Origin of the sequence: Alcaligenes sp., assembly GCF_050255915.1 — a bacterium.
In the GTDB taxonomy this organism is placed as follows: Bacteria; Pseudomonadota; Gammaproteobacteria; order Burkholderiales; family Burkholderiaceae_B; genus Alcaligenes; species Alcaligenes aquatilis.
In genome coordinates this window covers 1-49,447 of the sequence record NZ_JBFWIQ010000019.1, presented here as the reverse complement: position 1 = coordinate 49,447, position 49,447 = coordinate 1, and the positions used below count along the sequence as shown (strand labels likewise).

General features: G+C 56.5%; 47 protein-coding genes. 22 read left to right on the top strand and 25 right to left on the bottom strand.

Annotated elements, in window-relative coordinates; genetic code table 11:
* Positions 1 to 76 precede the first annotated feature (76 nt).
* The 4 genes from AB7E06_RS18280 to AB7E06_RS18265 form a co-directional block, all read right to left on the bottom strand.
* The gene (locus AB7E06_RS18280) at positions 77 to 283 is read right to left on the bottom strand and encodes a hypothetical protein (protein WP_427957976.1); all 207 of its coding nucleotides are present in this window, start codon (positions 281 to 283) and stop codon (positions 77 to 79) included.
* A gap of 479 nt (positions 284 to 762) precedes the next feature.
* Complete coding sequence (ahpF, locus tag AB7E06_RS18275; protein WP_376914132.1) at positions 763 to 2,355, bottom strand: alkyl hydroperoxide reductase subunit F; 1,593 nt, start codon at positions 2,353 to 2,355, stop codon at positions 763 to 765.
* 116 nt (positions 2,356 to 2,471) lie between these two features.
* Positions 2,472 to 3,035 carry an alkyl hydroperoxide reductase subunit C gene (ahpC, locus tag AB7E06_RS18270; RefSeq protein ID WP_042488726.1) on the bottom strand — a complete coding sequence of 188 codons (564 nt, stop codon included), beginning with the start codon at positions 3,033 to 3,035 and terminating at the stop codon, positions 2,472 to 2,474.
* A gap of 191 nt (positions 3,036 to 3,226) precedes the next feature.
* Positions 3,227 to 4,663 carry a PLP-dependent aminotransferase family protein gene (locus AB7E06_RS18265; RefSeq protein WP_427957974.1) on the bottom strand — a complete coding sequence of 479 codons (1,437 nt, stop codon included), beginning with the start codon at positions 4,661 to 4,663 and terminating at the stop codon, positions 3,227 to 3,229.
* A 152-nt stretch (positions 4,664 to 4,815) separates the two neighbouring features.
* On the opposite strand from AB7E06_RS18265, the gene AB7E06_RS18260 reads away from it, so the two are divergent.
* The 4 genes from AB7E06_RS18260 (at position 4,816) to AB7E06_RS18245 (ending at position 8,853) form a co-directional block, all read left to right on the top strand.
* Positions 4,816 to 5,706, top strand: a complete 891-nt coding sequence (locus AB7E06_RS18260) for a DMT family transporter (protein WP_264671996.1) — start codon at positions 4,816 to 4,818, stop codon at positions 5,704 to 5,706.
* 187 nt (positions 5,707 to 5,893) lie between these two features.
* A complete protein-coding gene (locus AB7E06_RS18255) occupies positions 5,894 to 6,631 on the top strand; it encodes a phosphoadenylyl-sulfate reductase (protein ID WP_238988621.1) in 738 nt (245 codons plus the stop codon).
* 9 nt (positions 6,632 to 6,640) lie between these two features.
* Complete coding sequence (cysD, locus tag AB7E06_RS18250) at positions 6,641 to 7,552, top strand: sulfate adenylyltransferase subunit CysD (protein WP_094197571.1); 912 nt, start codon at positions 6,641 to 6,643, stop codon at positions 7,550 to 7,552.
* Positions 7,552 to 8,853 (top strand): sulfate adenylyltransferase subunit 1, encoded by a 1,302-nt coding sequence (locus AB7E06_RS18245; RefSeq protein ID WP_427957971.1) that lies wholly within the window; start codon positions 7,552 to 7,554, stop codon positions 8,851 to 8,853. The genes cysD and AB7E06_RS18245 overlap by 1 nt, the downstream gene beginning before the upstream one ends.
* Positions 8,854 to 8,901: 48 nt before the next feature.
* On the opposite strand, the gene AB7E06_RS18240 is transcribed toward AB7E06_RS18245, so the two are convergent.
* From AB7E06_RS18240 to hglS, 4 genes are all read right to left on the bottom strand, one after another.
* Entirely contained in the window at positions 8,902 to 10,305 is a 1,404-nt protein-coding gene (locus AB7E06_RS18240; RefSeq protein ID WP_321277925.1) for an amino acid permease, read from the bottom strand.
* Positions 10,306 to 10,459: 154 nt separating this feature from the next.
* Entirely contained in the window at positions 10,460 to 11,989 is a 1,530-nt protein-coding gene (gene amaB / locus AB7E06_RS18235; RefSeq protein WP_427957969.1) for an L-piperidine-6-carboxylate dehydrogenase, read from the bottom strand.
* Between the two features lie 28 nt (positions 11,990 to 12,017).
* A complete protein-coding gene (locus AB7E06_RS18230) occupies positions 12,018 to 13,322 on the bottom strand; it encodes an NAD(P)/FAD-dependent oxidoreductase (protein ID WP_427957967.1) in 1,305 nt (434 codons plus the stop codon).
* The gene (gene hglS / locus AB7E06_RS18225) at positions 13,319 to 14,707 is read right to left on the bottom strand and encodes a 2-oxoadipate dioxygenase/decarboxylase HglS (protein ID WP_108728806.1); all 1,389 of its coding nucleotides are present in this window, start codon (positions 14,705 to 14,707) and stop codon (positions 13,319 to 13,321) included. The genes AB7E06_RS18230 and hglS overlap by 4 nt, the downstream gene beginning before the upstream one ends.
* A 244-nt stretch (positions 14,708 to 14,951) precedes the next feature.
* On the opposite strand from hglS, the gene AB7E06_RS18220 reads away from it, so the two are divergent.
* Positions 14,952 to 15,857 (top strand): LysR substrate-binding domain-containing protein, encoded by a 906-nt coding sequence (locus AB7E06_RS18220; protein WP_094197576.1) that lies wholly within the window; start codon positions 14,952 to 14,954, stop codon positions 15,855 to 15,857.
* Between the two features lie 29 nt (positions 15,858 to 15,886).
* Here AB7E06_RS18220 and AB7E06_RS18215 read toward each other — a convergent pair whose 3' ends face one another.
* The 4 genes from AB7E06_RS18215 to AB7E06_RS18200 all read right to left on the bottom strand — a co-directional run bounded on the left by AB7E06_RS18215 (position 15,887) and on the right by AB7E06_RS18200 (position 19,761).
* The gene (locus AB7E06_RS18215) at positions 15,887 to 17,074 is read right to left on the bottom strand and encodes an acetate/propionate family kinase (RefSeq protein WP_094197577.1); all 1,188 of its coding nucleotides are present in this window, start codon (positions 17,072 to 17,074) and stop codon (positions 15,887 to 15,889) included.
* Positions 17,074 to 18,066 carry a phosphate acetyltransferase gene (locus AB7E06_RS18210; protein WP_094197578.1) on the bottom strand — a complete coding sequence of 331 codons (993 nt, stop codon included), beginning with the start codon at positions 18,064 to 18,066 and terminating at the stop codon, positions 17,074 to 17,076. Before AB7E06_RS18210 ends, AB7E06_RS18215 begins: the two co-directional genes overlap by 1 nt.
* Positions 18,067 to 18,314: 248 nt before the next feature.
* Positions 18,315 to 18,782: a DUF1348 family protein gene (locus tag AB7E06_RS18205; protein WP_121739498.1), complete on the bottom strand. Its 468-nt coding sequence runs from the start codon at positions 18,780 to 18,782 to the stop codon at positions 18,315 to 18,317.
* A gap of 61 nt (positions 18,783 to 18,843) precedes the next feature.
* Positions 18,844 to 19,761, bottom strand: a complete 918-nt coding sequence (locus AB7E06_RS18200; RefSeq protein WP_094197580.1) for a LysR family transcriptional regulator — start codon at positions 19,759 to 19,761, stop codon at positions 18,844 to 18,846.
* 97 nt (positions 19,762 to 19,858) lie between these two features.
* Between AB7E06_RS18200 and AB7E06_RS18195 the strand changes: the two genes are divergently transcribed.
* The 8 genes from AB7E06_RS18195 to pyrF all read left to right on the top strand — a co-directional run bounded on the left by AB7E06_RS18195 (position 19,859) and on the right by pyrF (position 27,936).
* Positions 19,859 to 20,560, top strand: a complete 702-nt coding sequence (locus AB7E06_RS18195; RefSeq protein WP_094197581.1) for a pirin family protein — start codon at positions 19,859 to 19,861, stop codon at positions 20,558 to 20,560.
* A gap of 838 nt (positions 20,561 to 21,398) precedes the next feature.
* Positions 21,399 to 22,547 (top strand): GGDEF domain-containing protein, encoded by a 1,149-nt coding sequence (locus tag AB7E06_RS18190; protein ID WP_094197582.1) that lies wholly within the window; start codon positions 21,399 to 21,401, stop codon positions 22,545 to 22,547.
* Between the two features lie 123 nt (positions 22,548 to 22,670).
* Entirely contained in the window at positions 22,671 to 24,089 is a 1,419-nt protein-coding gene (iaaH, locus tag AB7E06_RS18185) for an indoleacetamide hydrolase (RefSeq protein WP_094197583.1), read from the top strand.
* 204 nt (positions 24,090 to 24,293) lie between these two features.
* Positions 24,294 to 24,437: a hypothetical protein gene (locus AB7E06_RS18180; protein WP_159063949.1), complete on the top strand. Its 144-nt coding sequence runs from the start codon at positions 24,294 to 24,296 to the stop codon at positions 24,435 to 24,437.
* A gap of 159 nt (positions 24,438 to 24,596) precedes the next feature.
* Positions 24,597 to 24,884 carry a co-chaperone GroES gene (locus AB7E06_RS18175; RefSeq protein ID WP_009454802.1) on the top strand — a complete coding sequence of 96 codons (288 nt, stop codon included), beginning with the start codon at positions 24,597 to 24,599 and terminating at the stop codon, positions 24,882 to 24,884.
* 34 nt (positions 24,885 to 24,918) lie between these two features.
* On the top strand, positions 24,919 to 26,565 hold the full coding sequence (groL, locus tag AB7E06_RS18170; protein WP_094197585.1) for a chaperonin GroEL: 1,647 nt from the start codon (positions 24,919 to 24,921) through the stop codon (positions 26,563 to 26,565).
* A 154-nt stretch (positions 26,566 to 26,719) separates the two neighbouring features.
* Positions 26,720 to 27,103, top strand: coding sequence for a diacylglycerol kinase (locus AB7E06_RS18165; protein ID WP_094197586.1), 384 nt, complete (start codon positions 26,720 to 26,722; stop codon positions 27,101 to 27,103).
* Between the two features lie 5 nt (positions 27,104 to 27,108).
* A complete protein-coding gene (gene pyrF / locus AB7E06_RS18160; protein WP_094197587.1) occupies positions 27,109 to 27,936 on the top strand; it encodes an orotidine-5'-phosphate decarboxylase in 828 nt (275 codons plus the stop codon).
* 398 nt (positions 27,937 to 28,334) lie between these two features.
* Here pyrF and AB7E06_RS18155 read toward each other — a convergent pair whose 3' ends face one another.
* Positions 28,335 to 29,582, bottom strand: a complete 1,248-nt coding sequence (locus AB7E06_RS18155) for a CaiB/BaiF CoA transferase family protein (RefSeq protein WP_238988620.1) — start codon at positions 29,580 to 29,582, stop codon at positions 28,335 to 28,337.
* Positions 29,583 to 29,607: 25 nt separating this feature from the next.
* The gene (locus AB7E06_RS18150; RefSeq protein WP_094197589.1) at positions 29,608 to 30,594 is read right to left on the bottom strand and encodes a Bug family tripartite tricarboxylate transporter substrate binding protein; all 987 of its coding nucleotides are present in this window, start codon (positions 30,592 to 30,594) and stop codon (positions 29,608 to 29,610) included.
* Positions 30,595 to 30,743: 149 nt separating this feature from the next.
* Between AB7E06_RS18150 and AB7E06_RS18145 the strand changes: the two genes are divergently transcribed.
* Positions 30,744 to 31,544: an IclR family transcriptional regulator domain-containing protein gene (locus AB7E06_RS18145; RefSeq protein WP_094197590.1), complete on the top strand. Its 801-nt coding sequence runs from the start codon at positions 30,744 to 30,746 to the stop codon at positions 31,542 to 31,544.
* A 2-nt stretch (positions 31,545 to 31,546) separates the two neighbouring features.
* Here AB7E06_RS18145 and AB7E06_RS18140 read toward each other — a convergent pair whose 3' ends face one another.
* The 6 genes from AB7E06_RS18140 to ribBA are packed head-to-tail and all read right to left on the bottom strand — an operon-like array spanning position 31,547 to position 35,725.
* Entirely contained in the window at positions 31,547 to 32,053 is a 507-nt protein-coding gene (locus tag AB7E06_RS18140) for a CinA family protein (RefSeq protein WP_094197591.1), read from the bottom strand.
* Positions 32,050 to 32,571 carry a phosphatidylglycerophosphatase A family protein gene (locus tag AB7E06_RS18135; protein ID WP_094197592.1) on the bottom strand — a complete coding sequence of 174 codons (522 nt, stop codon included), beginning with the start codon at positions 32,569 to 32,571 and terminating at the stop codon, positions 32,050 to 32,052. Before AB7E06_RS18135 ends, AB7E06_RS18140 begins: the two co-directional genes overlap by 4 nt.
* Positions 32,572 to 32,580: 9 nt before the next feature.
* Positions 32,581 to 33,543 carry a thiamine-phosphate kinase gene (gene thiL, locus AB7E06_RS18130; protein WP_108728632.1) on the bottom strand — a complete coding sequence of 321 codons (963 nt, stop codon included), beginning with the start codon at positions 33,541 to 33,543 and terminating at the stop codon, positions 32,581 to 32,583.
* A 13-nt stretch (positions 33,544 to 33,556) separates the two neighbouring features.
* On the bottom strand, positions 33,557 to 34,072 hold the full coding sequence (gene nusB, locus AB7E06_RS18125) for a transcription antitermination factor NusB (RefSeq protein WP_042488795.1): 516 nt from the start codon (positions 34,070 to 34,072) through the stop codon (positions 33,557 to 33,559).
* Complete coding sequence (gene ribH / locus AB7E06_RS18120; RefSeq protein ID WP_094197594.1) at positions 34,026 to 34,544, bottom strand: 6,7-dimethyl-8-ribityllumazine synthase; 519 nt, start codon at positions 34,542 to 34,544, stop codon at positions 34,026 to 34,028. The genes nusB and ribH overlap by 47 nt, the downstream gene beginning before the upstream one ends.
* Before the next feature lie 14 nt (positions 34,545 to 34,558).
* Positions 34,559 to 35,725: a bifunctional 3,4-dihydroxy-2-butanone-4-phosphate synthase/GTP cyclohydrolase II gene (gene ribBA / locus AB7E06_RS18115; RefSeq protein WP_094197595.1), complete on the bottom strand. Its 1,167-nt coding sequence runs from the start codon at positions 35,723 to 35,725 to the stop codon at positions 34,559 to 34,561.
* Between the two features lie 115 nt (positions 35,726 to 35,840).
* On the opposite strand from ribBA, the gene AB7E06_RS18110 reads away from it, so the two are divergent.
* Both AB7E06_RS18110 and AB7E06_RS18105 read left to right on the top strand, forming a co-directional pair.
* Positions 35,841 to 36,680 (top strand): IclR family transcriptional regulator, encoded by an 840-nt coding sequence (locus tag AB7E06_RS18110; protein WP_094197596.1) that lies wholly within the window; start codon positions 35,841 to 35,843, stop codon positions 36,678 to 36,680.
* A 107-nt stretch (positions 36,681 to 36,787) separates the two neighbouring features.
* On the top strand, positions 36,788 to 38,317 hold the full coding sequence (locus AB7E06_RS18105) for a CYTH and CHAD domain-containing protein (protein WP_321277934.1): 1,530 nt from the start codon (positions 36,788 to 36,790) through the stop codon (positions 38,315 to 38,317).
* Positions 38,318 to 38,453: 136 nt separating this feature from the next.
* Here the strand turns inward: AB7E06_RS18105 and ftsY are convergent, their stop codons facing one another.
* A complete protein-coding gene (ftsY, locus tag AB7E06_RS18100) occupies positions 38,454 to 39,782 on the bottom strand; it encodes a signal recognition particle-docking protein FtsY (RefSeq protein ID WP_319802204.1) in 1,329 nt (442 codons plus the stop codon).
* 202 nt (positions 39,783 to 39,984) lie between these two features.
* Between ftsY and rsmD the strand changes: the two genes are divergently transcribed.
* The 3 genes from rsmD to AB7E06_RS18085 all read left to right on the top strand — a co-directional run bounded on the left by rsmD (position 39,985) and on the right by AB7E06_RS18085 (position 41,484).
* Positions 39,985 to 40,614, top strand: coding sequence for a 16S rRNA (guanine(966)-N(2))-methyltransferase RsmD (gene rsmD, locus AB7E06_RS18095; RefSeq protein WP_094197599.1), 630 nt, complete (start codon positions 39,985 to 39,987; stop codon positions 40,612 to 40,614).
* Between the two features lie 20 nt (positions 40,615 to 40,634).
* Positions 40,635 to 41,141, top strand: coding sequence for a pantetheine-phosphate adenylyltransferase (coaD, locus tag AB7E06_RS18090; protein WP_094197600.1), 507 nt, complete (start codon positions 40,635 to 40,637; stop codon positions 41,139 to 41,141).
* Between the two features lie 85 nt (positions 41,142 to 41,226).
* On the top strand, positions 41,227 to 41,484 hold the full coding sequence (locus AB7E06_RS18085) for a YfhL family 4Fe-4S dicluster ferredoxin (protein ID WP_009454772.1): 258 nt from the start codon (positions 41,227 to 41,229) through the stop codon (positions 41,482 to 41,484).
* 65 nt (positions 41,485 to 41,549) lie between these two features.
* On the opposite strand, the gene AB7E06_RS18080 is transcribed toward AB7E06_RS18085, so the two are convergent.
* Together AB7E06_RS18080 and AB7E06_RS18075 are read right to left on the bottom strand one after the other, a co-directional pair.
* Positions 41,550 to 41,942, bottom strand: a complete 393-nt coding sequence (locus tag AB7E06_RS18080; RefSeq protein ID WP_159063950.1) for an MOSC N-terminal beta barrel domain-containing protein — start codon at positions 41,940 to 41,942, stop codon at positions 41,550 to 41,552.
* On the bottom strand, positions 41,939 to 44,653 hold the full coding sequence (locus AB7E06_RS18075; protein ID WP_427957956.1) for an AsmA family protein: 2,715 nt from the start codon (positions 44,651 to 44,653) through the stop codon (positions 41,939 to 41,941). The genes AB7E06_RS18080 and AB7E06_RS18075 overlap by 4 nt, the downstream gene beginning before the upstream one ends.
* A 273-nt stretch (positions 44,654 to 44,926) precedes the next feature.
* Between AB7E06_RS18075 and AB7E06_RS18070 the strand changes: the two genes are divergently transcribed.
* Positions 44,927 to 46,207 (top strand): bifunctional O-acetylhomoserine aminocarboxypropyltransferase/cysteine synthase, encoded by a 1,281-nt coding sequence (locus AB7E06_RS18070; RefSeq protein WP_094197603.1) that lies wholly within the window; start codon positions 44,927 to 44,929, stop codon positions 46,205 to 46,207.
* 149 nt (positions 46,208 to 46,356) lie between these two features.
* Here AB7E06_RS18070 and AB7E06_RS18065 read toward each other — a convergent pair whose 3' ends face one another.
* Positions 46,357 to 46,773, bottom strand: coding sequence for a YidB family protein (locus AB7E06_RS18065; protein ID WP_427957954.1), 417 nt, complete (start codon positions 46,771 to 46,773; stop codon positions 46,357 to 46,359).
* Between the two features lie 212 nt (positions 46,774 to 46,985).
* Here AB7E06_RS18065 and AB7E06_RS18060 point away from each other — a divergent pair, with 212 nt between their 5' ends.
* A complete protein-coding gene (locus tag AB7E06_RS18060; RefSeq protein WP_264672010.1) occupies positions 46,986 to 47,906 on the top strand; it encodes a delta(1)-pyrroline-2-carboxylate reductase family protein in 921 nt (306 codons plus the stop codon).
* A 110-nt stretch (positions 47,907 to 48,016) separates the two neighbouring features.
* The gene (locus AB7E06_RS18055; RefSeq protein ID WP_094197606.1) at positions 48,017 to 48,757 is read left to right on the top strand and encodes a flagellar brake protein; all 741 of its coding nucleotides are present in this window, start codon (positions 48,017 to 48,019) and stop codon (positions 48,755 to 48,757) included.
* On the opposite strand, the gene AB7E06_RS18050 is transcribed toward AB7E06_RS18055, so the two are convergent.
* Positions 48,754 to 49,368: a nucleotidyltransferase family protein gene (locus AB7E06_RS18050; protein ID WP_346548986.1), complete on the bottom strand. Its 615-nt coding sequence runs from the start codon at positions 49,366 to 49,368 to the stop codon at positions 48,754 to 48,756. The genes AB7E06_RS18055 and AB7E06_RS18050 overlap by 4 nt on opposite strands.
* Positions 49,369 to 49,447: the final 79 nt, after the last annotated feature.

The window sequence follows — 49,447 nt, the reverse complement described above, 5'->3', positions numbered from 1 at the left end:
CACACGCGTGACTGGAACCCGATTGGCGAGGTGTGGTTAAACCCGCCGAAAGAAAGTGCCGCCGACGATCACAAACTCAGCCGCGCGGCATGAAGAAAACGGACATCATTGTTGACAAACACCGCGTCACTCCAGCGGCAAGCGCATCGGCAACACCTTCCTGCTGCTGCGAGAGATTGAATGCCTGGTAGTGATGCCCGGGTGTCGAGAAAACGCCGCGCATCAGCTCGTCAATACCCAAGCAAATATTGCATCCGTCATGAAAGAGTGTGACGTTGATCATTGAATGTCCTCTATGTATGAGAGTCTAGATACAAGGAAAATGACGTCCTTTGGCCTACACACACTGCTGAACCGTTAGAAAACACCCAATAACCCTGATCAATGCTGAGGCGGCTTTGCTAGATTCATAGCGACATGTAGCGACAAAATGGAACTCATTTATGTCCTGTGACATACCGGAATAATAACAAATAACGTCCCTACAAACGGCCTGATTTTCCCGAAACCATACCCTAAACGCCAAATCCTTTTGCAAGCATCAGCATCCATTCCTCTAGCGACTTGCTACAGTCTTGGCACGTTCTCACGTTCACCCTGAATATCTTATTGACTCAAGCGCATCTCCAAGCGATGCGGGTCGCGTCTTCTTCACATCTAATGCCTAACAGCAGCCTCTAATCACATTCGGTGAAAAACAAAAAAAGGCCACCCTAAACAGGGTGGCCTTCTTGAACGGCAAGGTCCAATAGTCAGAAAGACTTAAGCAGTCACTTGCTCCGCAGCCGGTTCTTCAACTTCAGCCGAACTACGGATCAGGTAATCAAACGCGCTCAAGGCAGCCTTGGCACCCTCACCGGCAGCAATCACGATCTGCTTGTAAGGCACAGTCGTCACGTCGCCTGCAGCAAATACACCTGTCAGCGAAGTAGCGCCGCGTACATCAACCTCGATCTCGCCATGACGCGACAAAGCCACATCGCTGCCCTTGAGCCATTCCGTGTTGGGCACCAGACCAATCTGAACAAACACACCGTCCAGCTTGATGCTCTTGGCTTCCTGAGTCTGACGATCCAGGTAATTCAAACCAACAACCTTGGCGCCGTCACCCAGAACTTCCGTCGTCTGAGCCTGAGTAATGATCGTCACATTAGGCATGCTGCGCAGCTTGTTCTGCAAAACCTGGTCAGCGCGCAAGGCATCGCCAAACTCAATCAAGGTAACGTGCTTGACCAACCCAGCCAGGTCAATCGCCGCCTCGACACCGGAGTTACCACCACCGACCACCGCTACATCCTTGCCCTTGAACAGCGGACCATCACAGTGCGGGCAGTACGCCACACCACGGTTACGGTAATCCTGTTCGCCAGGCACATTCAATTCACGCCAGCGGGCACCGGTAGCCAGAATCACGGACTTGGCTTTCAGTTGAGCGCCGCCATCCACATCTACGATGACTTTCTTGCCTTCGCGGCGAATACCCTTGGCACGATGCAGATTCATGATGTCCACATCGTACGTTTTAACGTGCTGCTCCAGCGCGGTGGCAAAGGCAGGACCATTGGTCTCGACCACCGAGATGTAGTTCTCGATAGACATGGTGTCCAGAACCTGACCACCGAAACGCTCGGCCAATACACCCGTGCGAATACCCTTGCGAGCAGCGTACACAGCCGCGGCTGCACCAGCAGGACCACCGCCGACGATCAGGACATCAAACTCGTCCTTGGCATTCAGGGCTTCAGCACGAGCCGAGTTATCGCCCGTATCCAGCTTGGCCAGCAACTCTTCAGCACTGGCACGGCCTTGATGGAACATTTCGCCATTCAAGAACACGGCCGGAACCGACATGATGTTGCGCTGCTGAACCTCGTCCTGGAACAGGGCACCGTCAATGGCCACGTGCTTGATACGTGGGTTGATCACAGACATGGCGTTCAAGGCCTGCACCACGTCAGGACAGTTCTGGCACGACAGCGAGAAATACGTTTCAAAAACAAAGTCGCCGGGCAGATTACGGATCTGCTCAATCACAGCGGCATCCAGCTTGATCTCATGGCCACCCACTTGCAGCAGGGCCAGGATCAAAGAGGTAAATTCGTGTCCCATCGGGATACCCGCAAAGCTCACGCTAATGTCGGTACCGGGACGGTTAATTTGGAAGGAAGGCTTGCGCTCTTGCGCATCCGCATCTTCGCGATAGCTGGTCTTGTCGGACAGACCATCAATTTCTTGCAACAGTTCGCGCAGCTCGACGGACTTGGCGCCAGTATCCAGCGTCGCAACGATCTCGATCGGTTGCGTGATCTTCTCGAGATATGCCTTCAATTGAGTTTTGATGTTTGCATCTAACATGTGAAACGCCCTTTATCCTGTACTGAACGAAACAACTTAAGGTGCCTGAACCGGTCAGGCACCGGGGTGGCGGCGCAGCGCGCCAACCACCGCTTAAGACCCGTGTTTAAAAGGTCTTAGATCTTGCCAACCAGATCCAGGGAAGGAGTCAGCGTCTTGGCGCCTTCTTCCCATTTGGCTGGGCAAACTTCACCGGGGTGAGCGGCGATGTACTGAGCAGCCTTAACTTTGCGCAGCAGCTCGGAAGCCACACGGCCGATACCGTTGTCGTGGATTTCCAGAACCTTGATTTCGCCTTCTGGGTTCACTACGAACGTACCGCGCAAAGCGATACCTTCTTCTTCGATCAGCACGTCAAAGTTGCGCGACAGCTGATGAGTAGGGTCACCGATCATTGGGTAGTTCACTTTGCTGATGGCTTCCGAGGTGTCGTGCCATGCTTTGTGAGCAAAGTGAGTGTCGGTGGACACGGAGTAAACCTCTACGCCCATTTTTTGGAACTCGGCGTAGTTGTCGGCCAAGTCTTCCAGTTCGGTTGGGCAAACAAACGTAAAGTCGGCTGGGTAGAAAACAAAAACAGCCCACTTACCGGCAACGGTTTCGTTGCTGACTTCGATAAATTTGCCGTTGTGAAAAGCTTGTGCTTTAAAAGGTTTGATGACGGTGTTGATCAAAGACATATTTGCTCCGGTGAGTGATTAATCATTGACAGTAAAGCCATTATAGGAAGCCACTGACGATTAGTAAAATTGATTAATGCAATAACGCTCATTGCTATTAGCTATCGCACGTCGCATAAAAACTTCTTTCTATGCGTCGCACAGACTTATGCTAACAGAGCGAGATGACAGTGCAACTATCAGCGTTCAAGCTATAAGGCTACTTCGCTGAGCGCAGGACTGGAGGATTGCTGGGCATTGACTAAACAACGGGCAAAATCCTGCCAAAACTGCGCATCATCGCCTAAAGAAACATTAATGCGCATATAAGTAGATAGTTGCTGTTGCGGACAAAACAAGGCCCCTGGCACCAATAAATGGCCAGGACGTCCCAAAGCGCGCACCAAACTTTCCGTATCCACGCCCGTATCCACCCAAACAAACATGCCCGCCTGGGGCGGCGCGTCCGGAGCCAAACCCAAGTGAGCCAGTTGCTCCAACGTTCTGTGCCTATCGCGATCAGTATGACGACGCAAGCGATCCAGATGCTTGCGATAGGCACCGTCTACCAGCACTCGGTGAATGACCCGCTCACCCAATTCCGGCGAGGTCAGCCCCGCCAACATTTTCAAATTCACCAAAGCCTGTAAAAGCTCGGGAGCCGCTGCCATGTAAGCCACCCGCAAACCAGCAGCCATCACCTTGGAATAGCCCCCTACCAAGGTGACGCGGTTCAACTGGTCCAACTGAGCCAGACGACAGGCAGGACTGGCATGCAGCTCGCTATAGGTATCGTCTTCAATAATGTGAAAGTCCCAGGTCTGAGCCAAGGTCAGAATGCTGTGTGCCGCCGCCGGGCTCAAACTAAAGCCGGTGGGGTTATGCACCACGGTATTCAGAATGACCAGACGTGGACGATGCTCACGCGCCAGTTGCTCCAAGACAGCCAGATCCGGACCATCTGCACGGCGTGGCACACTGAGCACCCGCACATCCACCACAGCCAAACGAGCAAACAGCAAATACCAGGCTGGATCTTCCACAACAACCGCATCACCCGGACGCAACCAATGGCGCAAAAGCAAATCCAGCGCCTGGGTCACGCCACTACACAAGACAAGCTGGGTATCGGGATCCGCCTGTATGCCGCTGTCTTCCAGTTGCCCCGCAATATGCTGGCGCAAGGGACGATAGCCATGTGAATGCCCATAGCCCAGCAAGTTGGAGCCCGCGCTACGGCTGACCTGCCGCAAGGCCGCCAGAATCATGTCGTTGTCCAGCCACTGGCGGGGAATGCCCGCGCTGTCGCTCTGCCCCATAAAACTGTTCAGCATCCAGTTCACATCTATCTTGCGCGGCTCATTCTTTTCTACGTGCAAGGATTCGGAACGCAGGCGCCCAGAGCTACGCACCCGCACAAAGAAACCTGAACCGGGTCGAGACTCCACCAGGCCCAAGGCCATCAACTTGTCGTACGCAGCCACTACGGTATGGGGGCTGACCCCAGCAGACTGCGCCAATCGACGCACCGAAGGGAGCCGGCTGCCGCCCCGATAGCGCAAATGCAGGGCTTGCTGCACCCAGGCAACCAACTGATCGCTTAGTGTCACGTCCGAACCCCGCACGGGCTGCCAATCCAACCATTCCATGATGCTGACCTTTAATCGTGAAAACCGACTGTAGCGGTGATGCGACCAATACAGTCTGATCGACTGACTGATTAACTGTATCGTAACTGTACCGCCTATTTATTTTAAGCTCAAAGCTGTGATCAACCTATTTCCTATCCGTGGTGATTTTCATGAGCCGCAGCACCAGCCTTCCCATGCCCAGTTCCACCCCAGCACTGCTGATCTATGTCTACGCTTTTATCGGGGTTATCGTCTTTGCCTTCACCTTGCCCATGACACGGCTGGCGGTGCAAAGCTTTGACCCTTGGCTGGTGGGGATGGCACGAGCCAGTATCGGCGGGGTGTGCGCAGCCCTCATCTTGCTGGCCACCCGCAGCCGCCGCCCCACGGCATCGGAATGGCGTGGTATTGCCCTTTCGTGTACGGGTGTGATCGTGGGCTGGCCGGTGTTCTCTTCAATTGCCATGCAGACGGTACCGTCCTCGCACGGGGCCGTGTTAAGCGGGCTGATTCCTCTGGCGACCGCGATTGTTTCATCGGCCCGTAGCAATGAGCCCTTAAGTCGCCGCTTCTGGATGTTGAGCCTGCTGGGTGCCGTACTGGTACTGCTTTACGCTTTCTATATTGGTGAAGGCGCGCTGCAAACCGGCGATATCTGGTTGGCCCTGGCTGTGTTCATGTCTGGCGTAGGCTATGCCGAAGGTGGCCGTGTGGCTCGCACCCTGGGAGGCTGGCGCACCATTTGCTGGTGCCTGGCCGCCAGCTTGCCGCTGACCATTCCTGCCACCTTGGGGCTCGCTTTTTCCATGACAGAAATGCCTGCCGCCCAGTCTGTCATGGCCCTGCTCTACCTGGCCCTATTCTCGTCCTTGCTGGGTTTTTTCCCCTGGTACAAGGCGATGGCCATGGGTGGGGTGGCCCGTATTGGGCAGGTACAACTGGCCCAGCCTTTTCTGACCGTGCTGATCTCCGCCGTATGGTTAAGCGAGCAAGTGGACCTGCTGACCTGGCTGTCCTGCATCGTCATCATTGCCATTATTGCGGCCAGCCGACGCGCCTGAAAACGCAATGACAAGGCGGCTAAATACAGCAAGAGCATATTCACCTAACTAATACTTCGTTCCCAGCGTGGGCTCGCGCAAGCACACTGGCTCATCATCCCATGAACCAATGCAAGGCAATAGCGCGGCCCACGTGACTCCGTTTTGAGCAGGGGCGGTGCTGGTATTGCCGCAAGGACATCTGATCATGCCCGCCCAAGCCCCTGCCGCGACTGCCCTGAGCGCCCGGCCACTGATGCTGTGGAAACAGCTACGCGACGATCTGCAAATCATCGCACGCGAACACACGGATGCCGTTCTGGCCAGTTCCCTGGCCGCCGAAGACATGGTGCTGTTTCATGCCATGTCCATCTACACCCCCGAGCTGGACACGATCACCCTGGATACCGGCCGCCTTCACGCAGAGACCTTGCAACTGGGCCGCCATATCCAGGAGCACTATGAACGCCCCATCCTGTTTTTTCATCCTGATCCGGAGCGGGTACAAGAACACGTCCGCACCCATGGCACGCATGCTTTCTACGAAAGCGTGGAGCTGCGCAAGGAATGCTGCGCGATCCGCAAAGTGGAACCCTTGCGCCGTGCCTTGCAAGGCCGATCGGCCTGGATTACCGGCCAGCGCCGCGAGCAAACCGCCAGCCGTACCGAGCTGTCCAGCAAGGAATACGACAGCGTCTTTGGACTGCAGAAATTCAACCCCTTGATCGAATGGACTCAGGACGATGTGTGGGCCGTGATCCGTGGCTTGAGCATCCCCTACAACTCACTGCACGACCAGGGCTACCCCTCCATAGGCTGCGAGCCCTGTACGCGTGCCATTCGCCCCGGTGAAGACGTGCGCGCCGGGCGCTGGTGGTGGGAACAGCGCGACAGCCTGGAATGCGGCCTGCATGCCAGCAATCTGAATAGCCGTGTCAACACCTGAAGGAACCCCATGGGCGAACCACTCTCTACCCGTACTCATCTGGACTGGCTGGAAGCCGAGGCCATTTTTATTCTGCGCGAAATCGCCGCCGAAGCTGAAAAACCCGTGCTGCTGTTCTCCGGCGGCAAGGATTCCGCCGTGCTGCTGCAACTGGCCCAAAAAGCCTTTGCGCCTGGCCCGCTGCCGTTTCCCTTGATGCATGTGGACACCGGCCACAATTACCCGGAAGTGATCGAATTTCGGGACCGCCGCGCCGCTGAACTGAACGCCGAGCTGATAGTGCGCAGCGTGGAAGATTCCATTGCGCGCGGCACCGTGGTGCTGCGTCACGAGACAGCCAGCCGCAACGGCGCCCAAGCGGTCACCTTGCTGGAAGCCATTGCCGAATTTGGCTTTGATGCCTGTTTCGGTGGTGCCCGCCGCGACGAAGAAAAAGCCCGTGCCAAAGAGCGCATCGTGTCCTTTCGCGACGAGTTCGGCCAATGGGACCCCAAAGCACAACGCCCCGAGCTGTGGCACTTGTTCAACACCCGTATTCACAAGGGCGAGAACCTGCGCGTCTTCCCGATTTCCAACTGGACCGAACTGGACGTCTGGCAATACATCCAGCGTGAAGCCATTGATCTGCCGTCCATCTACTACACCCACTCGCGCGAAGTGGTGGAGCGTCAGGGCCTGATCGTTCCCATCACCCCGCTGACTCCCTTGCTCGATGGCGAAACCCCCGAATGGCGCGATGTGCGTTTTCGCACCGTAGGCGATATTTCCTGCACCTGCCCAGTGCTCTCTACCGCCGCATCCGTGCAGGACATTATTGCTGAAACCGCCTTGGCCACGATTACCGAACGCGGTGCCACCCGTATGGATGACCAGACGTCTGAGGCCTCCATGGAACACCGCAAGAAACAAGGATATTTCTAATGAATACCGTCAATGACGCCTGGCTGCAGGCTGCCGATCAAGGCGTGCTGCGTCTGATTACTGCTGGCTCCGTGGACGACGGAAAATCCACCTTGATTGGCCGTTTGCTGGTGGACAGCCAGGGCGTGTTTGCCGACCAGATAGCGGCCATCCAACGCTCCAAGTACAAGCGCGGTGAGGACGCCGAACCCGATCTGGCCCTGCTAACCGATGGCCTGGAAGCGGAGCGCGAACAAGGCATCACCATTGATGTGGCCTACCGCTACTTCGCGACTCCCAAACGCAAGTTCATCGTGGCCGATACCCCCGGCCACGAGCAGTACACCCGCAACATGATTACGGGTGCCTCCACCGCACAGGCTGCCATCATTCTGATTGATGCACATCGCGCCCAAGACGGGGAGCTACTGACCCAGACCAAGCGCCACAGCACCGTTGCCAAACTGCTGGGCCTGCATCATATCGTCGTAGCGGTGAACAAGATGGACCTGGTCAATTGGGATCAGGCCGTGTTCGACCGCATTCATGCCGCCTATCGGCAACTGGCTACGCAGCTGGGGATTGAACACTTTCACATCATTCCGCTTTCAGCCTTGAAGGGTGAGAACATCACCCAGGCATCGCCGCACACACCTTGGTATCAAGGCTTGCCGCTGCTGCCTTTACTCGAATCGCTGGATCTGCGCGAGAACATTCAGCGCCCTGCCCGATTGTTTGTGCAATGGGTAGCGCGTCATGGTGGCAGCCGCACTGACGGCTTTCGGGGCTATGCCGGTCAGCTCAATGGTGGCCGCCTGCATGTGGGCGATAGCGTTCAAGTATGGCCTAGCGGGAAAACCGCCGTCATCACGCAGTTATTTCGCGCTGGCACGGAACAAGGCTCCGTCAGCGACGGGGACGCGGTGACCGTGGTATTGGATCGTGAGTTGGATATTTCACGGGGCGATTTGCTGACACTGGCCCATGAGGGCGTCAACACCAGCAAACACTTTGATGCGCAGCTATGTTGGCTGGACGAGCAAGCCTTAAATACCACCCGCTCTTACTGGTTAAAGCAAGGCACTCGTCTGACGCAAGCCAAGGTGCAAGCCGTTCATGCCTTGCGCGATGTACATAGTTTGCAAGAGCAGCAAGCCACCGGCACCTTGTCCCTGAATGATATTGGCCGTGTCAGCCTGGTCAGCCGCGACCTGCTGGTGCTGGACGATTATCAGGATCATTCCAGTACCGGCTCTTTCATCTTGATCGACCCCAGCACAAACCAGACCGTGGCGGCTGGCCTGGTCCAAAAGCACGTATAAAGACCAGCCTGCGGCAGACCCAAGCCTTGCCGCAGGCACCGCATAGGATCACAACGCCCCTTGCTGTCTGACTGGCTGGAGCTGTCCCGAACCGCGCCTGAGCCTTATAAAGGCCGCCAGCACAATACACGCACTCACGCCCAACGTCATGGCTAACTGATACCGGTACGCCTCCACCATCGCCATATACACCAGCACTGCCAGAATCAGCGTGATGGACAAATAGGTCAGCCAGGGGAAAAGCCACATCTTGAATGGCAAATCTATGCCTGCGTTTTCCGCCTGGCGACGCGACAGTAGTTGGGACACGGCAATGACCAGATAAACGATCAGGGCAATCGCCCCCGTTGTGGACAGCAAGAACGAAAACACCTGTCCGGGCAAGAGATAATTGACCAGACATCCTGCAAAACCGGCCAAGGTCGATACAAGCACGGCGTTATAAGGCACACCTTTGGACGATACCCTGGCAATACAAGCAGGGGCATCACCACGGACGGACAGGGAATAAATCATCCGAGAGGCCGTGTACAAGCCGGAGTTCATGCAGGAAGTCACCGCGATCAGCACCACCACATCCACTACCAGCTTGGCCTCGGGCAAGCGAAGAACTTCCAGCGTGCGCTGAAATGACCCCACCTGCATCAGCCTGGGATCGTCGTAACCGACGATCAGCACAATCAAGGAAATCGACAACACATAAAACAGGGAAATACGGTAGACCACCAGATTGGTCGCCTTACGTATCTTTTCCTGGGGCTTATCGGTTTCGGCGGCGGCAATCGTCACGATCTCCGCCCCAAAAAATGAAAACATCGTAATCAGAATGCCCGCCAGCACGGCCCCCATGCCCTGAGGCGCGAAATTGCTGAACACGGGAATCATCGGCACCTTGCCCCCCTCAACCCAGGGCCAGAAACCAGTCAGGGCGCACAGACAAGCCACAATAAACACAATGATGGCCAGCACCTTGATCAAGGCAAACCAGAACTCAAACTCGCCAAAATTCTTGACGCTAAACAGATTGGTCACCGACAAGGCGACCATGATGACAATGGAAAACAGCCACGAAGGGATATCCGGCATCCATTGATGCAGGATATAGGCCCCAGCAATGGCTTCGACGGGAATGATCAAACCCCAGAACCACCAATACAGCCAGCCAATGGAAAAACCCGCCCAGGGCCCGATCGCCCGCGCGGCATAGGTGGAAAATGAACCGCTATCCGGATTGGCGACAGCCATCTCGCCCAACATACGCATGACCAGCAGCACCAATGCTCCCGTCAAGATATAGGACAGTACCGCTGCCGGCCCGGTCTTCGCGATGGCATTGGCCGATCCAATGAACAGTCCGGCACCGATGATCCCCGCGATAGAAATCATGGACATCTGTCTTGAGTTCAGGCCGGGCGCGAGCGCACCCTGGCCTGCCTGTTCAGGCATGGTCATTATTGTCTCCTCGCTTTTTATTCACTGGCGGGTCAGTTCTGACCCACCCGAGGCGCCCCGACGATATGCTTCGCTTGCTATAGGCGCCCGTCACCCAACAGCCAGGCCCTGCCCAATAGTGGCTCGGGCCCTCCGTCTGAACACTCAAGCAGCGTCAGAGATCGAACTTCACCCCCTGCGCCAAAGGCAACTCCCGGGAGTAGTTGATGGTGTTGGTCGCCCGGCGCATATAGGCACGCCAGGCATCGGAACCGGACTCGCGGCCCCCGCCGGTTTCCTTGTCCCCACCAAAGGCACCGCCGATCTCCGCCCCGGACGTGCCAATATTGACGTTGGCAATACCGCAATCGGAACCACTGGCCGACAAAAACGCCTCGGTTTCACGCAAGTCATTACTGAAAATGGCGGACGACAAGCCTTGTGGAACATCGTTTTGCAACGCCAGCGCCTCGGACAGTTCCTCGTAGCGCAGCACATACAAAATAGGCGTAAAGGTTTCCTGCCGTACCGTATCGGTTTGCCTGTCCATTTCCACGATGGCTGGCCTGACGTAATAAGCCGATGCAAACTCATCCTCCAGTACCCGCTCTCCACCGGTCACCCGCCCCCCTTGAGCACGCGCCGCATCCAGTGCAGTTTGCATCGCGTCAAAGGCGGCCTGATCAACTAAAGGCCCCAGCAACGTTCCTTCCTGCAAAGGATTACCAATCCTGAGCTTGCCATACACCTGCTTGAGCCGCTCCACCAGTTGTTCACTGATACTGCGATGCACAATCAAGCGTCGCGTGCTGGTACAACGCTGCCCCGCCGTCCCGACTGCCGCAAAGACAATCCCCCGGACCGCCAGATCCAGATCCGCATTAGGCGTGACAATAACGGCGTTATTGCCTCCCAGCTCCAGCAAAACACGCCCGAAACGACGCGCCACACGAGGCCCCACTTCCCGGCCCATCCGCGTGCTGCCGGTGGCCGACACCAGCGCAACCCTGGGGTCATCGACCAGTATCTCTCCGGCTTCGTGCCCGCCAATCAGCACCTGGCTCAGGTGCGCCGGCCCGGCCTCATAACGCGCCATTGCCCGCTCAAAGACCGCCTGGCACGCCAAGGCGGACAAGGGTGTTTTTTCGGAGGGCTTCCAAATCACGGCATCACCACACACCAAGGCCAGGGCGGTATTCCAGGCCCACACCGCCATGGGAAAATTGAAGGCGGTGATCACCCCAACCACTCCCAAGGGATGCCAGGTTTCCAGCATGCGATGGCCGGGCCGTTCAGAAGCAATGGTCAAACCATAGAGCTGTCGGGACAGCCCCACCGCAAAGTCGCAGATATCAATCATTTCCTGGACTTCGCCCAAGCCTTCACTCGTGATCTTTCCAGCTTCCAGGGAAATCAACTGGCCCAAAGCCTGCTTCTCGGCCCGCAGTTCCTGGCCCAGCAATCGAACCAGCTCACCTCGTGCCGGTGCAGGCACGGTACGCCACACCTGCCAGGCATCATGGGCACGGGCAATCGCCTTGCTAAGCTCCTGGCTGCTGTGAGGCCGCAGATGGGCCAGAATGTCCCCGTCAATAGGCGAGCGCACCGACATTCCCCCTGGAACATCGAGCGCAGCCGTCACACCCAATTGGGCCAGGGTGGAATGCGCCAGTTCGCTTGTGTGAGTTATGGCTATGTGAGTCATGCTTGTACCTCATAAAAAAAGTCTGTCCTCAAGACCGACGCTGCCCCTGGACACTGCGGGCACCGACAAGATGCGCCAACTGCGCGCCATATTCATAAACCGCCTCTTTCACCGGCTTGCATGGGACTGGTTTGAGTGGGGACACAGGTAAAGGTAGGTCCTCCACCTTGATCCGACCCAAAATCAAATGCGCCAGCTCGCGCCCAAAGACCGTCCCAGGGGCAATGCCTCGCCCGTTGTAACCACTAAAGGACAGGACCTGTCGCCCCAATTGGTGCAGGCGGGGCACGGCATCGGAGGTCATCCCTATCCAGCCATACCATTCATAATCAAACTGCACATGCCGCAGGGCCGGAAACAAATGCTGCAATGCGCGTTGCGCCCACGCCGTATGTATCGCCCGTCCACGTTCACGCAATGCCCCCACACTGCCAAACACCAGGCGACCCGCTTGATCGAAACGGTACGAGGATAAAACTGAACGCGTATCCCATGCGCCCTGCCCTCCCGGCAGAATCTGGGCGCGCAGTGCGGCATCCAGCGGTTGCGTAGCCACGTTGAAATACGGCAGACGCACCAGCTCTGCGGGCAGATCTGGCCAGACCTCACTGGTATAAGCATTGGTCGCCACAATGACCCAGGGCGCCAACACTTCACCGTCCTGCGTCTGCAACACCCAGTGCGTGCGGCCGTCCTCAACCCGCCTGACGGCACTTTGCTCATAAATGCGGGCCCCCGCCGTGATCGCAGCCCGGGCCAGACCTCGAACATAGGCTAAAGGCTGGAGCGTGCCCGCGCGCCGGTCCAGCAAAGCGCCCGCATAAGCGGTCGTTCCGGTAGCCGCAGCCACTTGTGTTTGATTGAGCAACTCGACCGGCGCCCCAAGTTCTTGCCATTGGCGCCAACGCTTCCGGATATTACGCAGACCGCCCGCGCCTACCGCACAGTGCAAAGTGCCGGTCTGCACGGCCTGACAATCCATCCGGTGTTGGGCCACCAATTCATACACGGCAGCCGGTGCCCCACTTAACAAATGCAACAGGCGCCCCCCGTAATGCGCGCCCAATGTCTTGAGCAGTGCCTCTGGCTCAAGCCACAGGCCAGCATTGACCAGCCCCACATTGCGTCCCGACCCTCCAAACCCGATCTGCGCCCCTTCCAGAACCACCACCCGCACTCCGGCCTGAGCCAGATGCAAGGCCGCGGACAAACCGGTGAATCCGGCGCCAATAACCGCGACATCCGCTTGGACAGGGCCTTGCAAACGCTCGCAGACCGGAGCGGGTGGCGCTGAGGCCTGCCAGAGTCCGTGACTGCGCTGGTCCGCTTTCATGCGCCCGACTCCGCCAGAAAGCGCTGATGCAAGGCGTGCTCGGAACGCGTCTGAGCAGCGCGGTAAAGTTCAATTTCGTCCAGCACGGGGCTACCCAGATCACGTTCAAACTCAGATCGGGCCGCCTGCGACACGTAGTTTTTTTGTTCCGCATCGCCCAGATTGGACTGAAAAATCCCCGCCGCGCTAACCGGCAAGAAATCCTCGTAAGTAATGGGGCGCAATGCAACCACGCCACGCTTGATCAAATCAGGCAAGTTCCAGGGCCGGCCGGCAGCCAGTTCCTGCTGCCAGATAGCAGGGTCCCGTGGCTCAAACCGAAAAAAAGCCAGCCCACGCTCGTACATTTCATCGCTGTCATCTGGGAACTGAGCAAACACGTGCTGGAGACGTTCAGCATACGTCTGCGTAGTAGCGGCTTGCTGCCCGGCATCTCTGGTTTGCGCCAACAAGGAGTCGTAAAGTGCCCGGCCCGCCTGGGTCAAGGCCACGCCGCGTTGCTCTATCTCACCAAAACGCGCGGTATGAGACCCCACCCCAGCCTGACCGACAAACTCAATCTCCTCTTCCAAAGCTTTGAAACTGGTTTGGCGCAACAGAATGGGATGGCGCCTGCGCGGTGGGCCTTCGATCAGCTCTTTGGCGGGAATGCCCCGTTGGGGCATGGCCTCTTGTACCGCATCAATATCCAGGGTTCGGGGAGTCAGGTGATTGATATGTGGGCCCTTGAAACACACAATATCGGCCACCAGACGATGTGCCGCATGCAATTTGCGATACGTATCCTGATCGACAGTCGCTTGGCGATGCCAGCGAAATACGGCGGTGGCGGCGGCCACAAATTCCTTGGCCTGCGGTTCGGTCAAGCCACCGGCCACCTGCGCCTGTTCCGCCAACTCCAGCAAGCCGGACGGAAAAATAGACCGTTGCGACAAGATTGCAGCCGCCTGCGCCCGCAGGTTCGCATCCTCTATCAGCTCCAGTCTGAGCAAAGAGGTAAACACCCGGAAGGGGTTGGTTTGTAATGCGTGGTCGTCCACAGGGCGAAACGCGGTGGAGTGAACGGGTACGCCCGCCACCGACAGATCGTAATAGCCAACGGGATACATACCCATGACGGCAAAGATCGTGGCAATCCCTTTGAGCTCCGCCGCGGTACCGACCCGAATGGCGCCGTGGCGCTCCACATCCAGACGGGTCAACTCCGACTGCTGTCGCAAGGCGCTGTGCAGTGCTGGATCATGCTTGAGCACACTGGCGTTGATCTCGTGCACCAGGCTCAACAAGGCCCCGTACTGCGGCACCTCCTGCTGATACATGGCCGACATGGCGCCTGAGAATCGGGAACGGATTTCGTCCTTAGAAACAAAAACAGAGGTGTCCATAGAACCGCCAGCAAATTGCATGACCTGGCGACAAGGCAAGGTCAGTCCATTAGTGAATCACTTCCGTGTACCCGCATGCACTCCTTCACACCACAGCCAGCGGAAGTCCGTCATCTTATAAGCCTGAAATACTTAACTATCTTGCACCTCATTCTGTGAGCACAGGCAAGAGGGGTCAAACGATGATTCCAACTCAAGTCATTCCTAACTAGAATGACTAAACGTTTTCCCTTAGCAAACGAGCATGTCCATTCCCAAACGTTTTCTTCCTCCCATGCACGTCCTGATTGCCTTTGAAGCCGCCGCACGGCTAGGCAGTTTCACGGCAGCAGCGAGCGAGCTGAACCTGACCCAAAGCGCCGTCAGTAGACAGATCAGACTGCTGGAAGGAATATTGGGCGCGGATCTTTTCGTCAGAGAGCGCCAGACGGTTCGTCTGACTCAGGCGGGTAGCACATACGCCCAAGAACTCAGCGATGCTCTTCGACGCATTGCCAACGCCACCCTGGGGTTCAAGGCCAATCCGCATGGCGGAACGCTGAACCTGGCCATCTTGCCCACGTTCGGGACTCGTTGGCTTGCCCCCCGACTGCCAGAATTTGTGGCTGCCTACCCCGGCATCACCATCAACCTGCTGACGCGCCTGCAACCGTTTGACTTTCATATGGAAAATGTGGATGCCGCCATCCATTACGGCCTGCCCGACTGGCCGGGGGCGAATCTGGATTTTCTAATGTCAGAAACCGTGGTGCCGGCCTGCAGTTCCGCCCTTCGCGAGCACTATCAGTTCCAGACGGCCGCTGACTTGCTCAAGGCACCTTTGCTGCATCTGGTCTCCAGGCCCGATGCCTGGGAGCGTTGGTTCAACGCCAACGGCGTGGAGAACGTGCATATTCACGGCATGCTGCTTGATCAGTTTGCGCTGATTACACAAGCGGCTATCTCCAACCTTGGGATTGCCTTACTGCCCACATTTCTGTTCAAACAGGAGCTCAGTCGCGGAGACTTGGTCCTGGCTCTGGACTCACCCTGCCTGAACACGGAGGCTTACTACCTGGCCTGTCCGGCGGGACGCGGCGACTACCCACCATTGATCGCATTTCGGCAATGGCTACAAGCGGAAATCGCGCATGAACGCGCCCCGGCCTGAGGCCGGGGCATCAAACCGCTACGGTGGTGCTATGACCGTTCCCGCACCAAGGCGAGAGACTGCTCGGCTATGACCCGCTCTTCGTTGGTTGGAATGACCAGGACCTTGACCGGACTGTCGTCTGTCGAAATGACGGTTTGTCCTGACTGGTTACGCGTCGGATCAATCTGCACACCCATCCACTCCAGGTGCTTGGCAATACCCGCACGAATAGATGGGCTGTGCTCGCCAATCCCGGCTGTAAACACCAAGGTATCCAGCCCCTTCAAGGCCACACACAAGCCCGCCAGATTGTCAGCCGTGTGGTAGCAAAAGTAGTCCACCGCCAGCTTGGCACGAGGATCGTGCGAGGCTTCCAAAGCGCGCATATCGGCTTGATCGCCGGACAAGCCTTTCAGACCGGACTGGGTGTAGAGCACGGACTGGATCTCGTCATGCTCCATGCCCTGCTCCAACATCCACAGCACCACACCGGCATCCAGACGACCTGGACGCGTGCCCATCGGCAAGCCATCCAGCGCCGTAAAGCCCATGGTGGTGTGAACGCTACGACCTTCTTTCAAAGCGCAAGCCGAGGCCCCGGAACCCAAGTGAGCAACGACGACACGTCCGTCGGCCAACTCGGGGAATTCCCGGCGCAAGTGCTGGGAAATATACTGGTAGGACAAACCGTGAAAACCGTAGCGCCGTACACCCTGCTCAAAGAAACGCTCCGGCAAGGCAAAATGCTGCAAATACGGGACATGCCCTTGGTGGAAGGCCGTGTCCAGACACGCTACCTGGAAAATCTCTGGATAATGTTCAAAAATCACGCGAACTGGGGCCAGATTGTTCTGCTGATGCAGTGGCGCCAGAGGCGACAGGCTGTCCAGATATTCCAGCACCTGCGGCGTCAAAGGCACACTGCTGTCATAGCGAGCACCCCCATGCACGATGCGATGGCCCACCGCAATAGGCCGACCATCAACATGCTCCAGCAACCAGCGCGCCACCAAAGCCTGAGCGGTGTGCAAGTCTTTGGCCTGTTCACCATCCAGGTCCTGCTTGATCATGGATTGACCTTGAGCATCCTTGACCTTGAAAGCAGGCTGCTTACTGCCAATGCCAGAAACCTGCCCCCCAAATTCAAAATCCAGTTGGTCGCCCGGCTGAACCTTGTACATATGGAACTTCAGGCTGGAGCTGCCTGCATTAATGACCAGAATCTGCTCGCTCATTAGTGCTTGGCCTCCAGAGCAACTTTACGCTCCAGATAACCGGCGTAAATGCTGGCAACAGCGCAAGAGGCCATGCGGGTCTGGGCACTATCGGCACGGCTGGTCAGAATGATGGGCACGCGTGCGCCCATCACAATACCGGCGGCCTGCGCGCCGGACAGGAAGGTCAGGTTTTTAGCCAGCATATTGCCCGCTTCCAGATCAGGGGCCACCAGAATCTGCGCCTTGCCCGCCACCGGCGACACAATCCCTTTGATACGCGCCGCTTCGGGGCTAATGGCATTATCCAGCGCCAGGGGGCCATCCAGCACACCGCCCGTAATCTGGCCGCGATCAGCCATCTTGCACAAGGCAGCGGCTTCCAGCGTGGTCGGAATTTTTTCTGTGACTTGCTCGACCGCAGACAAAATAGCGACCAGCGGTTTACCCAAGCCCAGGCCGTGGTGCAGATCAATCGCGTTTTGCACGATGTCTGCCTTGGCGCTCAGGTCAGGAAAGATATTGATAGCGCCATCCGTCACAAACAAAGGCACGGGGTAGCTGGGCACATCCATGATGAACACATGACTGAGGCGGCGCCCCGTGCGCAAGCCTTTGCCCTGGGTGCAAAGCACGGCCTCAATCAGCTCGTCCGTATGCAGGCTACCTTTCATCAGCAACTGCGCACGTCCGGCCAGTACTTCTTCTACGGCCCGTTCTGCCGAAGCATGGCTATGAGGAGTATCGATCAAGGTCACCCCTTCCAGGCTGAAACCATGCTCTGCCGCCACGGAATGCAAACGGGCTTGTGGGCCAACCAGCACAATCTCGAACAGACCTTGGGCCCGTGCCTGCAAAGCGGCCCCCAGGGACACATCGTCGCAAGGATGAGCCACCACACAAATCCGACTGGGCTCTTTGCGCGCTTGCTCGATCAATCGGGAATAATGACTGGAAGGCCCAGTGCGATCAGCAGCCGCAAGGGCCGTATCCAAGCCAGCAGGGTGATTCATGATAGATGACTCCTTGGAGATGAATGAAGCTAACCCAACACTAAACCATTTATCTGCCCGCATGTCTTTGATTGCGAACAGGGAAACTTCAACATTTTGTCCATCATTCTTTTAGATATGCCATGAATGAGGCATCAAGATTAAAGATTTAAAAAAATCCGGTTTTGCACAATACAAACCGGACTTTTTATGTTGATGGCTGTTTATTCATCACAATAGCCCAGATCCGCTAGTATCCGGGCTGGGAATTACAGGCCTAATTCACTCAGGCTGGGATGCTCGTCGGGGCGTCGGCCCAAGGGCCAATGGAATTTGCGCTCGGACTCGGTAATATCCAGGTCATTAATACTGGCATGGCGTACCGCCATATAGCCATTTTCATCAAACTCCCAGTTTTCATTTCCATAACTGCGCCACCATTGCCCATATTCATCTTGCCATTCATAGGCAAAGCGCACGGCAATTCTATTTTCATGCCAGGCCCAGAGCTCTTTAATCAAGCGGTATTCACGCTCTTTTTGCCATTTGCGTTCTAAAAAAGAGTGGACCTGATCGCGTCCCTGCGGAAATTCGCTGCGATTGCGCCAGCGCGTATCCACGGTATAAGCCTGCGAAACCTTGACTGGGTCACGGCTGTTCCAGGCATCCTCGGCAGCACGCACTTTTTGGCGAGCACTCTCCAGATCGAAAGGTGGCAAGGGAGGACGTTTATCCATACTGATCTCCTAGAAAACAAGAGTGGACCAGACAGTCTAGCGGCAAAATACAGGTTGTTTCTTACTGGCCGGAATCGGCCCAGGGTGCTTGCGCAAACCCGGCGATCAGAAAATCAATAAAAGCTTGCACACGCGCCGGACGAGACCGGCCCGGAGGCGTCAACAGATGCAAGGTCAGACTGGGCAGATCCCATTGCGGCAATACAACTTCCAATTGGCCTTGCTCGAGCATATCGCCCAACAGAAATTGCGGCAGCACGCTTAGCCCCAAGCCCTGCAGCAAGGGCGGAATCAAGGCTTGGGCGTTGTTGACTTGCAAGGCACAGGGCACGGTTTGGGAGTAGTACTCCTCCCCCTGCTGAAAGCGCCAGACACTGCCGCGTCGCTCGTAGGCGTAGCGCAGGCTCATATGCTGGGCCAGGTCGCTGGGGTGAGTGGGTCTACCGTATTTGGCCAAGTAACGAGGGGCGGCGACCAGGCGCAAGCGCAGATTGCACAGACGACGCACCAGGAGACTGGAATCATCCATGGCCGAGATGCGCAGGGCCAGGTCGAAACCCTGTTCAACAATGTTCACCTGGGCATCATTAAAGTGCAGGTCCAGCAGGACAGCCGGGTGCTGTTGCATGAAAACCGGCAGCAAGGGAGCCAGATGCTCCAATCCAAAGGACATAGGAGCGGCGATCTTGATACGGCCTTGCAAGCTTTCTTTTTGATCACGCGCCAAGGCTTCGGCGCTTTGTCCAGCAGCCAGAACGGTTTGGGCCTGCTGCAAGCTGGCTTGCCCGGTTTCTGTCAAGGACAGGCGTCGAGAGGTTCGATGGAACAGGGAAACCTGCAGTTGTTTTTCCAGCCGGGTGATTGCCTTGGAGACGGTGGGCTGGGACAGGCCCAGGACTTCAGCGGCCTGGGCAAAAGAGCCGGTTTCCGCCACGGTGGCGAAGATGGCCCATGCCTGGAGGTCCGGAAGTGTTTTCATATCAATTTTGGAATGAATTCTATGCTATTGATTCTATTTTATTCAATCAGCAAGGCGCCTAGAATTCTTTTTAGTATCCAATATTAAGGAGCGCGCCATGATTGAACATCGGCCTTTTAATGAACTGGGCGGCGCCAACCACGGTTGGCTGGACGCCAAACACCATTTCTCTTTCGCGAATTACTACGATCCCGCTCGCATGAGCTGGGGCGCCCTGCGTGTCTGGAATGACGACACGATTGCATCCAACACCGGGTTTCCGCCTCACGATCATGCCGATATGGAGATCATTACGTATGTGCGTGAAGGGGCCATCAGCCATCAGGACAGTTTGGGCAATAAGGGTCGTACCGAAGCGGGGGATGTGCAGGTGATGAGTGCCGGCACGGGCATTCGCCATGCGGAGTACAACCTGGAAACGGGCACGACACGAATTTTCCAGATCTGGATTCAGCCAGAGCGTCGTGGTTTGCCACCTGCCTGGGGTGCCAAGCCTTTTCCCAAGGATGAGCGTTCGGGGCAGTTTGTAGCCTTGGCCAGTGGCTTTGAGGGGGACGCGGAGGCATTGCCAATTCGCGCCCAGGCTCGTGTGCTGGGGGCGACCTTGAAGAAAGGCCAAAGCACGACTTTGTCTTTGCCTGCCGAACATCTGGCTTATCTGGTGCCTGCCACTGGGCGGGTTTCGGTGAATGGTCTGGAGTTAAATGCCCGTGACGGGGCGGCGATTCGCAATGAGACGACGCTGGAAATTCAGGCGCTGGAGGATGCTGAACTGGTGCTGGTTGAGACGGCGCAGTAATTGCTGATGAAGCGTTTTAAGGATGGGGAGAGCGATTTGGGCTCTCCCCTTCTTCTTTTTTGTTCTGCTGTTCTGTTTTTCAAGAACTAAACGCAGGTAAGAGAAGATGTTTGTTTTTAGATGCCATGTGTCGGCTCAATGATTGAACAAACAAAGAGACGCTTAGAAAGTCGGTCGGATGCCTTATTCGGTACTCGGATCTTGTCAAAAAGACGCCGCTTGGAGCCCTGTCAGGGTGTCCGGGCTGAGCACTTGCCGGTGCTGCGCGCCGGTGCCCTTGTCAGTTCTGAAATCCGGGCGCCCTGTGAACTCGCGGGGTGGCTCGTCCCCCGGACGAACCACAAACGCCCCGCTCAAACAACACAGGGCTTGCATCCCGAATTTCAGAACCGACCGCGGCAAGTACTCTGAATCGCCCCGACACCCTGACAGGGCTCCAAGCGGCTCGCATCGTAAGCAACGGAGGGGTGAAACGTAACTGTAATGCCACGTTTCGGGCTAATTAGTAATGGATTCAGTGGTAGTTTTTGTGGCCCGGTTTCTTGTCATGAAAAATGCAGCGGGGGGTGGGCCTCCCCAGCTGTCTGTTTTTAGTCTTGCTTTGAAAAGTATTCCTGATTTTTTCTTTAGGTAAGGTAAACAATCCTTTATTTTTCTCTCTCTTCTTATTCTGCGGCGCTTTCCCTTAACGGAAACCGGCTCACAAAGCAGATCAAAACATCTTCTTTTCTCTGATTAAACTGTTTGTTCTCAATCGATAAGCTTCTGTACTGCAACAATATCGTTACAATTGTTGTAACGCCGATACTCAACTCTTCTTAACAAACGAGAACACACCGTGTCCTCTCCCAACCAGTATTTCGTTCTGATCGTCCCTGCCTGTGCAGCATTACTGGGCGTGGCCATGATTTACTGCTGGAGTCGTCTACGTGATCATCGTTATCTTCTCTGGATTGCCTCGGGGTATATCTCTACGGCTATTCCGTTGGGGATCCACAGCCTGATGCCCAATGAGCATTTAGCACGCTGGACAGTCCCCTTGTCGACGATGTATCTGTTTGGTGTCTGGGCCTTGGCGCATGGGGTTGCTGTGCGTTTTGGTGGGCGCTCTCCCCCCAGGTTGGCTGGCACGATCATGTTTATCACGCTGGGGGGGCTTTTTTATTTCTCCCAGATCCATGATGATCTCTGGCTACGTTTGCAGATACTGGGCTGGAGCCTGGCCCTGCTGATCGCCCTGCCCGCCAAGTCGATCCTATTGTCTAGCCGCACGCGTCCTATTCCTTTGGCAGCGCTGTTGCGGGCTTCTTATCTGACGACACTGCTCTACGCTTTTTTTCGTGCGTTGGCGCTGACCACGCTGATCCCGCGTGAAATCCAGCCCGATCTGACCCAATCCGGTTTTTGGCTCTTGATGCTGGCTGCCAATATGTTCATCAGCATTTGGATCGCACTGGCCATCTTGACCAGCACAGCAATGTCGATTGTGCAGACACTAGACCATGAGCGCAGCCAAGATCCTTTGACCCGTTTATTGAACCGCCGCGCGTTTTTCGAGCAGGTTAAAAAACGGCTGGAGCGATATGGGCATACCGGCTGGGCGGTCATCATCTGCGATCTGGACCACTTCAAGATCGTCAATGACACCTGGGGCCATGCGGCAGGCGACCGGGCCTTGAAGGAGTTCGGAGCTTTACTGGCCCGTACAGTGCGACAGGATGATTTGGCAGCCCGCTTCGGGGGAGAGGAATTTGTCTTGCTGATACGCAGTACCAGTTTGCACACCGCCGTACTGGTTGCCGAACGTTTGCGCAGCAGTGCGATGAATCTGCATATCCCCGCCACGGCGCACACACTGACGGCCAGTTTCGGGGTAGTGCAACTAAACAGCAATGGCGACATCAATCAGGCTATTGAACAAGCAGACCGGCTTTTGTATGAGGCCAAGCATGCTGGCCGCAACAAGGTCATTTGGAAGGCTTCCTGAGCGATCCCTGCTGCTTGCTGATACCCTTACTGTCTCTCTTTTTCAAGACAGCCCTGTTAGAGGCTGATTGATCGAACTATTACAGTAAAAACCGGAAGCGTTTACGCTTTCCCAGGAGACCCCATGTCCCTTACCGAACGTAGTGCCAGTGAACTGCTGGCAGGCCTGGAAAACAGCCTGTTCAGCGCCCGCGAGATTGCCGATGAGCTGCTCAAACAGTCACAAGAAATGGCCCACTTGGGCGGCCTGGCGCATTTGAACTCGGAGCTGTTTTACCAGCAGGCAGATCAGTCCGACGCACGCCGCGCCCGTGGCCAAGCCTTGGCGCTGGATGGTGTGCCTTTGGTACTGAAAGACAATCTGAACACCACGGACATGCCCACCACATCCAGCACCGGTGCGCTGCAAGGCCGCGTGCCGCTGAAAGATGCGGATGTCGTCGCACAATTGCGTAAAGCCGGTGCTGTGCTGCCCGCCAAGTCCGTGATGCACGAGCTGGCTTTTGGCATTACGACCAATAACGCCACCACCGGCCCCAGCCGCAACCCATATGACCCGAACCGTATTCCCGGTGGTTCTTCCGGCGGCACCGCAACGGTGGTGGCAGCCCGTCAATTCCCGGCTGGTTTGGGCACGGATACAGGCGCATCGGTACGCCTGCCTGCCGCGCTTTGTGGTCTGTACGGTTTCCGTCCTACGGTGGGCCGTTATTCGGGCCAGGGCATTGTGCCTTTGTCCCCTACCCGCGATACGGCAGGCCCCATGGCCCGCAGTCTGGCTGACATCAGTTTGCTCGATAGCCTGCTCTGCCAGAAAACCCCTTCCATCCTGACCACTCCCTCCTTGAAGGAACTGCGCCTGGGTGTGCCCCGTGACAGCTTCTGGAAAGAGATGGATGCCGGTGTAGCCGACGTCACCCTGGCCTTTCTGGATGATTTGCAAAAAGCCGGTGTCACGCTGGTCGATGTCGATCTGTCCCCGGTTCTGAAGATCAATGCTCGCGTTGGCATGCCGATTGTGCTGTACGAGACCTTGCAGCATCTGCCTTTGTATCTGGCCGAGAACAAGTACGGCATCGGTCTGGACGAGCTAATTGCCGGCATCCATAGCCCCGATGTGAAAGAGATTTTCGATGCCATTACCGGCGACTACACCATCAGCCAGGAAGCTTACGAAGAGGCGCTACATGTAGACCGCCCGCTGATGCAACAAGCTTATGCAGACCTGCTGCGCCAGTCCAATGTGAGTGGCTTGATCTTCCCGACCAGCCCGCTGACCGCCTGCCCGATTGGCGATGATGAAACCACCATGATGAACGGCAAGGCGGTGCCTACGTTCAACACCTATATCTCGCGCACCGACGTGGGCTCTAACCTGGGTGCACCGGGCATCTCCCTGCCTATCGGCCTGTCGGGCGGTTTGCCCGTGGGAATGTTGATTGAAGCGGGCATCGGTGCCGATGATCTGTTGCTGGCTCTGTGCCGGGCGATTGATCCTTTGCTGCCAGCGACACCTGCGCCGGATTTGAGCAAACGGGCATAAACGATGTAAAGGCGGATTAAGCAATCCACAGGCTACAGCACCAGGCTGAATAGCAGGCCATGGCCAAATGCCCTCAGCCCGACAAAAAACAGGCCGCCCCCCTTGAAGAGTCGGCCTGTTTTTTGATAAAGCTCCTCACGAAGATGTCATGCGCCTGGTCGGCAGCATGGTCCGTACTGCCGCTAAATCATATCCGTGTCATTGATGGCATCGCCTATATCGTGTGCGCAAGCCGGTATCGAGAAAAAGCTCAAGGTCGTTGCTACTACACGCAACTTCAACACGATGAGCAAGCTGATTGCCTTGAGTACGGGTACTGATGGCGTCTCCCCCGCTAACATCCAGTAAATTCACGCCCCAGGACAAATATGTAACAACCCGACCCTGGTGCTCTTGAAATTAGGAAAGTCGTCCCTATAATTAGCACTCGAAGGGGTTGAGTGCTAAAGCACCTCGCCCCCAAAATCGGACCATCAACTAAAGTCATCTTTAAACAGGAGTTTCTCCATGGCACTGCGTCCTTTGAACGATCGAGTGATCGTCAAGCGTCTGGACAACGAACGCACCACCGCTTCCGGTATCGTTATCCCCGAGAGCGCGACTGAAAAGCCCGATCAAGGCGAAATCCTGGCCGTTGGCCCCGGTAAGAAAACCGAGGACGGCAAGGTTCTGGCGCTGGATCTGAAGGTCGGCGACAAAGTTCTGTTTGGCAAGTATTCCGGCCAGGCCGTCAAGATCGACGGTGAAGAGCTGCTGGTGATCCGCGAAGAAGAAATCTTCGCCGTGATCGAATAAGTACCGCCAACGAAAATTCAATAGGATTCAAACCATGACCGCAAAACAAGTTTACTTCGGCGACGACGCACGTACCCGCATCGTGCGCGGCGTTAACGTTCTGGCCAATGCTGTTAAGACCACCATGGGCCCTAAAGGCCGTAACGTGGTTCTGGACCGCTCCTTTGGCGCCCCTACCGTCACTAAAGACGGTGTGTCCGTTGCCAAAGAAATCGAACTGAAAGACAAGTTCGAGAACATCGGTGCTCAACTGGTTAAAGAAGTTGCCTCCAAGACTTCCGACAACGCCGGTGACGGTACCACGACCGCTACGGTGCTGGCTCAAGCCATCGTTGAAGAAGGCCTGAAGTTTGTTGCCGCCGGCATCAACCCAATGGACCTCAAGCGCGGTATCGACAAGGCTGTGGTCGTCGTTGTTGACGAACTGCGCAAGCTGTCCCGTCCTTGCACCACCAGCAAAGAAATCGCTCAAGTCGGTTCCATCTCGGCCAACAGCGACCACTCCATCGGTGAGATCATCGCCAATGCCATGGACAAAGTTGGTAAAGAAGGCGTGATCACCGTTGAAGACGGCAAATCGCTGGAAAACGAACTGGACGTGGTTGAAGGTATGCAGTTTGACCGCGGCTACCTGTCCCCTTACTTCATCAACAACTCCGAAAAGCAAGTTGCTGTTCTGGAAGATCCATTTGTGCTGATTTTCGACAAGAAAATCTCCAACATCCGTGATCTGCTGCCCGTACTGGAGCAAGTTGCCAAGACCAGCCGTCCTTTGCTGATCGTTGCTGAAGACGTGGAAGGCGAAGCCCTGGCTACTCTGGTTGTGAACAACATCCGCGGCATCCTGAAGACCACCGCTGTTAAAGCTCCTGGCTTTGGCGACCGTCGTAAAGCCATGCTGGAAGACATCGCTATCCTGACTGGCGGTACCGTGATCTCCGAAGAAACCGGTATGTCTCTGGAAAAAGCGACTCTGGACGATCTGGGTCAGGCCAAGCGCATTGAAGTGGCCAAAGAAAACACCACGATCATCGACGGCGCTGGCAACGGCACCGACATCGAAGCTCGCGTGAAACAGATCCGCGTTCAGATCGAAGAGTCCACTTCCGACTACGACCGTGAAAAACTGCAAGAGCGCGTGGCCAAGCTGGCTGGCGGTGTTGCCGTGATTCGTGTTGGCGCTGCCACCGAAGTCGAAATGAAAGAGAAGAAAGCTCGCGTTGAAGACGCCCTGCACGCTACTCGCGCAGCCGTCGAAGAAGGTATCGTTCCTGGCGGTGGCGTTGCACTGATTCGTGCTCGCGCAGCGGTTGCCCAACTGAAAGGCGACAACACCGACCAAGACGCCGGTATCAAACTGATCCTGCGTGCGATCGAATCTCCTTTGCGTACCATCGTCTCCAACGCCGGCGAAGAAGCCAGCGTGGTTGTCAACCAAGTGGCCAGCGGCACCGGCACCTACGGTTACAACGCGGCTACTGGCGAGTACGGCGACCTGGTTGAGCAAGGTGTTCTGGACCCAACCAAAGTTACCCGCACTGCTCTGCAAAACGCAGCTTCGATCGCCAGCCTGTTGCTGACAACCGAAGTGGCCGTGTCGGAAATCGTGGAAGACAAACCTGCTCCAGCCATGCCTGACATGGGTGGTATGGGCGGCATGGGTGGTATGGGCGGCTTCTAAGCCACACATCAGCACCCCGATCCGGGCGGAAATTGATCACTTCTGCCCTGATCGCCACGCTTTTAGTACAAAAACCGGATGGATTTTTCCATCCGGTTTTTTTTCGTCCAAGCAAACCCCTATAATCAGGGCACTTCAATCTGCTGTTTCCTTCATGTCAGACTCTCCATTCAAAAGCAAAGGTGGTTTGGGCCGCCTGTTCAATGCCTTGCGCTACTCCAGCCAGGGTCTGGCCGCAGCCCTGCGCCATGAGGCTGCCTTTCGCCAGGAACTGGCCTTGGCTGTCATCCTGACGCCACTGGCATTCTGGCTGGGGCAAACCCCGGCGGAAATTCTGGTCTTGCTGGGCGCACTGGTCTTTGTGCTGGTGGTGGAGCTGCTGAACTCGGCCCTGGAGGCCCTGGCCGATACGATTACCCTGGAGCACCACCCCTTGATCGGGCGGGCCAAGGATCTGGCCAGTGCTGCCGTGCTGCTGTCCCTTATTTTTGCTGGTGCCGTCTGGCTCAGCTTTTTGTATAGCCGTTTACTTTCCTGATTCCCATGACATTCATAGAAAAACTGAACCGTGCCTGGACGGACAACCAATCCATGTTGATGGTGGGTCTGGACCCAGACCCTGCCCGCTTGCCTTTGGAATTGGCCAGCAAACCCGGCGCGATTTATGAGTTCTGCAAAGCGATTGTGGACGTCACCGCCGACTACACCTGTGGCATCAAACCCCAGATCGCCTACTTTGCCGCTCAGGGTGCCGAGGATCAGTTGCAAGATCTGTGCGACTACATTCGCAGTCGCTACCCTCATCTGCCCATCGTGCTCGATGCCAAGCGTGGGGACGTGGGGTCGACCGCCGAACAATACGCACGCGAAGCCTTTGAGCGCTATCGCGCTGATGCCGTCACCGTCAGCCCCTACATGGGCTTTGACTCGGTAGAGCCCTACCTGGAGCACAAGGACAAAGGCGTGATCGTGTTGTGCCGCACTTCCAACCCCGGCGGCTCAGACCTGCAATTCATGGAAATGGCTGACGGTACCCCGCTGTACTTGCACGTGGCCAGCCTGGTGGCAGAGAAGTGGAATACGAACGGTCAATGTGCTTTGGTCGTGGGCGCCACCTTCCCCGACGAAATCGGCAAGGTGCGTGCCCGTATTGGCGATATGCCTTTGCTGGTGCCCGGCATTGGTGCCCAGGGTGGCGATGTGGACGCCACCGTTGCTGCTGGTATGGACTCCCAAGGTAACGGCATGATGATCAACTCTTCGCGCGCCATTCTGTACGCCAGCCGTGGGGATGACTGGCGTGATGCGGCTCAAGCAGCAGCGATTGCCACGCGCAATGCCATTAATGACGCGCGCAACAAGAAACGGTAATTCCTGGCCCTTCCTGCTTGCTCAATAAGTTCGGAGGCAGCGACAGCGACAGCGACAGCGACAGCGACAGCGACAGCGACAGCGACAGCAGTTAGTGTAGAGACAAGAAAGCCCCGCTCACTTGGATTCAATCCCAAATGAGCAGGGCTTTTTATTAAGCTACGAACCATAAATCCGGCTCGGGCTCAGTCTGAAGCTTAAACACAAGAAACAAGTTCAGCCCCTGCTAAGCTACCAGCCCTGGTCTCGGGTCTGAGCTGTATTTCAAGCTGCCGAACGAGAGTATCGATCCGACACTGCTCCAGCCACAAGCCTAAACACTAAACCAGGCCCCTACTTCGGCTCTGGCACAGGTTCCAATTCTGATGAGAGTTTTGGCTTTTAAGCTGAGCTCAAGCCTAGTTCCGGTCGCGCCACTGCTTCAGCTCCGGGCTATCGGCCCCCAATACACTCTGCAGAGCCTGCTCGGTATGCTCACCCAATTGCGGCGGAGCCATGCGGTAAGACACTGGGCTATCTGAAAAACGCATGGGGCTGGCCGTCATGCTGACCTTGCCCGCCTGGCTGTGAGCCAGCTCGATACGCATATTCCGGGCCTGAACCTGCGGATGCGAGAACACCCCATGCAGATCATTGATAGGCCCGGCTGGTACGCCAATCTTGTCCAGGGCTTCCAACCAATACGCACTAGGATGCTTTTGCATCGCGGCGCTCAGGATCTGCTCTAGCTCATCCCGGTGCTTGACCCGCTGGCTGTTGATACGGAAACGTTCGTCCTCCACGACTTCCGGATGGCCAATCGCTTCGCAGTAAGCCGCGAACTGCCGATTATTGCCGATAGCCACAATGATGTGGCCATCTTTCGTTGGGAACACCTGATAGGGCACCAGGTTCTGATGCGCATTACCAGCCCGCTTCGGGGCCTGCCCGCTCACCAGATAGTTCATATTCTGGTTAGCCAACATGGCAACCTGACAGTCCAGCAAGGCAATGTCGATATGCTGCCCCAAGCCGCTGCGTGAGCGTTCAAACAAGGCGGCCAGAATGCTGCTGGTGGCATACATACCCGTCATCAAGTCCGCGACAGCGACCCCCGCTTTCTGAGGGCCACCACCGGGCTTGTCATCACGCTCTCCGGTCAGGCTCATCATCCCACCCATGGCCTGGATCATGAAGTCATAACCCGGACGTTCGGCATAAGGGCCGGTCTGGCCAAAGCCGGTAATCGAGCAATAGATCAGACGCGGGTTGATCGCTTTCAGGCTGGCATAGTCCAGGCCATATTTGGCCAGACCACCCACCTTGAAGTTCTCGACCAGGATGTCGCATTCCCGTGCCATGGCACGCACCACATCCGCGCCCTCCTGACTGGCAATATCCAGGCTGATCGACTGCTTGTTACGGTTGGCCGACAGGTAGTAGGCCGCCTCAGCCGTATCCTCCTTATCCGGTGTCTGCAAAAAGGGCGGGCCCCAGGCGCGCGTATCGTCGCCAGTTTCGGGCCGCTCTATCTTGTAGACATTCGCCCCCAGATCAGCCAGGTTCTGCGTGCACCATGGGCCAGCCAGAATGCGTGTCAGATCCAGAACCCGGATGCCATCCAAAGGGGCAGGACGTATTGCCTGCGAGACGTGCTGATCGCTCACGTTACAGTGCTCCATTCAAAAACGATTAGTCCAGCGTGATATTGGCCTGCTTGATCAGGCTGCCCAACTTTTCGTCTTCCTGACGCAGGAACTCGGCATACTCAGCAGGGGTGGAGGAAAGGATATCCACGCCCTGACGACGGAAGCCTTCAACAAACTCGGTGTTCTCACTGACCGTTCTCATGGACTGGCTCAGGCGCTCGACGATTTCAGGAGGCGTGCCACTACTGACATGGAAACCAAACCAGGCCGTCACGTTATAGCCCTGATTCAGACCCAGCTCGGCAAAGGTGGGCACCTCTGGCAACAAGGAAGAACGCTCCGGGCCTGACACGGCCAAGGGGCGCACGGTATTGGCCTTGATATGTGTAATCGCCGTACCCATGCTATCGAACATGAAGGAGATATGGCCACCCAGCAAATCGGTCATGGCAGGTGCACTGCCACGGTAGGGAGCATGGATAACATCGATATTGGCCATCGTGGTAAAGGCGGCTGCCGACAAGTGCGAGGAAGAGCCGTTACCAAAGGAGGCGTAAGTCAGCTCTTCAGGCTTGGAGCGAGCGTAGTTGATCAGCTCTTCACCTGTCTTAAAGGGGCTTTGCTGAGCATTGACCACCAACACGTTCTGTCCTTCGGCCACCAGGGAAACAGCCGTCAGATCCTGCGCTGGATCGTAAGGCAGTTTCTTGTAGAGGTGGTTGTTCACGACGGCCTGACCAACAGCGGCCAGCAAGACGGTATAACCATCGGGGGCAGATTTTGCAACGAAGTCCGTCGCAATAATGCCGCTGGCACCGGGCTTGTTCTCCACAACGATGGTCTGGCCCAGATCTTTGGACATTTCCTTGGCGACACCTCGGGCAATCACGTCCGTCACGCCGCCCGGTGTAAAGGGCACAACCAGACGAATAGGCTTGTCCGGGTACGCGGCCTGCGCTCCCAAAGAACAAAACAACAAACCCATGCCGGTTAGCAAAGGAGCCACTTTACGGGCTAGGACTTTATTCATGAATCTCTCCAAACTTATTTTGTTCGATAATCGAACTTGATTATTTAATTGCTAAGTCTTGTTTTTTTTACAATTTATCATCGATAATTCTTATAAATTCCGTTTGGTTCGCTAATCGAACAAAACTGAATCTTGCCCCCTATCACGCCATGACCATCAACAAAGAGACAATTCCCCCCGCCGACAACTACAAAGGCGACCCGGACTATATGCAGTCGCTAGCCCGTGGCCTGCAGGTGATTACGGCGTTTTCAGATAGAAGGCGGCCATTGCGGGCCGCAGAAATTGCCCTGAAAACCGGCCTGGCGCGAGCAGTGGTGCAACGCTGCCTCTACACTTTGCAAGCCCTGGGTTATGCAGAGCAGGAAGGCGCGTTCTGGAAACTGCGTCCGGCAATTTTGCAGTTGGGCCATGCCTATTTTTCCTCGACCTCCATCGTCAGCCTGGCGCAACCCATACTGGACGATTTAAGTGATCGTGTTGGTGAAACCTGTGCGCTGGCCTTGCTGGACGGGGACGAGATTCTGTATCTGGCACGCGCACAACGGCAGCGCGTGCTAACCGTGTCTCTGGGCTTGGGAAGCCGTTTACCTGCCCACTGCACCTCGATCGGGCGGATGCTGCTGTCGCAGTTGCCATCCAGCAAACTGAATGCTTACCTGGAGCTGGCACCTTTCAAGATCATGACGCAATACACCGCCCATACTCGCGAGGCTTTGCTGCGCGAATTGAAACAGGTGCAGGAAAAGGATTATTCCTTGATCAAGGAAGAGCTGGAGCTGGGTTTGACGGCAATTGGCGTACCCGTGCGCAGTGCCAGCGGACGTGTTGTCGCGGGGATGAGCATCAGTATCAAAGACTGGCAGGACACTGAAGAACAGTTGATCCGGCGCTGCCTGCCCGAACTGCGTTCGAGCGCCCGGCAGCTGGGTTTGATGTTACCGGCCTAAGATCAGGCCGGATTGAGCATGGTCAGCGCACTGGTCAAGGCGTATTCCACAGCCTGCTGACGAATTTGAGCACGATCACCGTCAAAGATACGGGCAGAGGCGCGGGTCACAATGCCATCGCCACGGCGTTGCGCAAAACCAAAGCACACCAGACCAACCGGCTTGCCTGGCGTTGCTCCGTCCGGGCCGGCAATGCCGGTCGTGGAAATAGCCAACTCGGCATCTGCGGTAGCTTCCAGCGCACCCGCCGCCATTTCCATGGCGGTTTCTTCGCTGACCGCACCAAATCGATCCAGGGTGTCCTGGTTCACACCCAGTTCCTGAACCTTGGCCTTGTTGCTGTACGTGACCAGACCGCGCTCAAACCAGGCGCTGGAGCCGGGCAAGTCCGTCAAGGCAGCAGCCAGCAGGCCACCGGTACATGACTCGGCGCAGGCGACCATCCAGCCGCGATCTTTAAGGGCTTGCCCCAGGGCCAGGGCAGCATTGCCGTGCTCGTAATCGCTCATGAGAAAACTCCAAAACGTACCAAGACAGCCATCAGCAACAAGGTGTAGCCTGCCGCCAGGAGATCATCCCACATAACGCCAAACCCATTATGCAGACGACGATCAAAATAGCGAATCGGCGCAGGTTTGAGAATATCAAAAAAACGAAATAACACGAATGCGATGCCCTGTGCCAGCCAGGTCTGCGGAATCAGCCACAACACCAGCCAGAAGGCCACCATCTCATCCCAGTTCATGCCGCTGTGATCAGACACGCCCAGGTCGTAGCCTGTGCGGTGGCAAGCCCAGCAACCAATGAAAAAGGAGACTGGCAAGAAAATAGCCATTTGCGTGTCGGTCAGCACATGCAGACCCAAGACCCACAAGACCCAGGCCAGTACCGTGCCCCAGGTACCCGGCCCTGGGCGCAACACGCCAGTGCCACCACCGAAGGCGATCAAGCGCCAAGGCTTTTTCACCACCCAATCCAGGGTAGGACGTTGAATCGGATTCAAGGAAGGATCAGGAAATGTGCTCATGACACAGACTCAGCCACCAAAATGATCGAAACCGCCCTGGGCAGGGGCAGGATGCAAACCCTGTTGATCACGCACATACACCCCGCTACCGGCGTGCATGGAGCCGATACGGCTGAGCGGCACGCCTTCGCGCAGGGCCAGCGCCATGATGGATTCCCGATGTAGGGGTTCTGCGGTGAAACACAACTGAAAAACGTCGCCGCCAACCAGAACCGCTTCACGTTGCAAATCAGCAGGCAAGCCCTTCAGGGATGAGTCCAACGGCAAAGCGTTCCAATCCAGATGGGCGGCGCATTGACTGGCTTTGGCGATATGACCCAGATCCTGGACCAGGCCATCAGACACATCAATGGCGGCATGGGCCAAACCTGCCAGGGCATGCCCCAGGCGATACGGCGGCCAAGGTTGTTCCAACGCTGGGCGGCTGGCAGCCAGGCGATCGGGGTCAGTGGCCAGGCGTCCTTGCAAAAGCCGCAAGGCAATGTCTGCCGCCCCCAGCGTCCCCGTCAACCAGATATCATCACCGGGCTGGGCGGCGCTGCGTTGCAAAGCCTGCCCCGCCCGGACCTCACCCAGCACCGTAATACTGATCACCACCCCTTGCTTGCTGCGCGTGGTATCACCACCAATCAAGGGGCAATGTGCCTGATCGGCCAGTTGGAACAAACCTTGGGAAAATGCTTGCAGCCATTCAGGCCGGACTTCGGGCAGGGACAGGGCCAATAGACAGGCTCGTGGTTTGGCCCCCATGGCGCCCAGATCCGACAGATTCACGGCCAGCGCCTTGTGTCCCAACAAAAAGGGGTCCACATCGGCAAAGAAATGTTGCCCTTCGATCAGAAGATCGACGCTGCTGGCCAGTTGCCAGCCGGGTGTAGGCGTAAAAAGGGCGCAATCATCGCCCACTCCCAAATAGCCTTCGGGAGCGGGACGATTGAAATACTGCTGGATAAGACCGAACTCGTTCAGCACGGCACGCCCCGTTTTAGCGGCGGGCCTGCTTGGCAACTTCGGGGGCGCGTACGTCGGCGGCCAGCTTGTCCAGCACGCCGTTCACGAATTTGAAGCCATCAGTACCGCCGAAGGACTTGGCCAGCTCGACAGCTTCGTTAATGGCAACACGGTAAGGCACTTCAACGTGATGCACCAGTTCGTAACTGCCAATGAGCAAGATGCCATGTTCGATGGGAGAGAGTTCTTCCAAAGGACGATCAACATAAGGCAAAAAACGTTCGCGCAGCACAGGAGCTTCGCGCATCACACCAAACAGCAAGGTTTTGAACCAGGCTGCGTCGGCTTCGCCAAACTCCTCGTCGCCCCGAATATGGGCGTCGATGGAGGTGGCTTCCTGCAGGCCATCCGCGCCTCGCAAAAGCCAGGAGTAGATGCCCTGCAGGGCAAATTCGCGCGAGCGGCGGCGCGCGGATCGTCCGTTGGCCTTACTGGCCGGGACTTTATTTGTCGTCGTCAAGATCTTCGTCCTCGTAATCTTCGTCCTCATCGTCGTCCAGCTCGGGTTCGAGGACGGCGATAAGATTGCCCAGCTCGACCGCTGTACGGGCGCAATCGCGACCTTTCTCAGCAGCGCGAACTTCGGCTTGTTCATCTGTGTTGGTGGTCAGTACACCGTTGGCAACAGGAATACCGGTTGCCAGGGAGACCTGAGTAATGGCCGAAGCGCTTTCATTGCTGACCACTTCAAAGTGGTAGGTATCACCGCGGATAACGGCACCCAGAGCGATCAGAGCATCGAACTCGCCGGTTTCAGCCATCTGGCCCAGGGTGATGCCCAATTCCAGCGCGCCAGGTACGGACAGAACAGTCACGTCGCGCTCGTCCACGCCCAGAGCCTCCAGCTCTTTGAGGCAGGCTTCCAACTCGGCCAGGCCGATAGACTCGTTGAAACGTGCACGCACAATACCAATGTGCAGACCTTCCCCATTCAGGTCAGGGGTAACAATGTAAGGATTCATGTTGGAAGCTCCGCTTAGGATTGAGAATCTGGTTCGCTATGGTAACCCGTCACGGTCAATGCAAACCCGGCCATGCTTGGCATTTTACGTGGTCGCGACATCAAACGGGCTTTGCCGACATTGAGGTCACGCAAAATTTGTGCACCAATTCCATACGTGCGCAAATCATTGCGGCTAGGACGACCGCGTGGCGCCTGGGCCGGACTGTCTGCACCCCAAGCCTGAATCTGCTCAAAACTCTCTTCTTCGGAGTTCTGACAATTCATCAACAACACAACACCGCTGTCGGATGTGGCTACGGTACGCAAAGCCACTGGCAAGGTCCAACTGTGGCCCACATCGCCCTCGATCAAGACATCCAGCACGGTAGTCGGTTCATGCACACGGACCAGAGTTTCCACGTCCGGGCTGATTTCACCGTGAACCAATGCCAGGTGCAAACCACCGGAAGACAGGTCGCGGTAGGCATGGCACTCAAATTCGCCATAAGGCGTTTTTACGGGCTTTTTGTGCAAACGCTCGATCATGGACTCGTGTTCGCTACGGTACTGAATCAGGTCTGCGATAGTGCCAACCTTGATGCCATGCTCGCGAGCAAACACCAGCAAATCCGGCAAGCGTGCCATGGTTCCGTCTGGATTGAGCACTTCGCAGATAACAGCGGCCGGAGTCAAACCCGCCATCGCCGTCAAGTCACAACCCGCTTCGGTATGACCGGCACGCACCAGCACGCCACCTTTGGCCGCCTTCAACGGAAAAATGTGACCGGGCTGCACCAGATCAATTGGGCGCGCATCCCGGGCCACAGCCGCTTGCACGGTGCGGGCGCGGTCAGCAGCGGAAATACCGGTTTCCACGCCCTCAGCCGCTTCAATCGACACCGTGAAGTTGGTGCCAAAACGCGTGCCGTTGCGGGTGGCCATCAAAGGCAAATCCAGTTGACGGCACCGCTCTTCGGTCAGGGTCAGGCAAACCAGACCGCGGCCATGCGTCACCATGAAGTTGATCGCTTCAGCATTCACGAACTCGGCAGCCATGACCAGGTCGCCTTCGTTTTCACGGTCCTCTTCGTCAACCAGAATAACCATGCGCCCTGCGCGCAGCTCTTCCACAATCTCTGGAACGGGAGCGATTGGACTGGCGCCCAGTTGACCAGCGTCGGACTGAATTTCTTGATTCATCGTGCTCTTTGCTCAGACAGATAATAATTAAGGCCATTTTACGACACCCGGGCCCCGGCGGGCAGCTTCATTAGTCGGTACACTTAAAGACCGTGTCAAACCGCCCCAAACCCCTATGACCGACCCCATTTTGCCTGCGCTGGACGAAAAACGTCGCCGTATCCAATCCATTGAAACGGGCTTTGGCCTGTTGAAAGTGCTGGTGGACAGCGGACAACCCATGATGCTACGTGATCTGGCCACGCAAGCGGGAATGAGCTCGGCCAAAGCCCATCCTTATCTGGTCAGCTTTACCAACGTAGGACTGGTACAGCAGGCTCCGGCGACCGGGCTGTACGAGCTGGGGCCTTTTGCCTTGCAGATGGGTTTGGTCAGCCTGCAAAGCCAGAACCCGGTCAAGATTGCCCTGCCCCTGGTTCAGGCCTGGGCCTCGCGCATTGGGCATACATTGGGTTTGGCGGTGCTGGGCTCACACGGCCCCACCATGGTTCATATCAGCGAGGCCAGCTATCCGGTCCATGTGAACATGCGCTGCGGCACGGTGATGTCCATGTTGCATACGGCGACCGGCCACGTCTTTGCTGCCTGGCTCCCCCCGGAAGTGGCTCGCCACTACATTGAGCGCGAAGCGGGCGACAGTGCCGTTGTCACCAGCATCAGCCCGCTGCGCCCCAGCCCCAACGAGCTGGCGGCCATGCTGGAAAAAATCCGCGAGCAAGGTGTGGCCCAGGCACTGGGCAACCCCCTTCCCGGTATCGATGCCCTGTCCGTCCCCGTGTTCGATCACTCTGGCCAGATTGTGCTGGCCTTGACCAGTCTGGGGCCCAGCACGCTGTTTGATGCCAGTATCGACAGCCCCATCCTGGCCCAATTGCGCCAGTGCGCCAACAGCATTTCGCATCAATTGGGCTGGCGCGAACCGCTGGGCACTCCGCCTTTATCAAACTTGACATGACTGCACACACTTATAGGGGTGTCGCTACTTCAAGTTTGGCGGGTTTACATGCAAAATAATTGTTTTATCCGCCCACCTGTTGTGGGCGATTTCTCGAGTGCGATGCTGTGCTAGAACAAGAACTGAAATTTTTTGTACCCGAGAGTGCCCGTCCCGGTTTATTGACCGCCTTTGACGCGGTACGCACGGGAAGCATTACCTTAAATGCCATTTACTTTGACACGCCCGAACGCGATTTGGCGCGCTCAAGTATCGCCCTGCGACTGCGCAAGGAAGGCGAGCAATGGGTTCAAACCGTCAAGCTGCCCGGTCCTGACACCCTGTCCCGCATTGAACTCAATCACCCCCGCCCAGGCCCGAAGCTGGATCTGAGCCTGTATCAGGACACGCCTGCCCATACAGCACTGTCCCGCTACGCGAATCAGATTCAAGCCCGCTATCAAACCCGAATCCAGCGCGAACTGGCCCTGATCAAGCAGGGACAGTCGGAGCTGGAGCTGGCCTATGACGTAGGCCACATCGAATCCAATGGCTTGACACTACAGGTCAACGAGCTGGAAATTGAGCTGATTCGCGGCGAGAGCCTGACCATGTTTGAAGTCGGCCAGCGCTGGCTGTACAAGCATGGCCTGATTCTGGAGATGCGCAGCAAGTCCGAGCGCGGCGATGCACTGGCCAGCCTAGTGGATCGCCGGCGGGCCAAATCCGAAAGCCTGGACCTGTCACCCGAGCAGGTTGCTGCCGCCTTGACGCGCAAAGCCTACGATTTACCCAAGCCGCATTTTGTCGACACCGAAGAGCTGGAACAGTTCTACAGCCTGAGCGCCACCATGAGCCTGGAGCAGGTCATTCGCAATGCTGCTTTGCTGGCGGGTGTGGATGGCATACGCCCAGACTCCTCCCGCCAGGCCGACTATCTGGCCTTGATGCGCGTGGGCCTGCGCCGCCTGCGCTCCTGCCGCAAGTTGTTCAAAATGTGGCTGTCGGCCAGCGAAGGCTACGCCAATACCCGTCTGACGCATTATTTCGGCTTGTTTGGCCAGGCGCGTGACCACGACCTGGTGCACCTGGAAATTACCCCCTTGCTGCTGCAAGCAGGCATGCCTGGCCCGGCTCCCGAACCCATTCCGGCCCACCTGGAGCATGACCCTGTGCAATTGGCCAGCGCTGCCGAGTTCCAATCCTTGCTATTGAGTAATCTGCAAAGCCTGATCTGTGGCCCCACGCTGGAACTCAATGGTGTGGCCCAGCCCGAACATCTGGTGGAAGCGCGTATCAGCCGCTGGTTTCAAACGATTCAACTACGCAGCCAGCGCTTTGCGCAGATCAGTCAGGACAAGCAACATCGTTTGCGCAACCGGATCAAGAGCCTGCGCTACTGCCTGGAGTTCTTGCCCAGCGCAGCCGACAAACAGGGGCTGCACAAAGTGCTACGCGAATGTCAGGCCTTGATTGGTGCAGTGACCGACGTGGACGTGGCCCTGGACTGGTATGCCCAACATGCGGCCAACCCCGAGCAAGCCCAGTTCGCACGAGACTGGCTGACCCATGCCCGCCAAGGACGTGCCGCCCATGCCCAGCATGCGCTCAATGCCTTGGATCAGCATCAACCACAAATTGAACTGCTACGACGCTAAACCCCCAGGCCACTAAACAGCCCCCTGAGCCTTTGGGGCCCACCAGGTGGCACTTGTCCCCTTGGACAGTCCAACCATAAAAAACCGGCGATGCCTTTAGAGACATCGCCGGTTTTTCTGTGCAACCAAACTTGGCTTAAGCGTTCATGCCCAACAAGGCCGACGCAAATTCACGGGCCACAAACGCCTGCAGATCCTGCATGCCCTCGCCCACGCCAATCCAGTAGACCGGAATAGGACGTACGCCTTGCGCACAGGCGGCAACGGCAGCCAGCGTCCCGCCTTTGGCCGTACCGTCCAGCTTGGTCACAACCAAACCCGTCAAACCCAACGCGGCATCAAATGCGCGAATCTGGGAAATGGCATTCTGGCCAGTGTTGCCATCTACAACCAACAAAATCTCATGGGGAGCCTGACCATCAGCCTTGCCGATGACACGCTTGATCTTCTTGAGCTCTTCCATCAGGTGCAGTTGGGTCGGCAAGCGACCGGCGGTATCCACCATGACCACCCCCATATCACGGGCGCGGCCTGCATGTACTGCATCAAAAGCCACTGCAGCCGGGTCACCACCGTCTTGGGCAATAACGCTGACATTATTGCGGGTTCCCCACTCAATCAGTTGTTCACGAGCGGCAGCCCGGAAAGTATCACCAGCAGCCAACAGGACTTTTGCGCCCTGTTCCTGGAAGGTGTGCGCCAACTTGCCGATAGACGTGGTCTTACCTGCACCGTTCACCCCGGCAATCATGACAACCAGCGGCTTGCTCGACTCCAAAGGAAAGGATTTCTCCAAGGGCTTCAAGTGATCAGTCAGAATATCGCACAGGATCTGTTTGACCTGGGCCGCATCACTGACTTTTTCCTTGCGAACACGGGCGCGCAAAGCGGTAATCAGTTTCTCGGTCGCCTCGACTCCCGCGTCCGCCATCAGCAAGGCGTCTTCCAGTTCCTCGAACAGCGATTCATCAACCTTGGCACCAACAAACAGGCTGCTCAGGCTTTGACCTGTACGCGACAAGCCCTGTTTCAGGCGAGACATCCAGGAGGTTTTCACCACCGGAGCAGCGGCCTCTGGCTCTGGGGCAGGAGCAGGTACTGGCTCGGGCTGTGGGGCAGGAACAGGAACAATCTCTGGCTCTGGCGGCGGCACCGGTTCAGGAATCGGCTGCACCTCAGGTTCTGGCTGCGGCTCTGGCTCAGGAATCGGTTGCACCTCGGGCTCAGGCACCGGCACAACTTCGGGTTCCGGAGCACGGCTTGGCTCTGGAACCGGCGGCACTTCCGGCTCAGGGGTACGAACGGGTTCGGGTACGGGCTGACCGTCCGGCTCATAGACACGCGCAGGCTCGGGCATCGGGACACTGGCCGGGGCCGGTTGTGGCACCGCTGGCTGCGTGGGCGTAGACTCGGACGCAGCGCGATGTTCAGCCTGACTATCCAACACCACAGCAGGCGGGGCCACCGGCGTTTGAATCGGCGTAGTTTGCTCCTGCGATACTGCAGGGGATGCGTCAGCCTCAGGCTGCGCAGGAGAAAGCGGCTCGGTCAGCTCCGTTTGAGTGACTTGTGGCTCTGGCTTGGCCTTCTTTCTTTTAAAAAAACTGAACATACGATTTACACTAGAAAATTCTGTTGAATGACCACATTATCCGATCAAAGCGCTAATGAGAAAACATGCTGTCCGTATTGTAGGTGGTGATTACCGTCGCACACCGATTTCAGTCGTCGATGCACCCGGTCTGCGGCCCACACCGGACCGTGTACGCGAAACACTGTTTAACTGGCTTAACCACTTCTGGGGTGGTCAATTCAGTGACAAGAACGTGCTGGACCTGTTTGCCGGTAGCGGAGCGTTAGGTTTTGAAGCGGCCTCACGCGGTGTCGCCTTTGTACAAATGGTGGAACGCCACGGGCCCGCAGTGACCAATTTGCGCAGCCTGCGTACCAAACTCAAGGCAGAGCACGTGCGCATCCATGCTGGCGACGCCCTTCATATTCTGGAGCGCAGCCAGATGCGCTACGACCTGGTCTTTATAGACCCACCCTTTGCGCAAGACTGGATGGACCGTATCTGGCCCTTGCTGCCCAATGTGCTGGCACCGGACGCGCTGGTTTACATTGAATCCGAAACCCCTATACAAGCCCCGGATCAATACGGGATACTACGACAGGATAAGGCAGGGCAGGTACATTATCATTTGTTGCGATTTGCTGCGATGCAAAAAACAGTCAATAATGCCGAATTTTCCGGGACGCCTGCACCGCTCTCCCCGGACGCCGACCTGCCAACTTGAACCCCTTACGCGGATGCACCATGATCACAGCTGTTTACCCCGGCACCTTCGACCCCCTGACCCGAGGCCATGAAGACCTTGTCCGGCGAGCCGCCAACCTTTTCGATCACGTCGTGGTCGGTGTGGCCTCCAGCCAGAACAAGCGCCCTTTCTTCACCGTTGAAGAGCGTGTTGAGATCGCCTCCGAAGTGCTCAGCCACTACCCGAACGTGGAAGTGAAAAGCTTTTCCGGCCTGCTCAAGGACTTTGTGCGCGAACAAAATGGTCGCGTTATCGTACGTGGCCTGCGCGCCGTGTCCGACTTTGAATACGAATTTCAAATGGCGGGCATGAACCGTCACTTACTGCCCGAAGTCGAGACCATGTTCATGACCCCCTCGGACCAGTACCAGTTCATCTCTGGCACCATCGTGCGCGAAATTGCCATTTTGGGCGGCGATGTGGGCAAATTTGTGTTCCCGTCTGTGGAGCGCTGGCTACAAACCAAAGCCCAGGAGCGCAAGCAACAAGCGGTTTCAGCGACCTGAACTCGCCCTGTGCAGCGGTCCGTACTACACTGTAAGGTGACCGACTGGTCAAATCCAAGGACCACGTTTATCAGGACACTGCGCGATGGCACTGCACATTACTGAAGAATGCATTAACTGCGACGTTTGTGAGCCGCAGTGCCCCAATCTGGCTATTTACATGGGTGAGGAGATCTACGAGATCAATCCCAACCTGTGTACGGAATGCGTTGGCCACTTTGACGAGCCACAGTGTGTGGTGGTGTGTCCGGTCGAGTGCATCGAAGTTCACCCCCAACACCAGGAAAGCCAGGAAACCCTGCTGGCTCGCTATCACCGGCTACAGTCCGAACCCACGACATAAACAGAAAAAACAAGCCCTGCTCATGGCAGGGCTTGTGATATGTAGGGTCACAGCGCAAGGGGGGCTTAGTCAGTTTGCGGCAAACGCTTTAGCAACCGCAAGGGCTGGCCTGTATAGCGGCTGAACCAATGTGCAGGCAAATCCCCTTCATCCACCAATTGCACGGGCTGGCCATTTTCCTGCCACAGGGAAAAAGAATCCGGATCGTCCTCGATGACGTCCACTTCAATTTCCAGACGCAGCATACCGGGAGCGCGCAGCACCAGTTGACCAAAACGCAGCTCTACGCTTAACCCTGCCAAAGCGGGCAACGCATCAGCAGCCAGAACCCGCCCCTGATCATCCCCCAATACCCAGCGCCCCTTGCAGGCCAGTGCCTTGCTGCCACTTAGAGCCGGACCGCCTTGCAACAGGCAAACCGTCTCTTGGGGCAAACTCACCACGTCCCTCGCACTCATGGCTTGAACCATTGTTTCATGGCTTCGCCGACGGTTTGCGGCACCTTGTCTTGCAGCTCTTTCTTGATGATCTGTTCCACCTCGGATTTCACATCGGGCCTGGACTCTGCCTTGGCCTCCGAGACTTGCTGGCTCAACAAATCCAGCAAACCGTCCTGCAGCGCTTTCTTGATGGAGTTGCTGGCAATGTCCTTCCACTGAATCTGGTAGGACAACGCTGCCCAAGGTCCAGAAATATGGATAGGGATCAGCACATTGCGCAGATCCTGGAAAGACTTGCGCTCTTCGGCATCCAGGTTGTTACGGTTCAAACGCACCTGCAAGGTTACATCCGCTTGCTGGGACACCAAATCCAGCTTGGCACCTTTGGCCGTGGTCACCGTCAATATTGGCGTGGTTGCGCGGAAATTGCGGAAAGTGGCTTGCCCTTTCTTGATATCCAAATTGCCTTGCAGACGGTTCAACACCGTGCGACGCAAGGGGTCAGACTCGGGCAGCAACAAAGGAATCTGGCCGCTAAAAGCATTGCGTACGGCCTCATTAATATCACGCACACTTTGGTCCAGGTCTACGCTGCGCCAACTGCCATCCTGCAAATCGACAGTCAGGCCGCCTTCCAGCGCATTCAGACGTTCTTGCTGCGTGGTGCCTTGAGCCTTCAGGTCCAGGCTCACATTGCCCTTGCCTGCCAAATAATCATTGCCGAAAGCATCCAGCAAGAGCGATCCAACCTGCATTTGTTGCAGCTTCAGACCCAGCTCAAAACGCTTGCCTGGCTCAACCTTGGCCTTGGCCTGGAACTGGCCTTCATAAGCCTGTGCAGTGAACTGGGACAAACTGACCACCTGGCCCTGGTTCTTGATCTGGGCCTTGACCTGATCCATCACCACACCCAGGCTGCGCAGTTTTTCGATTTCAAAACGCAGATCAAAAGTAACCTTGTCCAGCCATGGGTAGGACAAAGCCGCGTCGGGTTCTTGCTCTGCTGGTGCTGCGGCATCTGCCTCTTCGGCCTTGGGCTGCTCGGCCTGTTCACCGCCCTCTTTAGCTGGCGCCTGCTCGGTGGCCGCTTCAGGTGCCTGCGCCTGGGGTTCCGGCTCTGTTGTGGGTACCACTTCAGGGGCCGCCGCCCAGAAAATCGAGCGCAGTTCATCCAAATCCAGCTTGTCAGCTTTCAGGATCGCATCCAGCAAGGGACCCTTGCCCTTATCGTGCAAAGTCACATCAAGACTGCCTTGAGCCTGCTCGGTGCTGCTGCTTAACTGCGCACTGTATTCCTGCTTGCCTTTGTTCAGGTCAGCTTGACCGGTGATAGGCATTTCAAAACGGCTACCTGCATCGGCTTGGTCTTCAACGCGAATATTGGCTTGAATCTCCGGCAGACGCAGCCATTCATTTGAGGGTTGCCACTGCAAGGGGGAGCTTGCCTTGAACTGAGCGACACGGCTGCCCTGTTTGATCGCTCCATCCAGCTTGGCCTGCTCAAAGATCAATTCCTGGCTGTTGCCGGACAAACCCTGCAAGGTCAAGCCCAGCCCCAAAACTCGGGGGCCGCTGACTTTCAGGCTGGCAACGACAGGCGATCCTTCCGCTTGGGCAGGCGATACCTGGATGCGAGGCACATCCAAGGCCAGATCCAGGTCCTGATCTTCATTCTTGCCACGAACACGCAAAGCCAGCTTTTCGAACGACACCAGATCGCTGACGCTGTCGATCTGCATCTTGGGCGTGCTCAGCGAAGCGCTCAGATCGCTGACTGGATAAGCGCCCCGCCACTGACCTTGCAATTGTGTATCCAGATTGGTGGCGCTGAACTGACGCTGGGCGGACTTGTAAGCCACATTACCCTTAACGGTCAGACTTTGCGCCTGCAACTCGTCCAGATCACCGACAAAGCTCACATTCAGTTTCTGGGCGCCATAGGATTTGGAAGCGGGGTCCAGACTCAGTTGCCCCTGCCCCTCCAGCACACCGTCTGCCAGGGGATAGTCACCCGACAGGCGGCTTTTGAACGCCACATCAAAAGGCTGACCAAAGGTCATGCGGCCCGTATTCACTTCCAGCTGTAGCAAACGGCCAATCACATTGCTGCGTTTGCTGAAGTAATGGATCTCGCCCCCCTTCAGGCTCAGACCCGCAATATCAATCTGGAAATCCGTCTCGCTACCGGAACGCTTGGCAATCAACTCAGGAACCGGCAAGGATTCTGGTGCGGGCTCAACGGGGTTTTCCTGTGGAGCCTCGGCCGCTTGGGCAGCGGGCAGCAAAGACACGCCAGAACGAGCCACCGGCAGTGGTGGACCAGCGGGTGGTGCCTGCAGCAGGTCATCAAAATTCAACTTGCCTTCTTCATCGCGCACAATCCAGGCTTTAAAGCCCGTAACAGCGACATGATCGACCACCAGACGGTTATTGATCAACGGCCAAAGCGCCACGGCAAAGCGGGCGCTTTCCAAAGAAGCGAAGGGATCTTCCGAATTACGGTCAGACAGGGACAGCCCCTGCACGGACAGGCCGATGCGGGGAAATAAAGAAAGTTCGATATCACCGTCAATCTTGAGCGTACGTTGATACTTTTGCTGGACGATATCAGCCAGCTTCTGTTTGTACGAATTGGGATTGAATGTCAGCAGGAAAATCGCCCCGCCTACCACCGTGACAATAGCTAAAACGACGAGGCTGAATAAGCCCCGCTTAAACCATACTTTCATGTAAGCCTCTAGGACCTCGGGGCAGGATGCAACACGCCATCTGCCCGGATACGAAATGCTAACCCATGTCGGGCGATTGGTAAGTAACGAAAATAAGAAATATCCACCCGTATTCTAAAAAGCAGAGTCGGTTGTCAGTAATACGCCATTATTACCGAAGGAAATAAAGACATATTATTAATGTCGGCAGCCTTAGATACATTTCACGACATACAGGGGTTATGCTTGCTCTATCCTATATAAGCCACTTGATCATCAATTCCAGAACCAATCATGAAACTAGAGACGCTTGCCATTCATGCTGGCTATCAGCCAGATCCGACCACAAAAGCTGTTGCTGTTCCGATTTATCAGACCACTTCCTACGCTTTCGACAATACGCAACACGGCGCGGATCTGTTTGACCTGAAGGTACCCGGCAATATTTACACCCGCATCATGAACCCCACCAATGCTGTGCTCGAAGAGCGTGTCGCAGCACTGGAAGGCGGGATTGCGGGATTGGCTGTCGCCTCTGGCATGGCGGCCATCACGTATGCTATCCAAACGATTGCAGAGGCTGGCGACAACATTGTGTCTGTCAGTAAGTTGTACGGCGGCACCTACAACCTGTTCGCACATTCCTTCCCGCGCCAAGGCATTACCGTCAAATTTGCCCAGCCCAACGACATCGACGCGCTGGAAGCCCTGATTGACGACCGCACCCGCGCTGTATTTTGCGAAACCATCGGCAACCCGGCTGGCAACATCATTGATATCCGTGCGCTGGCCGATGCCGCCCACCGTCATGGCGTCCCCCTGATTGTCGACAATACCGTTGCCTCCCCTGCCCTGTGCCGCCCTATCGAACACGGTGCCGACATCGTGGTGCACTCACTGACCAAATACATGGGCGGTCATGGCACGACCATCGCTGGCATGGTTGTGGACTCCGGCAAGTTCCCTTGGGCCGAGCACAAAGAGCGCTTTGCCATCCTGAACACACCTGATCCGTCCTACCACGGCGTGGTTTACACCGAAGCCTTCGGCCCGGCCGCCTTCATTGGCCGCTGCCGCGTGGCTCCGCTGCGCAATACCGGCGCTGCCCTGGCTCCCTTGAGCGCCTTCCAGATCCTGCAAGGCATCGAAACCTTGCCTTTGCGCATGGAACGCCACACCGAAAACGCCTTGAAAGTGGCCGAGTATCTGAACGCCCACCCACAGGTATCTTGGGTCAAGTACGCAGGTCTGGCTGACCATCCTGACCACGAACTGGCCAAGCGCTACATGGGCGGCAAACCTGCAGCGATTCTGTCCTTTGGTATCAAAGGCGGTATTGAAGCGGGTACCCGCTTTATCGACGCACTGAATCTGGTGCTGCGCCTGGTCAATATTGGCGATGCCAAATCCCTGGCTTGCCACCCTGCCAGCACCACACACCGTCAACTGAACGCCGAAGAACTGGCGGCGGTAGGCGTAAGCGAGGACATGGTTCGCCTATCCGTGGGCCTGGAACATATCGACGACATTCTGGCTGACTTGGAACAAGCCCTGGAAGCAGCGGCACGCGGCTAAAACCAGAAATCCTGTACAGGCCGCAATAGCTGTGCAGGTTTGTCCGCATCAAGCTAAAAAAGCCTGGAATCGGCATAGCACCGACTCCAGGCTTTTTGATATTTTCTCGACACAGCCATCAGGCTGGCCGTGTTACTGGCGCAAGCTCATCAGGACTTGCGAAATAGCTGTGCCAAACCGCCCAGCAAGCTGCTGGCATCGGTAATGTGGGACGGATCAAACTGACCATTCGGGCTGGCTTGATTGATCAAGGACGGCAACATGATCTTCAGGTTCTCCAGCACGCTTTGCTGGTTCAGACCCGACAAATCTTCCAATTGCTTGATCGCTGGTTGACCCATCACGCTCAGCAAGTCCTGCTGGCCAATTTCCTGATTGCTGCCCTGCGAAATCCAGGACGAGACCACCTCGCCAAAACCACCCACGCGAAAGCGTTCAATCAGGCCGCTCAAACCACCTGGATACGTGCTGATCACCTGAATCAGCGCAGGCAACAAGGCGCCCTGCTCTTTGGATTTGGAATCCGTAGCCGACAAGGCCGACACAACAGAATTAAGCAAACTCATTATTTTTCTCCCCAATGCATGGCACCGCGCGTCAGCGGGTGCTGATATCGGTTCTCATTATGCCGTGACAAACCGTCAGACGGGGCAGCTTAATTGTCAAGGTGGGTCAATAGGTCACGGACGCCAAAGCCCTATTGCTCTGGGCTGGGCCTACGCTACACTGGATTGATAGTTCGGCACGCCACACAGATCGACTCCCTGGAGATTCTGGAATGACACACGCTTGCTATACCGTCCTGTCCCCTGAAGAGACTGCCCGCGCTCTGCCTTATCCGGAGCTGGTCGCCCAGTTAGGCAAAGCCATGGCCCAATATGCCGCTGGCACTATCGTCGCCCCCACCCGGCAAGTTCTGAGCTACCCAACGGCAGGAAAAATGCTGTCCATGCCTGCGGTCTCTCACGATATCGGTGTGCACAAACTGGTTAATGTGATGCTGGACAATCAGCAACAAGGTCTTGGCAGCATCCAGGGCCTGGTTAGCGTCTACGACGCTCAACATGGCTTACCCTTGCTGGTCCTGGATGCCCCCACCTTGTCCAAACGTCGTACTGCCGCCGTATCCATGTTGGGGATTCAGGCACTGTGGCCTCATGGCCCCGAACACATCACCTTACTGGGATACGGGCAGCAAGCCCAGGCACACTGCGATGCCATCATGACGCTGTACCCTCAGGCCCGCGTCACCCTGACAGGCCGCAATATTGGCCGTGCCCAAGCGGTGGCCACATCCTTGCAAAATCAGTTTGGAGATCGGGTTCAGGCTGCTGCGGCCATTCCTGAAAAAACGGATGTCCTGATTACCCTGACATCCAGCTTGACACCGGTCTATCACGAGCCTGCCCGCCTGGACCGCCTGTTGATTGGCGTAGGAGCATTCCAGGCTGATATGGCCGAGTTCGAGCCCCATACCCTGCTAGCCAGCCACCTCTACGCGGATGATGTCTGCGCAGCGCGCCAAGAAGCCGGCGACCTGATTCAGGCCAACGTAGCCTGGGACCAGGTCCACAGCATTCATCAAGTGCTGCGCACGCCAGCACCCAGAGATAAACCTTTATTCTTCAAATCCGTAGGCTCTGCAGCCTGGGATTTAGCAGCAGCACGCTGTGCTTTGCAGCATGTAAACCCAGTTTAAATACTTAGGACGCTAATCAATTGCTGCCATACTCCAAACAAGCCCAGAGTGTTAATCTGGCGCGTACAATCCCTTACAGTTATTGACCGACTTTTTTTCCTGCGCCCCTCATGACCTCTCAGTTGCCTCCTATCGAAGACGATCCGTATCAGATCCAGTCCAAGTTTGAAATTCTGCGTGTTTTACGGGCCATCGAAAAAGGGGGCCTTCTCTTGCACATGGAGGCCAATCGGGGCAATGACCGGATTGTGACCACCATTTTAGATATTGATCTGGACAACAATGTGGTGGTGATCGACACCGCCAACAAAGAAGAAAAAACCCGCAATCTGTTGCAGTCCGAACACACCAGTTTCGAGACCTCGATAGACAAGATCAAGGTGACATTTCAAGGGCCTACACCAGAGGTCGTGTCCTACGAAGGGCAGCCGGCCCTGGCGATCCCAATTCCCGAATCCATCCGCCGCTTACAACGACGCGAATTCTTCCGCGTCACCGTGCCTGTCAGCGAACCGGCTATGGTGATCTTGCGCTTGAATAACGAAGCCAAGAGTTTTCTGCTGCACGATATCAGTGGCGGCGGCTTGTCCTTGGTGGACGAATCGCAAAGCCTGGCAGAGGTGATTGGTGCGCATAAAACCGAGTCCCTGCTGGAGCTGCCGCAGGCCGGTTCTTTTGTCGTGGCTCTACAAGTGGCGCGTACCGAGACACAGCAACTAGCGAACGGTAAACAAATTCACCGTTTGGGCTGTACGTTTATTGATCTATCAGCCTCCACGCAGATGGCCATTCAGCACTACATCAGCCGCCTGGAACGCCAACAGATCGCCAAACAGCGCGGTCACGGTTAATTCGACGTCCGGGACATCTCCAAATCACCGGGGGTGTCCACATCGCGCAAGATGCCCTCATCCACTAAAGGCACCCACAAGGTCTGATCCTTATTGGCCTGTAACAAGGCCCGCGCGCCTTGCTCGTCTGAAAGCGCCAGAAGCGGTTGACGCCACGCCAGACCAAAGCCGACGGGATTGCCCGTCTGCCCATTGAAAACGGGACGCACGATCCCGGCCCCATCCTGCACCGCCTGAGCGACTGCCGCCACAGAGCTTGGCCGCAACCAAGGCATATCGGCCAGTAAAACGACATAACCATATTGGGGACTGCAAGCCTGTATCCCGGCTTTCAGGCTGACTCCCATACCGCGGATGGCAGCAGGCGCCTGAACGAAACTGATCGGCAAGTCGCCCAACTCCTGACGCAAAATCCGCTCATGCACATCACAAACAATCAGCACCTCATCGAGCACAGACAAGGCCGTCTCACAGACACGGCGCACCATCGTTCTGCCATCGTCCATCTTGGCCAATAACTTCAACTGCTGACCCGAAGGGTCGAAGCGCTGCCCCAGGCCCGCCGCCAGAATAATGCCCGTCACCCCGGATACATGCTGCTGCCCTGCCATCCTGGCTCCTTTTGAACTAGGTAATGTCTCGTCGACAATGCGTATTGCGTCGTTCACTAGACTAATAGAAAGAAGCCTG

Coding starts and splice junctions, on each gene's coding strand:
- coaD (WP_094197600.1), top strand. CDS start 40,635: ATGATCACAGCTGTTTACCCCGGCACCTTCGACCCCCTGACCCGAGGC.
- AB7E06_RS18220 (WP_094197576.1), top strand. CDS start 14,952: ATGTCCATTCCCAAACGTTTTCTTCCTCCCATGCACGTCCTGATTGCC.
- AB7E06_RS18255 (WP_238988621.1), top strand. CDS start 5,894: ATGCCCGCCCAAGCCCCTGCCGCGACTGCCCTGAGCGCCCGGCCACTG.
- AB7E06_RS18265 (WP_427957974.1), bottom strand. CDS start 4,663: ATGGAATGGTTGGATTGGCAGCCCGTGCGGGGTTCGGACGTGACACTA.
- AB7E06_RS18055 (WP_094197606.1), top strand. CDS start 48,017: ATGACCTCTCAGTTGCCTCCTATCGAAGACGATCCGTATCAGATCCAG.
- ahpC (WP_042488726.1), bottom strand. CDS start 3,035: ATGTCTTTGATCAACACCGTCATCAAACCTTTTAAAGCACAAGCTTTT.
- AB7E06_RS18085 (WP_009454772.1), top strand. CDS start 41,227: ATGGCACTGCACATTACTGAAGAATGCATTAACTGCGACGTTTGTGAG.
- AB7E06_RS18145 (WP_094197590.1), top strand. CDS start 30,744: ATGACCATCAACAAAGAGACAATTCCCCCCGCCGACAACTACAAAGGC.
- amaB (WP_427957969.1), bottom strand. CDS start 11,989: ATGACTCACATAGCCATAACTCACACAAGCGAACTGGCGCATTCCACC.
- nusB (WP_042488795.1), bottom strand. CDS start 34,072: ATGAGGACGAAGATTACGAGGACGAAGATCTTGACGACGACAAATAAA.
- AB7E06_RS18180 (WP_159063949.1), top strand. CDS start 24,294: ATGGCATCGCCTATATCGTGTGCGCAAGCCGGTATCGAGAAAAAGCTC.
- AB7E06_RS18080 (WP_159063950.1), bottom strand. CDS start 41,942: ATGAGTGCGAGGGACGTGGTGAGTTTGCCCCAAGAGACGGTTTGCCTG.
- AB7E06_RS18065 (WP_427957954.1), bottom strand. CDS start 46,773: ATGAGTTTGCTTAATTCTGTTGTGTCGGCCTTGTCGGCTACGGATTCC.
- rsmD (WP_094197599.1), top strand. CDS start 39,985: ATGAGAAAACATGCTGTCCGTATTGTAGGTGGTGATTACCGTCGCACA.
- AB7E06_RS18215 (WP_094197577.1), bottom strand. CDS start 17,074: ATGAGCGAGCAGATTCTGGTCATTAATGCAGGCAGCTCCAGCCTGAAG.
- AB7E06_RS18175 (WP_009454802.1), top strand. CDS start 24,597: ATGGCACTGCGTCCTTTGAACGATCGAGTGATCGTCAAGCGTCTGGAC.
- cysD (WP_094197571.1), top strand. CDS start 6,641: ATGGGCGAACCACTCTCTACCCGTACTCATCTGGACTGGCTGGAAGCC.
- AB7E06_RS18070 (WP_094197603.1), top strand. CDS start 44,927: ATGAAACTAGAGACGCTTGCCATTCATGCTGGCTATCAGCCAGATCCG.
- AB7E06_RS18260 (WP_264671996.1), top strand. CDS start 4,816: ATGAGCCGCAGCACCAGCCTTCCCATGCCCAGTTCCACCCCAGCACTG.
- AB7E06_RS18200 (WP_094197580.1), bottom strand. CDS start 19,761: ATGAAAACACTTCCGGACCTCCAGGCATGGGCCATCTTCGCCACCGTG.
- groL (WP_094197585.1), top strand. CDS start 24,919: ATGACCGCAAAACAAGTTTACTTCGGCGACGACGCACGTACCCGCATC.
- AB7E06_RS18050 (WP_346548986.1), bottom strand. CDS start 49,368: ATGGCAGGGCAGCAGCATGTATCCGGGGTGACGGGCATTATTCTGGCG.
- AB7E06_RS18205 (WP_121739498.1), bottom strand. CDS start 18,782: ATGGATAAACGTCCTCCCTTGCCACCTTTCGATCTGGAGAGTGCTCGC.
- AB7E06_RS18165 (WP_094197586.1), top strand. CDS start 26,720: ATGTCAGACTCTCCATTCAAAAGCAAAGGTGGTTTGGGCCGCCTGTTC.
- AB7E06_RS18135 (WP_094197592.1), bottom strand. CDS start 32,571: ATGAGCACATTTCCTGATCCTTCCTTGAATCCGATTCAACGTCCTACC.
- AB7E06_RS18195 (WP_094197581.1), top strand. CDS start 19,859: ATGATTGAACATCGGCCTTTTAATGAACTGGGCGGCGCCAACCACGGT.
- ribH (WP_094197594.1), bottom strand. CDS start 34,544: ATGAATCCTTACATTGTTACCCCTGACCTGAATGGGGAAGGTCTGCAC.
- pyrF (WP_094197587.1), top strand. CDS start 27,109: ATGACATTCATAGAAAAACTGAACCGTGCCTGGACGGACAACCAATCC.
- AB7E06_RS18075 (WP_427957956.1), bottom strand. CDS start 44,653: ATGAAAGTATGGTTTAAGCGGGGCTTATTCAGCCTCGTCGTTTTAGCT.
- AB7E06_RS18110 (WP_094197596.1), top strand. CDS start 35,841: ATGACCGACCCCATTTTGCCTGCGCTGGACGAAAAACGTCGCCGTATC.
- AB7E06_RS18150 (WP_094197589.1), bottom strand. CDS start 30,594: ATGAATAAAGTCCTAGCCCGTAAAGTGGCTCCTTTGCTAACCGGCATG.
- iaaH (WP_094197583.1), top strand. CDS start 22,671: ATGTCCCTTACCGAACGTAGTGCCAGTGAACTGCTGGCAGGCCTGGAA.
- AB7E06_RS18245 (WP_427957971.1), top strand. CDS start 7,552: ATGAATACCGTCAATGACGCCTGGCTGCAGGCTGCCGATCAAGGCGTG.
- AB7E06_RS18210 (WP_094197578.1), bottom strand. CDS start 18,066: ATGAATCACCCTGCTGGCTTGGATACGGCCCTTGCGGCTGCTGATCGC.
- AB7E06_RS18280 (WP_427957976.1), bottom strand. CDS start 283: ATGATCAACGTCACACTCTTTCATGACGGATGCAATATTTGCTTGGGT.
- AB7E06_RS18060 (WP_264672010.1), top strand. CDS start 46,986: ATGACACACGCTTGCTATACCGTCCTGTCCCCTGAAGAGACTGCCCGC.
- AB7E06_RS18230 (WP_427957967.1), bottom strand. CDS start 13,322: ATGAAAGCGGACCAGCGCAGTCACGGACTCTGGCAGGCCTCAGCGCCA.
- ribBA (WP_094197595.1), bottom strand. CDS start 35,725: ATGAATCAAGAAATTCAGTCCGACGCTGGTCAACTGGGCGCCAGTCCA.
- ahpF (WP_376914132.1), bottom strand. CDS start 2,355: ATGTTAGATGCAAACATCAAAACTCAATTGAAGGCATATCTCGAGAAG.
- AB7E06_RS18240 (WP_321277925.1), bottom strand. CDS start 10,305: ATGACCATGCCTGAACAGGCAGGCCAGGGTGCGCTCGCGCCCGGCCTG.
- AB7E06_RS18140 (WP_094197591.1), bottom strand. CDS start 32,053: ATGAGCGATTACGAGCACGGCAATGCTGCCCTGGCCCTGGGGCAAGCC.
- hglS (WP_108728806.1), bottom strand. CDS start 14,707: ATGGACACCTCTGTTTTTGTTTCTAAGGACGAAATCCGTTCCCGATTC.